The following is a 57,671-nucleotide window of genomic DNA, read 5'->3' on the forward strand; positions in this document are numbered from 1 at the left end:
ATGCGGTCACCTGTGGGAGCGGGCTTGCTCGCGAAGGGGCCAGACCAGTCAAAACTGCTCACCAATTGAACACGTTTAATCAAACACGCCACCTTTTAGCGCGTCGCAATCAGATAAGAGCCTTTCCCGGCAGTTACAGACAATCAGCACCCACTACCGTCCGTCACCTGTGCCTGCGGTGACACTGACCACAAACTGCGCGCAGGCCAGTTCCCACAAGTGCTACCGATCTGCTCACAGGGGCTGGAGCACGGCTTTCGCTACCGCTGATGGCACTTCGAAACACCTTTCGTCGGACGTCTCGTATAGACACGTCGAGAGGTCGTTTTCAGGAGTTATTGAACGGCCATTCAATTTTAGGCATGGCATTTGCTCTGTCATAACAAAGCCCGTCTCCCACGCGAGAACGCTGGCAATAACAAGAGCCTCCGCCTGAGGCCATCACCCGCTTTGTGTGAGGAGATACCGCGATGACGTCGTTCAACTCCGGGGCCCACCCCCAGAACCGTGCGCCTCAATCCATCGGCTTTCTGCTGCTGGACAATTTCACGCTGATTTCTCTGGCCTCGGCAGTAGAACCCCTGCGCATGGCCAACCAGTTGTCCGGTCGCGAGCTGTATCGCTGGAGCACCCTCACCGTCGATGGTGGTCAGGTCTGGGCCAGTGACGGTCTGCAAATCACCCCCGACGCCTCCATGCACAAAGCCCCGCCACTGGACACCGTGATCGTCTGCGGCGGCATCGGCATTCAACGCACCGTTACTCGTGAACACGTCTCGTGGCTGCAAAGCCAGGCACGTCAGTCCAAGCGTCTCGGTGCCGTGTGCACCGGCAGTTGGGCACTGGCCTGCGCCGGGTTGCTCGACGGTTTCGATTGCAGCGTGCACTGGGAATGTCTGGCGGCGATGCAGGAAGCTTTCCCGCGCGTGGCCATGAGCACACGTTTGTTCACCCTCGACCGTAACCGTTTCACCAGCTCCGGTGGCACCGCACCGCTGGACATGATGCTGCACCTGATCAGCCGCGATCACGGCCGTGAACTGTCCGCCGCGATCTCGGAAATGTTCGTCTACGAACGTATCCGCAACGAACAGGATCACCAGCGTGTGCCGCTCAAGCACATGCTCGGCACCAACCAGCCGAAGCTGCAGGAAATCGTTGCGCTGATGGAAGCCAACCTCGAAGAGCCGATCGACCTCGATGAGCTGGCGGTGTACGTCGCCGTGTCGCGTCGACAGCTCGAGCGCCTGTTCCAGAAGTACCTGCACTGCTCGCCATCGCGTTACTACTTGAAGCTGCGCCTGATCCGCGCCCGGCAACTGCTCAAGCAGACGCCGATGTCGATCATCGAAGTGGCGTCGGTGTGTGGTTTCGTCTCGACCCCGCACTTCTCCAAGTGCTACCGCGAATACTTCGGCATTCCGCCGCGTGACGAACGCGTAGGCTCCAACACCACCCAGCAAGTGGCGATGCTGCCGCTGCCCCAGGCCATTGTGATGTCGCCGCTGTCAGGGCCGATGTCGGCGTTGAGCCAGGCGCGCAATGAGTCGACGTTTGCCAGTGTGAGGCTCTAGACCGAGTCATCGTTCTTCGCGAGCAGGCCCGCTCCCACAGCTGGAATGCATTCCAGCTGTGGGAGCGGGCCTCTCGCGACAGCGGTCTGTCAGGCGTTATGGCTTTGCTGGTAATCGGCCAGTGCCGGCAACAACTGTCTGTCGATGGCTTGACGTACCGCAGGCTGGATGCTGGCGCCGCTGGTGTACATGTCCTTGACCATCTTGCGCAGTTCAAACGCGCGAACATTATCCAGACCACGCACTGCGCATTCGCAGGCCTGATCGGCGGTCGTGCCACTGGGCACTTGAATACCCAACGCCTTGAGCTGGCCCAACAAATCTTCCTGATCGATCAAATCGGCATACATCATGACGCGCATCCTTCTTCGGTAACGGAGGTCGTGGTTCGATTCTGGAAGGCATGCCGGAGCACGGCAAGGACGTTTTGTCGCGGTGGCCGCGACGGCTATGAACAGGTCGTTTTCGGCTAACTCACCCAAAAGGGGAGTGGGCACACTGGCGCAAGCTCGCTTCACGAAGGTTTGGTCACCCTCGCATCGCAGCTCCTCAACAGTAGCTTCTGCCCCGGTCCTGTCACGGCTTGCATCGGGGCTTTTTTTGCCTGAAAGCCCGCTCCCACATCTGGAATGCATTCCAATGTGGGAGCGGGCTTGCTCGCGAAGAACGATGACGCGGTCTAACGCTGCAACACCAGAATCCGCGACAACAACTCATCCCGGTCGACATAGCAGCCCTGAAAATGCCGCGCCCCGGTGGCCGGATCAAACGCATTGCGCGCATGCAGCGTGCGGCGATTATCGAAGCACCACAGTTCCCCGCAGTTGAGCCGTTGCATCAGACGAAACCGTGGCTCGCGGGTCATCGCGATAAACCGTCGATAAGCCCGATACAACAGCGGCATCTGCTCCACCGATGTATCAAACGCCCCGCGCAAAAAGTTCGCCATGCGAATTTCCGCCACGCGCCCCAACGCATCCTGAGCAATGATCGGCGCCAGGCAGCGATAGTCGCTATGGCGATCCTTGTTGCGGAACTCCACCGGGATTTCACACAGGGCTTGAAACGATGCCGGGTCTTCGCTGCGCAGCGCATCGGCAATCGCAAAGCCATCGACAAAAATGCTCTCGCCGCCCTCGGCGTCGTTCACCAGACAATGCAAAAATTGCAGTCCCGGTTGCAACTCGCGGGTGGGCAGGTCGGTGTGTAGCGGCAGGTTGAAAGCGGTGTAGGCATTGCTGTCGGCATCGGCTTTTGATTGCACGTTGAACAGCACGCCGAAGTTGCTTTCGCGGATGAACGAAATGCGTTGCGCGATCAGTTTCAGCGAGCCGGGCTCGGTGGGCACACCGCGCACTTGAGTCAGGCCGATGTCGCGCACGGCGAGCAGCCATTGCAGCAACGCGGCGTTGTCGTTCATCAGCGCCGCGTATTCGAATACCGGCAACTGCAAATCGCTGCACCACAGATAAGGCGTGGGTTTGCCGGCCAAACGTTCGGCGCGGGACTCATCGTCATAGGCGTGAGCGCGCAACCAGCCCGGGTCGAAACGGCTGAGGTGGCCGTCCTGCCAATCGATGCGCAGGCAGCCATCGGTGTCGATGCGCGCGGCTGTCGGTTGCAGCGCTTCAGCAGCATCGACGATCTCGAATACCTGCTCGCGAGTGATGTTATAGACGCAACGCTCACACGGGCAGTTGTCCCGCAGCCAGACGTGGTGAAACGGGCTGATGCGACCGTCAGCCCATGCGATGGCAACGCGATCCGCCAGGGGCTGCACGCCACCGAGCGCGCTGATCAACGGATAAGTACGGAAGTCGGCAACAGCGGCAGCGGTGTTCATGGCGGCTCCTTGTGATCGATGGGTCTACCTTGCAGTTGGCAGCGCGATGACGCGGCCAATGTAAGCGGGAGTGGGGAGGTCTTTTTGCTCGGCGACGATGTTTTGCAGACGGGTCAGGGTGTCTGCAGCGAATGGCGCCGAGCGCGGGCCGGCGAGGTCGACGTGGAGCAGCATTTGTTCGTTGCCGGCCAGTTCCTGGTCATCACCGACCCTGTGCAAGCTGTGATAGAGATGCAGGCGTTTGCTGTCGTGGCCGATGATTTGCGTGCGTACTTCGACCTCGGTATCGAGTTTCACCTCGTGCAGATAATTGAGGTGCAGTTCGAGGGTGAACAGCGAATGGCCGCTGGCTTCGCGATTGTTGCTGTCCATGCCGAGACGGTCCATCAGGGCGTCGGTGGCGTAGCTGAAGATCAGCAGATAGAAGGCGTCGCGCAGGTGGCCGTTGTAGTCGACCCAGTCCGGGATGATTCTGGTTTGGTAGGTGGTGAGCTGGGGCATGGTTTGGGTTCCGGCAGTCAGGTGGTTTTCCAGATCAAAAGCTACCCCCTCACCCCAGCCCTCTCCCCCAAGGGGGCGAGGGGGAAAGGGAGCAGATCGGGGCCTTTCAAAACTTGAGTTCGGCTCGGTGGTGCAAGTCGGCGTCACTCGAACAATCAACGCGGTCAGTCCCCTCTCCCTCCGGGAGAGGGCTAGGGTGAGGGCAGCGATGTCATGCCAATCCCATCACTCGCTGAACGCCATCCCATGCTTTTCCTTGGTGCTCTTCACCGCCTCAAGCACTGCCAGCAAGCAATCATCCCGATAGCGTTCCAGCGCCGAAATGCTGTGACGGCCAAGCTGATCACGGGTGCCATCGACCACATCATCAATCAACTTGTCGGTCAGCTCCGGTGCCGGCAGATAGGTCCACGGCAATTGCAACGCCGGGCCGAATTGCGACATGAAGTGGCGCATCCCGGCATCACCGCCCGCCAGCGTATAAGTCAGAAACGTACCCATGAACGACCAGCGCAGGCCGGCGCCAAACCGGATCGCATCGTCAATCTCGCCCGTGGTCGCGACACCGTCGTTGACCAGATGCAGGGCTTCACGCCACAGCGCCTCAAGCAAGCGGTCGGCGATGAAGCCTGGCACTTCCTTGCGCACATGCAACGGGCGCATGCCGAGGGATTCGTAGACGTTCATCGCTGCCTGAACGGCCTCGGGCGCGGTGTTCTTGCCGCCCACCACTTCGACCAACGGCAGCAGATAAACCGGGTTGAACGGATGACCGACCACGCAGCGCTCAGGATGCGTCGAGCTCTCGTAGAACTCGCTCGGCAGCAGGCCCGATGTACTTGATCCGATCAACGCATCGGGCTTGGCCGCCGCGCTGATTTTGCTGTGCAGATCAAGTTTCAGCTCCAGGCGTTCCGGGGCGCTTTCCTGAATGAAATCGGCATCGCGCACGCATTCTTCGATGGTCGCGACAAAGCGCAGACGATCCTGCGAAGCACCCGGCGCCAGACCATTTTTCTCCAGCGCGCTCCAGGCATTGGCCACGCGTTTGCGCAGTGCCGCTTCGGCGCCGGGCGCCGGGTCCCACGCCACCACGTCGAGCCCGTGGGCGAGGGCGCGGGCCACCCAGCCACTGCCAATGACACCGCTGCCCAGGGCGGCGAAGGTTTTGATTTCGGTGATAAAGCTCATGGCGATTTCCTGAATGTGCTCGGTAATCCCTTGTGGGAGCGGGCTTGCTCGCGAAGAGGCCGGTACATCCGAAGCATCTTCAGCAGCAGAGCAACCGCTTTCGCGAGCAAGCCCGCTCCCACAGGGGGAAATGAGTGATGGTTTAACCGCGCCGGATCAGGCCCATTTTCTGCCGGCCTTCGGCAGGCGTGAGCACGCGGGCGCCGAGGCGGCTGAGGATCTCGGTGGCGCGTTCGACCAGTTGGCCGTTGGTCGCCAGCACCCCCTTGTCCAGCCACAGATTGTCTTCCAGCCCGACCCGCACGTTGCCGCCGAGCAGCACCGCTTGCGCGGCCATCGGCATCTGCATGCGGCCAATGCCGAACCCGGCCCACACGGCATCGGCCGGCAGGTTGTCGACCATGGCTTTCATCGTCGTGGTGTCTGCCGGCGCGCCCCACGGGATGCCCAGGCACAGCTGGAACAACGGGTTGTCGAGCAAACCTTCCTTGATCATCTGCTTGGCGAACCACAGGTGACCGGTGTCGAAAATCTCCAGCTCGGCCTTCACGCCCAGCTCGGTGATGCGCTTGGCGCCGGCGCGCAACTGCGCAGGCGTCGAGACATAAATGGTGTCGCCATCGCCAAAGTTCAGGGTGCCGCAATCGAGGGTGCAGATTTCCGGCAGCAGCTCCTCAACGTGAGCGAGACGGGTCAGCGGGCCGACCAGATCGGTGTTCGGCCCAAACTCCATCGGGTTCTCGCCGGCACCGATTTCCAGGTCGCCGCCCATGCCGGCGGTGAGGTTGACGATGATGTCGACGTCCGCCTCGCGGATGCGCTCCATCACTTCGCGGTAGAGCGCCACGTCACGGCTGAACTTGCCGGTCTGCGGATCGCGCACGTGGCAGTGCACGACGGTGGCGCCGGCCTTGGCCGCTTCGACGGCCGCCGCTGCGATCTGTTTCGGGGTGACCGGCACGTGTGGGCTCTTGGCGGTCGTGTCGCCAGCACCGGTGAGTGCGCAGGTGATGATGACGTCGTGGTTCATGGTGCGGTTTCCTTCAGGCGTGATGGGTCTGTCCGCAGCCCTTTTGGGGCTGCGAAGCGTCGGTCAGTCCCCTCTCCCTCGGGAAAGGGTCAGGGTGAGGGGCTTCTGAATGAGAGGGTTATTTGCTGGTCAGCTGGAGGTTTTCAGCGGCCGGTTTGCCATCGAACGTGGTCACACCTTCGAGCCAGCGCTGCTTGTCTTCGGGGTGATCCTTGAGCCACTGCCTGGCCGATTCGAAAGCGTCCTTGTGGTCGAGCAGCGGTTGCATCATCCGGCTCTCGTCTTCGGCAGTGAACGTCAGGTTGGTCAGCAGGCGACCGATGTTCGGGCACTGCTCGGCGTATTTCGGCGCGGTGACGGTCCAGACGGTGGCCATGCCTTCGTTCGGGCCGAGGGCGTCTTCACTGCCGGTGAGGTAGGTCATCTGCACGTTGACGTTCATCGGGTGTGGCGCCCAGCCGAAGAACACCACGGCCTCCTTGCGGCGCACGGCGCGGTCGACGGCGGCGAGCATGCCGGCCTCGCTTGATTCGACCAACTGGAACTTGCCGAGGCCGAACTGGTTCTTGGCGATCATTGCCTTGATCTGCGTGTTGGCGCCCGAGCCCGGCTCGATGCCGTAGATCTTGCCGCCCAGTTCTTTCTGGAACCTGGCAATGTCGGCGAAGGTTTTCAGGCCCTTGTCGGCCAGATAGGTCGGCACTGCAAGGGTTGCACGGGCGTCTTTGAGGCTCGGCGCATCGAGGACTTTGACCTGATTGGCGTCGACGAAAGGGGTGATGGTCTGGGTCATCAGCGGGTTCCAGTAACCGAGGAACAAGTCCAGACGCTGGTCGCGAATCCCGGCGAAGATGATCTGCTGGGACGCGCTGGTTTGTTTAGTGTTGTAGCCGAGGCCGTCGAGCAGGACCTGGGTCATGGCACTGGTGGCGATCACGTCGGTCCAGTTGACCACGCCCATGCGCACGTTCTGGCACGATGCCGGGTCGGCCGCCATGACGCTGGCGCTCAAGAAAGCGGTACCGCTGAGTGCAAGAACACAGCTGCTGATCAGTCGTTTCATGTCGGGTTCCTCGGCAGGTCGATTATTGTGAGTTCCGGCATCTGGCGTACCGGTGATGCAAAGTTACGCAGCAACGCGCCCGTGAAAACGCACTGCGGCGACTGGCATTTGCACTGTAGCGACCTGTGCGCTTGAACGCCGACGACAATCGGCGTATCTACGATTCACGCTACCCTCCCTCTCGTTACCCGCGAATCGAGTGCGCCCATGCCCCAGGATTTCTACTTTCTGCTGATGCCGGGGTTCTCCGCCATCGGCTTTATCTCCGCGATTGAACCGCTACGTGTAGCCAACCGCTTCCGTGGCGAGTTGTACCGCTGGCATGTGTTGAGTGCCGATGGCGGGGCGGTGCTGGCGAGCAACGGCATGTCGGTCAACGCTGATGCGGCGCTGGAGCCGTTGAAGAAAGGCGCGACGCTGTTGGTGGTCGCCGGGTTTGAACCACTGAAGTTCGCCACGCCTACGCTGGAACACTGGCTGCGCCGACTCGACAACGACGGCGTCACCCTCGGCGCCATCGACACTGGCAGCTTTGTGCTGTCCGAGGCCGGCCTGCTCGACGGCCATCGCCTGACCCTGCACTGGGAAGCCATCGACGCCTTCAAGGAGTCTTATCCACAGCTCAGCGTCACTCAGGAATTATTCGAAATCGACCGTCGGCGCATCACCTCGGCAGGCGGCACCGCGTCCATCGATTTAATGCTCGATCTGATCGCCCAGGCTCACGGCCCGCAACTGGCGATTCAGGTCAGTGAACAATTTGTGCTGGGGCGCATCCGCCCGCGCAAAGACCACCAACGCATGGAAGTCGCTACGCGTTACGGCATCAATAACAAGAAACTGGTGCAGGTCATCGGCGAGATGGAGCAGCACAGCGAACCGCCGCTGACCACGCTGCAATTGGCGGAATCGATCAAGGTGACGCGACGGCAACTGGAGCGCCTGTTCCGGCTGCACCTGAACGATACGCCGAGCAATTTCTATCTGCGCCTGCGCCTGGAAAAGGCCCGGCAGCTACTGCGCCAGACCGACATGAGCGTGCTCGAAGTCAGCATCGCCTGCGGGTTTGAATCGCCGTCGTATTTCACCCGCAGCTACCGTGCCCGCTTCGCCCGCTGTCCCCGTGAAGACCGGCGTACCGCCCAAGCCTGAATGGATGCACCCACATTTGGATCTTCATTGTGTGAAAAAACGCTTACTTCTTCACCAACGCCGAACACGCCGCCTTATAAGCCTCATGCTGATACTTGTTCAGCGTTCCCGGCAGCTCGAAATCATGCTTCTTCGCCTGCGCATTGATCGTCTGCGGCGACAACAACGTCACCTCACAGCCATCGAGCAACTGCAAAATCCCCTCAATCTTGAACGTCGTCGGCCCACCGGCAAATTCACCCTTCTTGCTGCGCTTCTTGATGGCAATCCGGTCAACCGAATTCTCGCGCACAAACGACGCCACCTGCGCCGCGAACAGCTTCACGTTGGCCGCTTCATCATCGTCTTCGAGGGCGATCTTCTTGGTGGCAAGGGGAACGTGGCTCAAGGCCGAACCGTCGAGAGCGGCCACGGCGATGATCGCTTCGCTGCCTTTGATTTCAATACCGCAGATGTTCATGTGATTACCTGGATTGGCTATAGATGGGCAGCTTACAGCTCAGACACTCATTCCTGCCCAATCGACTCCAAAAACTCCGACCGTTCATCACTCATCCGCGCCACGCAGTCATTCTGCGCAATCTTGAACGCCTTGCTGCCTTCAGTCGCCGGGAACGCTTCGACAGCGCAATCCGCATCCCGCGTTTTCAGCCATTGTTGCTGCGCGGTTTTGAGTTTGGCGGTGATGTCGGCCAGTTGTGTCGGGTTCTTGCCGTAGGCGGTTTGCATGCGTTCGGTCAGGCTGGCGTAGTTGTCCTTGAGCAGGTCTTCGGCGGTGGTGCGGCTATAGGCCGAACATTCCAGGGTCTGGACGTCGTTTTCGACGGCGTCGCAGGGGTTGTTGTCGGACTCTTCGGCGGCGTGTACGCCGGTTGCCATCAGTGCCAAAGCCAAAAAGATCGATTTCATTGTTGTCGCCGCTCTAATCCAGTGGTGTTTCCCAAGATGCGCAAGATTCTGGCTCAAGCGTGCGGGCTTGAACAGGTAGCTGATCGGAGCGTCTGACGACCCTTTGTCGCGGATTGACGCTTTCGGCAATTCCCCTGTCGTTTTTGCACCCGGTCGCCCCGGCACCGAGGCATATGCTGGCCCCAAAGCGCCGGCAGACGATTCGGCGCATGAATCGCCAATAAGGGGACGCCTGATGAGCCCAGCCGAATTACACGCCGACAGCATCGTTATCGACGGTCTGATCATTGCCAAATGGAACCGCGAGCTGTTCGAAGACATGCGCAAGGGCGGTCTGACGGCAGCCAACTGCACTGTGTCGGTGTGGGAAGGCTTTCAGGCGACCGTGAACAATATTGCTGCCAGCCAGAAGCTGATCCGCGAAAACAGCGACCTGGTGATGCCGGTGCGCACCACTGCCGACATCCGTCGCGCCAAGGAGCAAGGCAAGACCGGCATCCTCTTCGGCTTCCAGAATGCCCACGCGTTTGAAGACCAGATCGGCTATGTCGAGGTATTCAAACAGCTCGGCGTCGGCATCGTGCAGATGTGCTACAACACCCAGAACCTGGTCGGCACCGGTTGCTACGAGCGTGATGGCGGCCTGTCGGGTTTCGGTCGCGAGATTGTCGCCGAGATGAACCGCGTCGGGGTCATGTGCGACCTGTCCCACGTCGGTTCCAGGACTTCCGAAGAAGTCATCCTCGAATCGAAAAAACCGGTCTGCTATTCCCACTGCCTGCCGTCGGGTCTGAAAGAGCACCCGCGCAACAAGTCCGATGAAGAACTGAAGTTCATTGCCGACCACGGCGGTTTCGTCGGTGTGACCATGTTCGCGCCGTTCCTCGCCAAGGGCATCGATTCGACCATCGACGACTACGCCGAAGCCATCGAATACACCATGAACATCGTCGGCGAAGACGCCATCGGCATCGGCACCGACTTCACTCAAGGTCATGGCCAGGACTTCTTCGAATACCTGACCCACGACAAGGGCTACGCCCGCCGTCTGATCAGCTTCGGCAAGATCATCAACCCGCTGGGCATCCGCACCGTCGGCGAGTTTCCGAACCTGACCGAAACCCTGCTCAAGCGCGGCCATTGCGAGCGCGTCGTGCGCAAGATCATGGGCGAGAACTGGGTCAACGTCCTCAAGGACGTCTGGGGCGAGTAACGCTGACTCAAGACCGCCGCCGAACTGCCCCCTCTCCTGTGGGAGAGGGCTGGGGTGAGGGCAGCGGTCACCACTGAATCCACCATTTTTTCTGGAGTTAAGTTTCCATGGCCAAGATCGCCCCGCAATTGCCAATCGAAGTCGACAGCGAAACCGGTGTCTGGACCTCCGACGCCCTGCCGATGCTGTACGTACCGCGCCATTTCTTCGTCAACAACCACATGGGCATCGAGGAAGTGCTGGGCGCTGACGCCTATGCCGAGATCCTCTACAAGGCCGGCTACAAATCGGCCTGGCACTGGTGTGAGAAAGAAGCTGAGTGCCATGGCCTGGAAGGCGTCGCGGTGTTCGAACACTACATGAAACGCCTGTCGCAACGCGGCTGGGGCCTGTTCAAGATTCAGGACATCGACCTCGACCAAGGCACCGCCAGCGTCAAGCTCGAACACTCGGCGTTCGTCTACGTCTACGGCAAGGTCGGGCGCAAGGTCGACTACATGTTCACCGGCTGGTTTGCCGGTGCCATGGATCAGATTCTTCAGGCGCGCGGCAGCAAGATTCGCACCGTTGCCGAGCAAGTCTACGGTGGCTCCGAAGAAGGCCACGACGACGGCCTGTTCACCGTCAAGCCGTTGTAAGTCGAGGAACCCGCCATGGCTTTCGAAGCAATGTTCCAGCCGATCCAGATCGGCAAACTGACCATCCGCAACCGCGTGCTCAGCACCGCGCACGCTGAGGTCTACGCGACTGACGGTGGCATGACCACCGAGCGCTACGTCAAATATTACGAAGAGAAAGCCAAGGGCGGCATCGGCCTGGCAATCTGTGGCGGCTCCTCCGTGGTCGCCATCGACAGCCCGCAGCAGTGGTGGAGTTCGGTCAACCTGTCGACCGACCGGATCATTCCGCACTTCCAGAATCTGGCCGACGCCATGCACAAGCACGGCGCCAAGATCATGATTCAGATTACCCACATGGGTCGGCGCTCGCGCTGGGACGGTTTCCACTGGCCCACCCTGATGTCGCCGTCGGGCATCCGTGAACCGGTGCACCGCGCGACCTGCAAAACCATCGAGCCAGAAGAAATCTGGCGGGTGATCGGCAACTACGCCCAGGCTGCGCGCCGGGCCAAGGCCGGTGGTCTCGACGGCGTTGAGCTGTCGGCGGTGCACCAGCACATGATCGACCAGTTCTGGAGCCCGCGCGTCAACAAGCGCACCGACGAATGGGGCGGTACCTTCGAAGGACGGATGAAGTTCGGTCTGGAAGTGCTGAAAGCCGTGCGCGCCGAGGTCGGTGATGACTTCTGCGTGGGCATGCGCATCTGCGGTGACGAGTTCCACCCGGACGGCTTGTCCCACGAGGACATGAAGCAGATTGCCAAGTATTACGACGACACCGGCATGCTCGATTTCATCGGCGTGGTCGGCTCGGGTTGCGACACCCACAACACCCTGGCCAACGTGATTCCGAACATGAGTTATCCACCGGAGCCGTTTCTGCATCTGGCCGCCGGGATCAAGGAAGTGGTCAAGGTGCCGGTGCTGCACGCCCAGAACATCAAGGACCCGAACCAGGCCACGCGGATTCTCGAGGGCGGTTACGTCGACATGGTCGGCATGACCCGCGCGCACATCGCCGACCCGCACCTGATCGCCAAGATCAAGATGGGCCAGATCGACCAGATAAAACAGTGCGTCGGCGCCAACTATTGCATCGACCGCCAGTATCAAGGCCTCGACGTGTTGTGCATCCAGAACGCTGCGACATCCCGTGAATACATGGGCGTGCCGCACATCATCGAGAAATCCACCGGGCCGAAACGCAAAGTAGTGATCGTCGGTGCCGGCCCTGCCGGGATGGAAGCGGCCCGCGTTGCTGCCGAGCGTGGCCACGACGTGACCCTGTTCGAGAAGAAGGAATTCATCGGCGGGCAGATCACCACGGCGTCGAAAGCGCCACAGCGTGACCAGATCGCCGGCATCACCCGCTGGTTCCAGCTGGAACTGGCACGGCTGAAAGTCGATCTGCGCCTGGGCACGGCGGCCGATGCGGACACCATCATGGACTTGCGTCCGGACGTGGTGGTACTGGCGGTCGGCGGCCATCCGTTCCTTGAGCAGAATGAACATTGGGGCGCCGCCGAAGGGCTGGTGGTCAGCAGCTGGGACGTACTCGACGGCAAGGTGGCGCCGGGCAAGAACGTGCTGGTTTACGACACCATCTGCGAGTTCACCGGGATGTCGGTGGCCGACTTCCTCGCCGACAAGGGCAGCCAGGTCGAGATCGTCACCGACGACATCAAGCCGGGCGTGGCCATTGGCGGTACGTCGTTCCCGACCTACTACCGCAGCATGTACCCGAAAGAAGTGATCATGACCGGCGACATGATGCTGGAAAAGGTCTACCGCGAAGGCGACAAGCTCGTCGCGGTGCTGGAGAACGAATACACCGGCGCCAAAGAGGAGCGGGTGGTCGATCAGGTGGTGGTGGAAAACGGCGTGCGTCCTGACGAAGAAATCTACTACGCGCTCAAGGAAGGTTCGCGCAACAAGGGCCAGATCGACGTCGAAGCGTTGTTCGCGATCCAGCCGCAACCTTCGCTGAGCGAAGCGGGCGACGGCTACTTGCTGTTCCGCATCGGCGACTGCGTGGCGCAGCGCAATACCCACGCCGCGATCTATGACGCACTCAGACTGTGTAAAGACTTCTAAAGGTTTGCACATGACCCTGTGGGAGCGGGCTTGCTCGCGAAAGCGGTGGATCAATCGACATCGATGCTGAATGTCAGTCCGCCTTCGCGAGCAAGCCCGCTCCCACAGTGACCGAGTAAGGCAACTCGACCTGCAAGACCCTGCGGTCTTTGGGAGCTTCACCTATGTTGAACACCCTTCTTCCAATCCTGTTGTTCGCCGCCCTGGGCCTGGGTGTCCTTGGCGCGTTGCGGCGGGTGGCCATGTGGCGTCGGGGCCGGGCCTCGAAGGTCGATCTGATCGGCGGCCTGCTCGCCATGCCCAAGCGTTACATGGTCGATTTGCACCATGTCGTGGCGCGGGACAGGTACATTGCCAACACCCACGTGGCCACGGCTGGCGGCGCAGTGGCGTCGATTGTGCTGGCGCTGTTGGTGCACGGTTTCGGCCTGCATAACCGCATTCTCGGTTACGCCTTGCTGCTGATGACGGCGGTGATGTTCGTCGGCGCAATCTTCGTTTACCTGCGTCGACGCAACCCGCCGGCGCGGCTGTCGAAAGGCCCGTGGATGCGCCTGCCGAAAAGCCTGCTGGCGTTCTCGGCGTCGTTCTTCCTGCTGACCTTGCCGGTGGCCGGAATTCTCCCGGAGAACTTCGGTGGCTGGGTGCTCGCAGTCATCCTCGGGATCGGTGTGCTGTGGGGCGTGTCGGAACTGTTCTTCGGCATGACCTGGGGCGGGCCGATGAAACACGCCTTCGCCGGTGCCCTGCACCTGGCCTGGCACCGTCGCGCCGAGCGTTTTGGCGGCGGTCGTTCCACCGGTTTGAAACCACTGGATCTGAACGATCCGAGCGCGCCACTGGGCGTGGAGAAACCCAAGGATTTCACCTGGAACCAGTTGCTCGGTTTCGACGCCTGCGTGCAGTGCGGCAAGTGCGAAGCCGCGTGCCCGGCCTTCGCCGCCGGCCAGCCGCTGAACCCGAAAAAGCTGATTCAGGACATGGTCGTCGGCCTCGCTGGCGGTACTGATGCCAAGTTCGCCGGCAGTCCTTATCCCGGCAAACCGATTGGCGAACACTCGGGCAATCCGCACCAACCGATCGTCAACGGTCTGGTCGATGCCGAAACCCTGTGGTCGTGCACCACCTGCCGCGCCTGCGTCGAGGAATGCCCGATGATGATCGAGCACGTCGACGCCATCGTTGACATGCGCCGTCACCTGACCCTGGAAAAAGGCGCAACCCCGAACAAGGGCGCCGAAGTCCTCGAAAACCTCATCGCCACCGATAACCCCGGCGGCTTTGCCCCGGGCGGGCGGATGAACTGGGCGGCGGACTTGAACCTCAATCTGCTCAGCGAAAAGAAAGCCACCGACGTACTGTTCTGGGTCGGCGACGGCGCCTTCGACATGCGCAACCAGCGCACCTTGCGCGCGTTCGTCAAAGTGCTGAAAGCGGCGAAAATCGACTTCGCCGTGCTCGGCCTCGAAGAGCGTGACAGCGGTGACGTGGCGCGGCGTCTTGGCGATGAAGCGACCTTTCAGTTGCTCGCCAAGCGCAATATCCAGACCCTCGCCAAGTACCGCTTCAACCGTATCGTCACCTGCGATCCGCACAGTTTTCATGTGTTGAAAAACGAATACGGCGCCTTCGATGGCAACTATCGGGTGCAGCACCACAGTACCTACATGGCGGAAATCATTCAGGCCGGTGCGCTGAACCTTGGGCGGCACAAAGGTAACAGCGTGACCTATCACGATCCGTGCTATCTGGGTCGCTACAACGGCGAGTACGAAGCGCCGCGAGAAGTGCTGCGTGCTCTGGGGATCGAGGTCAAAGAGATGCAACGTTCCGGCTTCCGTTCGCGCTGCTGCGGCGGTGGCGGCGGGGCGCCGATCACTGACATTCCGGGCAAGCAGCGGATTCCCGACATGCGCATGGAAGACATCCGCGAGACCGGCGCCGAACTGGTCGCCGTGGGTTGTCCACAGTGCACGGCGATGCTCGAAGGTGTGGTCGAACCGCGGCCGCTGATCAAGGACATTGCCGAACTGGTCGCCGACGCGCTGCTCGAAGACGCCGCGCCAGGCAAGCCTGCAACCCCGGCCAAACGTGAACCTGCGGAGGCCCACTGATGAGCGACATTATCCGCCGCGACCCGCGCGCCGAATGGATTGCCCGTAACCGTCTGCACCCGCTGCACGCGGCCATGCAACCGGCGCTACACAGCTGGATGGGCCCCAACGGCGTCATCCGCAAGAACCTTCATGGCATCGGTTTTATCGGCCCCAACGGCATCAAACGGATTGACCGCAGTGGCGCGCAACAGGGCGGGGCGGTCAAACGTTCGGCCACCGTTGAGGTGCAATTGCCTCTGCATCAGGTGCCGGCCCCGGCGTTTTACATCAGCGTGGTGCCGGACATGGTCGGCGGCCGCTTGAGCAGCCACGACCGCGACTTGCTCGGGCTCGCCCATCAACTCGCCGGCCAGGACGGTGCGGTGTTGGCGGTGGTCTTTGGTGAGCACAAGGAAAACGCTTTCGCCAGCGCGGGAGTGGATCGCTTGCTGGTGCTGGAAGGCGAACAGTTCAGCGGTTATGCACCGGAGCAACGGGTGCAAGGTCTGCGTGCTGTGGATAACCAGTTCAATCCGCGTCACTGGTTGCTGCCGGACAGTCGCAGCGGTGGCGGCGAACTGGGTCGGCGCTTTGCTGCGGCACTGGGCGAGCGTCCGGCGACGCGGGTCTGGCAGGTCAAGGATGAGGCGTGCATCGGCCGTGCCGGTGCCGGGCTGCAAGATCTGGCACGTCCGCTGGCACGATTGATTCTGGCCTCGGCGGAATGTGCCGAACCGGTCAGCGAAACCCGTCACGAAGCTTTGCCCGTGGAGTTATCCACAACCGTGGCGCGCAGTCTGGCGCGGATCGAAGATCTGGGCGCGGTGGCTGTAGACCCTGCGGCGATCCCGATGGCCGAGGCCGAATTCATTTTCTCCGGCGGCAACGGGGTTAAAGACTGGGCGCTGTTCCATGAAACGGCGGCAGCGCTCGGCGCGACCGAAGGCGCTTCGCGGGTGGCGGTGGACGATGGCTTCATGGCTCGCGACCGCCAGGTCGGCGCGTCTGGCACCTGGGTCACTGCGCGGGTCTATGTGGCGGTGGGGATCTCCGGGGCGATCCAGCACCTGCAAGGCATCGGCGCCTGCGACAAGGTGGTGGCGATCAACCTCGATCCCGGTTGCGACATGATCAAACGCGCCGATCTCTCGGTGATCGGCGAGAGCGCAGAGATTCTTCAGGCGTTGATTGAGGCGGTGGCGGCTTACCGCAACGAAGCCAAGCGCGATGCGGCTTAAGGAAACGCTATGAACACGAAGATTATCAGTCTGGTTTCCATCGGCGCCCACCCGACTTCGGGCCGGCCACGCCGCGCTGATCAGGATGCCCGCGCTGTGGAGCTGGGTTTGCAATTGGCTGGGGATAACCTGCAAGTGCTGCACGCCGGCGACGTTGCGGAACCGGCACTGCGCGCCTATCTCGGCATGGGCCTGGAGCAGATGCACGTGCTGGAACAACCCGCTGGCGCCGATGCGCTGCCAGCGCTGACCGCGTATCTGCGCGACGCCGGGGCGCAGGTGGTGTTGACCGGCAGCCAGGCGGAAACCGGCGAAGGCTCGGGGATGTTGCCGTTTTTGCTGGCCGAAGGTCTGGGCTGGCCACTGGTGGTGGGGCTGGCGCAGGTCGAATCGATCAGTGACGGCTCGGCGCTGGTGCTGCAAGCCTTGCCGCGCGGACAACGGCGACGGTTGAAAGTGAAGCTGCCGTTTCTCGCGACGGTGGATAACGCCGCGCCGAAACCTCGGCAGAGCGCCTACGGCCCGGCGCAACGCGGGGTTTTGCAGGCTGACGACGTTGAGGTGATCGACGACGAACTGCTGTCGGTCGCCACTTTGCAACCGGCCAAACCACGGCCGAAACGCTTGAAGGTGATCAAGGCCAAAAGCGGCGCCGACCGCATGAAAGCCGCTACCGCAAAAGCCAGTGGTGGCGGGGGACAAGTGCTCAAAGGGGTGAGCGCACAGGCCGGCGCCGAAGCGATCCTCAAGTTGCTGATCGAAGAAGGTGTTGTTCGCTAGCCACGATCATCCTGACCCTGAACAACCCTGTGGGAGCGGGCTTGCTCGCGAAAGCGGTGTATCAGCCAAGCATGATTGACTTATTCGACGCCTTCGCGAGCAAGCCCGCTCCCACATTGGAAACCATGCGTGCCTGACTGGACTGTGTGTGTTTACCCACAATCCCTGTTGGCGGATCTGTGGATAACGTGTTCGCCCATCCCCGCACCCCGCGCCAATCAGGACCTGCAGCCCTCCGATCAAAAAACAACCAGCCTAAGTCACGGATTTTCGGGGCTTTTTATCCTGGATAACTGAATAAGTTGCCCCCAATCTCTGTTGGCGCTTCTGTGGATAAGATGTTCGCTATCCGCTGAAGCCCATGAAAACCGTGCTCTGCAAGGAATCGATCAAAAAATAGTCAATTGATCTGTTTCCGCGCAAAACTCCGGCGCAAACCTCGATTTCACACAGCCTGCGACGCTTTTCCACAGACAGGGCGAAGTTACCCCCGAACTCTGTTAGCGCTTCTGTGGGTAACATGTTCGCCATCCGCTACAGACCTCGCAAATCGTGGCCTGCAAGGTATTGATCAAAAAACAGCCAAACCGTTGCGCGACCCGTATCTTTGGATAAGTCACGCTTTTTCTTCACAAATCAGCCAGTTATTTTCCCACTCATCCACAGTTACCCCCATTTGCTGTGGGTGGCTATGTGGATAACTTGTTCGTCGAACCCTGCAAGCCCCGCCCGCTATAGTCCAAACGGCAATTGATCACATTTCATACAGTTCTAAGACGTTGCCTTGACTTCGATTCCAGCGCTGTCTTCACTGCAATGGCACAAGGACAGCCGTCACTTATCCACATCAGGTTCTGGGAGAACGCATGATGGATAGCCTCTCGCACCGCCCCCCACCCACTCCACGCAAGCGCACGTTACGTCGCGCTGCCAATCAGCGCGCTCGCCTGTAGCGCGGCAACCCTGTCAGACCGCTGTGCTGTCACCGGACTCGTTCCGGGGGCCAGGTGCCCGTTCGCCCATTGATTGCAGGCAACCGCAGAGTTGCCCCCATCTGCCTGATTAGAGGAACCACCTCATGACACGGATCGCAACGCCCATCAGCGAGATCAAGGAACATTACGATGTGATTGTCATTGGCTCCGGGTATGGCGGCGGCATTGCCGCGTCGCGCCTGTCCCGGGCCGGCAAACGTGTGTGTCTGCTGGAACGCGGTCGGGAAATCCAGCCCGGCGAATACCCCAACACCATGATCGCCGCCACCGAAGAACTGCAGGTGCATGACCCGGATGGCCATATCGGTTCGCGTACCGGGCTGTTCGACTTGCACGTCAACGCCCAGCAAAACGTCGTGGTCGGTTGCGGCCTCGGTGGCACGTCGCTGATCAATGCCAACGTTGCCCTTGAACCGGAGCCCGGCGTATTTGACGATCCGCGCTGGCCGCAAGCGGTGCGTGAACACCGCGATACGTTGCTCAAGGACGGTTACGCCCGCGCCCGGGAAATGCTCAAACCCAATCCTTACCCGAGCACTGCGCCGAACCTGCCCAAACTCGATGCCAACAAAAAATCGGCGGATTACCTCAAGCAAGGCGCGCACTTCTACAAGCCGCCGATCAACGTGACTTTCGACAAACTGCCGAACAACCTCAACCACGTCGGCGTCGAGCAACTGCCATGCAACCACTGCGGCGACTGCGTGTCGGGCTGTAACAACAAGGCCAAGAACACCACGCTGATGAACTATCTGCCGGACGCCTGGAACCACGGCGCGGAGATTTTCTGCCAGGCCGAAGTGCGGCACCTGGAGCGCAACGGTGATGGCTGGATCGTGCACTTCCAGTATCTCGACAGTGGCCGCGAGATGTTCTCGGCGCCGACGCTGTTCGTGAAAGCGGACATCGTCGTGGTCTCCGCCGGCACCCTCGGTTCGACCGAAATCCTCCTGCGTTCACGGGACAAAGGCGTGGTGATGTCCGGCCAGCTCGGCGAGAACATGAGCGGCAACGGCGACATCCTCGGTTTCGGTCACAACTGCGAGCAGACCATCAACGGCATCGGCTTCGGCGCGCACCCGGCCAAAGAGCTGCACCCGGTAGGCCCGTGCATCACCTCGGTCATCGACATGCGCACCGAAGGCGACTGGCGCAGCCGCATGGTTATCGAAGAAGGCTCAATTCCCGGCGCTATCGGCCGGCCGATGGTGCCGGCGATGGCCGGGTTCGCCGAGATGATCGGCGTCGCCACCGACGACAGTTTAAGCGCCAAACTGAAATACAAGGAACGCGAAGCCGAAAGCTTCCTGCGCGGACCGTATTACGGCGCGCTGCACAACATGCAGACCTACCTGATCATGAGCCACGACAGCGGCCAGGGGCGCATGGTCCTCGACAGCAAGGATCAACTGCGCATCGACTGGCCGGGCGTCGGCGAGCAGGAAAACTTCAAACTCGGCAACGAACGTTTGCACCAGAGCACCAAGGCGTTGGGCGGGGTCTGGGTGGAAAATCCGATCTGGACCAAACTGCTCAAGCACAGCATCGTCTCGGTGCACCCGTTGGGCGGTTGCGTAATGGGCGAAGATGCAGCGCAAGGCGTGGTCAACCACAAGGGCCAGGTGTTCAGCGGCGCCAGCGGTACCGATGTTTACGCCAATCTCTACGTGACCGATGGCGCGGTGATTCCGACCTCGCTGGCGGTCAATCCGTTGCTGACCATTTCCGCTGTCAGCGAGCGCAACATGGGCCTGCTGGCCGCTGATCGCGGTTGGCAGATTGATTACACGCTGCCATCGGCGCCACGCAAAGCAGTGCCGCCGCCGACCCTTGGCGTACAGTTCACCGAAACCATGAAGGGCTATTTCTCCCGTGCCTTCACAGCGGCGCAAAGCACCGACCTGAAGGTCTACGAAGCCGCCGCCAAACGCGGCGAGGCGGATAACTCGCCAATCGACTTCACCCTGACCATCACTGCCAACGACCTCAATCGCATGATCAAGGAGCCCGAGCACGCGGCGACCATCGTCGGCACCGTCATCGCCCCGGCGCTGTCAGCGCAGCCGCTGACGGCGAGTAACGGCGTGTTCAACCTGTTCGAGCAATTCGAGCAACAGGTCGACACGCGGCACATGAAATACGACATGAAACTGACCGCCGAGGACGGCAACGACTACTTCTTCAGCGCTTTCAAAACCGTGCCTGAAGACAACGGCGTGCTGAACATCTGGCACGACACCAGCACGCTGTACGTGACGCTGTATCGCGGGCCGGACAAGACCGGCGAGGTGATCGGCTCCGGGGTGATGCACATCCACCCGACCGATTTCGCCAAGCAGATGACCACCATGAAAGTCCTCAACGCGCGCAACGAGCGTGAGCGCATCGAAGGGCTGGCGCGGTTCGGCAAGTTCTTCGCCGGGATTCTCTGGGAAAGCTACGGCGGCGTGTTTGCCGGCGACATCTACTTCAACCCGGACGCGCCGCCACGGCTGAAGCGGCCGCTGGATGCGCCGACGCCGGCGGTGCATTTTTTTCCCACCGAAGACGGTGTCCAATTGCGCCTGACGCGTTATCAGGCCGGCAGCAAAGGCCCGGTGATGCTGGTGCACGGCTTGGGCGTGGGTTCGAACATCTTCTCCACCGATACCATCCAGACCAACCTGCTCGAATACCTGTGCAAGCACGATTACGACGTCTGGCTGCTGGATTTTCGCGTGAGCATTCTGTTGCCGGCGAGCAAGAAGGAGTGGAATGGCGACCAGATCGCCCAGTACGACTTCAAGGCGGCCATCGCGCAGATTCAACAGGCGACCCTGGCCAAAGATGTGCAGTGCGTGGTGCATTGCTATGGCGCGACGACGTTCTTCATGTCGTTGCTCGCCGGTTTGCAGGGCGTGCGCTCGGTGGTCTGCTCGCAGATTGCCGCAGATACCGTGGTCGCCACGGCGACGGGTTTGAAGGCCGGGTTGCACCTGCCGGGCATGCTCGACGCCATCGGCATCAAGTCGATGACCGCTTACGCCGACAGCAAGGAAAACTGGTTCAACAAACTCTACGACAAGGCCCTCAACGGCTACGCGCGGATCGAAGCGCAGGGCTACTGCACCAACCCGGTGTGCCACCGCATCACCTTCATGTACGCCTCGCTGTATCGCCACGACACCCTCAACGAAACCCTGCACGACAACCTGCATGAGTTGTTCGGCGAATCGAACATCGAGACCTTCGAGCACCTGGCGCTGATCGTGCGCAAAGGGCACCTGGTGGATTTCAAAGGCAACGATGTGTACATGCCGCACTTCGACCGGCTGACGATGCCGATCTGCTTTATCAGTGGCGCCGACAACCAGTGTTACCTGCCGGAAAGCACCCTCAAGACCTATCAGCGTTTGTGCGATCTGCACGGGCCGGAGCGCTACAGTCGGCAAGTGGTGCCGGGCTACGGCCACATCGACTGCATGTTCGGCAAGAACGCGGTGGTCGATGTCTATCCGATCATCCTTGAACACCTCGAGAAAACTGCCCTCGGCTGACTGCAGACCGAGTCGACCGCTTCGCGAGCAGGCTCGCTCCCACAGGGGCACGCATTCCAATGTGGGAGCGAGCCTGCTCGCGAAAGTGGTGTATCTGGCACAACACCTCTTGGGTCTGCACAAGGAAATGGATGACATGGACAGCTACATCCGCTGGTTTCAACGTTTCATCTGGCTAGGCATTGCGATGAACATGGTGTTCGCCATCCCCGCGCTGTTCGCGCCGGGATTGCTGACATCGGTGGTCGGTTTGCCGCCACAACTCTCCGACCCCTGGCTGGAAAACGCCGGGATGCTGCTGGTCGGCATCAGCGTGTTCTACATGCCGTCGGGTTTCAACGCGCCGCGCTACGTGGTGCATTCCTGGCTGTGCGTGCTGACGCGGTTGATCGCGGTGATCTTCTGGATCTACCTGATCAACACCAGCATTCAGGGCTCGGTGTTCGTGCCGATGTTGATGGGTGATCTGAGTTTCTTCCTGATCCTCGGTATCCTGCTTTACCTCGGCACCACGCCCGAGAATCGCCCGTTGGCGCTGCTGTGCGATGGCTGGCGCGAGTGGCGCGCGGCGTGGCAGCGGCACTGGCAGAGCCACGCGTTCAAGGTCGGCACCCTGGTCGTGGTAGCGGTGCTGGGTTTTATCGGATACCAAACCTGGTATCAGATGCTCCGCGTCGTCCCCGAACAGGAATACGCTTCGGACGAGGATCACTACAAATACGCCGCCATCGGCCTCGGTATCGAAGCGCGAATTCCCTACTACCTGTTCGCCGTGCTGCCGCAGATGTGTCCGGAGAAAATGCCCAAGCCCGGCGGTTGGGAAGTCTTCGGTTTCCTCTTCGAAAACGGCAAGGATCTGCCGATTGGCATGGCCAAACGGCAAATCGGCTATCCGACCGTCGAACCGAACTGTGCGCTGTGCCACACCGGTTCCTACCGCGCCAATGCCAGCGACGTCGCCGTCAACGTACCGAGCGCACCGGCCAATACCCTGCAACTGCAAGCCTTCCAGTGGTTCGCCTACGATTGCGCCAGTGATCCGAAATTCACCACCGATGCGCTGATGACGGCGATCAACAGCAAATTCCAGCTGGGCTTTTTCGAGAAGCTCTACAACCGCTATCTGATCATGCCGATGGCGAAAAGCGCACTGCTCAAGCAGAAGCAGGCCTACGCCTGGCAGAAGCTGCGTCCGCCACAAGGCCCGGGCCGCACCGACACGTTCAACCCGACGAAAATGGTGGTGTTCGGCTTCCCGGATGACTCGACCATCGGCACCGTCGACCTGCCGCAAGTGTGGAACCAGAAGCCCCGGGAATCGATGTACCTGCACTGGGACGGCAATAACAACAAGATTCACGAACGTAACTACGCCGCCGCGATGGCCGTGGGCGCGACGCCGGAATCGGTGCTGCCACCGAGTTTCAATCGCGTGACCAACTGGCTGCTCGGGCACAAGGCGCCGACGTGGCCGTGGGCGCTGGATCAGGCCAAGGTCGCCCAGGGCAAACCGATCTGGGAAGCCAATTGCGCCGCTTGCCACGACTTCGGACGTGCCGACACCGGGCAAGTGACCACTAATATCGATCAACTGGGCACCGACCCGCACCGGCTGAACTCATTCACCACCGGTCTGGTGAGCGCATTCCACACCTTCAAGAAGCCGCCGTTCGATTTCGGTGCCTATCGCAAGACCCAGAGCTACAGCAACACGCCCACCGACGGCGTCTGGCTGCGCGCGCCGTACCTGCACAACGGCTCGGTGCCGACGCTGTGGGACTTGCTGCAACCAGCGGAAAAACGTCCGCAGGTGTTCATCACCGGCTCCGACATCTACGACCCGGTCAACGTCGGTTTCGTCACCCGTGGCGCCCAGGCCAAAGCCTCGGCGGACTTCAAGTACGACACGCGGCTGGAAGGCAACCACAACAGCGGTCACCTGTACGGCACGACGCTGTCGGACGACGACAAACGCGCGCTGATCGAATTCATGAAAACCCTGTGAACCCTTACGGAGAGAGGATTACGCCATGTCACTGGTCAGTCATTGGGAACACGAGTACGACAAGGTCAAACTGCGCATTCACGGGTTGGTCACGCGCATGGAAATGGCCTGGATGAAGCTCATCAGCGAACTGGAGCCGCAGGAGTTTCAGGCGATCATCCAGTTGCTGCAGCGCGGGCATGATCAGGCGCACTACGTGCTGAAAAACGGCGATTTGCCGAGCGACGAGCCGGCGGTGCCGTGGGAGTTGTCCCACGGGCTGTCGATCCTGCGCATCGGCAATGCCGAGCCGTTGCCGCAGTCCACCGATCAACTGGCGACCCGGGTGCTCAAGGACGGCAGCCTGTTGGGCTGCCGCAAGTGGGAACTGCTCGACCTGTTGTGGAGCGAGGCCCTGCTGAAGTGGATCGAAAACCTGCGCCATCATGCGACGTTCGGCACCGATCCCGCGGTGGTGCAGATGGATCGCGACGTCACCCTGGCCATTGCCGGCGATTGGGGCACCGGGCCGTTCGACAGTCATGCGCCGGCGGTGTCAGTGGCCAATCAGATGCAACTGGCTCAGGCCGATTTCACCATTCACTTGGGCGATGTGTATTACGCCGGCAGCCATTCCCAGGAAGACGTCGACATGGCCGGTTGGCCGATGGGCACCCACGGTTCGTTCACGCTCAACTCCAACCACGAGATGTATAGCGGCGCCCACGGTTATTTCAAAGAACTGTACAAACGGTTTCCGGGGCAGCAGGGCACCAGTTATTTCGCGCTGATCAACGATGACTGGCTGGTGGTCGGGCTGGATTCGGCGTATTCCTCGGACGCCATGAACCTGTACATGGACGGCACCTTGAACGAGCCGCAGATTGAATGGATGAAAGGCCTGCCGAAACGCAAAAAGATCATGGTGCTCAGCCATCATCAGGGCTTCGACATTTCCGGGCACAACAAGACTGCGCTGTATCAACCGGTGTGCGATGCGCTGGGGCGTGAACCGGATTACTGGTACTGGGGGCACCTGCACAACGGCATCGTCTATGCGCAGCAGGGCGGTTTGCATGCGCGCTGCGCCGGGCACGGGGCGATTCCGTATGGCAACGCCAGTGAGCTGGACGGACATTCGCGGGTGTTGTGGTCGGAGACCGAGGATGCCAACGACCCGGCGTATCCGCTGCGGGTATTGAACGGGTACGCGAAGATCAGATTGGTGGGGGAGGAGATTTTTGAGGAGTTTATTGGGGAGGATGGCAGTGTGAGGTGGAAAAGCTAGCTTCGAGCTACAAGCTGCGAGCTACAAGTCAGAAACCCTGTGTTGCGTTTCGCTTGAAGCTTGCAGCTCGAATCTCGAAGCTGTTTTTCTAGCCTTGGACAGGCACGCCTTTGAGGTACGGGGCCGGCTCGGCGCCGAGGTTGTTCAGCATCCGCTCGCTGTACCAGTCGACGAAGTTGACCACGCCAAACTCATAGGTCTTGGAATAAGGCCCAGGCTGGTAAGCCGTCGAGTTGATCCCGCGCTGGTTCTCTTCGGCCAGACGACGATCCTGATCATTGGTCGCGTCCCACACCTGACGCATGCGCTCGACGTCGTAATCCACACCCTCAACCGCATCCTTGTGCACCAGCCACTTGGTGGTGACCATGGTTTCCTGCGCGCTGATCGGCCACACAGTGAAGACGATGATGTGGTCGCCCATGCAGTGGTTCCAGGAGTGCGGCAGGTGCAGGATGCGCATCGAACCGAGGTCCGGGTTCTTGATCCGGCCCATCAGTTTCGCGCAGCCCTGTTTGCCGTCGAGGGTCATCGACACGGTGCCCTTGAGCAGCGGCATGCGCACGATGCGGTTGCGCAGACCGAAACTGGCATGGGCGTATGGGATTTTCTCGGCTTCCCAGGCGGCAGCGGACGCAGCGACGTGATCCTTGAACGCCTGATCGGCGCGCGGGTCGGTGACGTCGTCCCATTCCAGCAGGGTTTTCAGCAGCTCCGGGTGCGACGCGTTGCAGTGGTAGCACTCGCGGTTGTTTTCCAGCACCAGTTTCCAGTTGGCCTTTTCCATCAAGGTGGTGGTGATCGCCACCTTGGTGTTCTCCATGTCGTAAGGTTCCATGTAATGGTTCAGCGTCGACAGGAAGTCATCGATGGCGGGCGGGTTCTCGGCCAGGCTGATGAAAATGTAGCCGCCAGCGGTTTTCACGTTCACCGGTTTCAGGCCGTACTGCTTCATGTCGAAGTCGGCGCCCATCTCGGTGCCGGCGAACAGCAGGCGACCGTCCAGCTCATAGGTCCACTGGTGGTAGTGGCAGACCAGTTTGGCGACCTTGCCTTTTTCACTGGTGCACAGACGCGAGCCACGGTGACGGCAGACGTTGTGGAACGCATGCACGACGCCTTCGGCGCCACGGATGACGATGATCGGGTTCTTGCCGACCTGCAGGGTCAGGTAATTGCCCTTGGCCGGGATCTCGCAGGTCATGCCGGCGATCAACCACTCTTTCTGGAAGATCTCCTGCATGTCGATATCGAACAACCGCTCATCGCTGTAGAACGGTTGCGGCAGCGAAAAAGTACGCTCGCGCTCCTGGAGCATTTGTGCGGTGGCCTTGCGTGCGGGTTCCAGCGGATCGCCCAGGCTGATTTTTGCGGTGACGTCCATCGATGTAATCCTCAAGGCCATCTGCGTGGCCGGCGAAAGTGGCTGATCAGGTGTGCTGCAACGGGTGCTACGCAAGGTGTAAAGAAGCTGTCTTGGTGTTGGGGCGAGTGTGGGCCCGGCGCACGGCGCAACCTTATCCATGGGCGACATGGTGCAATCTGTTCCCGACGCGCAACTCCCTGCCGTTGGGGGCTGGTCGCGATAAGTATGCCGATGTCGCGGATAGGTAAACGGGCGGTTCGCGCTATACGCAGAATCGCCGACATGAGGCCGACAGTCGGCCGTGGAGAACAGCATGTCCAACAGCTTCCTGAATCCGGTCACCACCCAGACCTGGGCCAATGGCCGACACATCGTCCGTTGCGTCAAAGTCATCCAGGAAACCTGGGACGTGCGCACTTTCTGCTTTATGGCTGATCAGCCGATCCTGTTCTTCTTCAAGCCCGGGCAATTCGTGACCCTGGAGCTGGAAATCGACGGCCAGCCGATCATGCGCTCGTACACCATTTCCAGCTCGCCGTCGGTGCCGTACAGCTTCTCGGTGACGATCAAGCGAGTGCCGGGCGGCAAGGTCTCGAACTGGCTGCACGACACGTTGCATGAAGGCAAGGAGCTGGCGGTACACGGACCGGTCGGGTTGTTCAACGCCATCGACTTCCCGAGCCCGAAAGTGCTGTACCTCAGCGGCGGCGTCGGCATCACGCCGTGCATGTCGATGGCGCGCTGGTTCTACGACACCAACGCCAACGTCGACATGACCTTTATCCATAGCGCGCGCTCGCCGAAAGACATCATCTACCACCGTGAGCTGGAACACATGGCGTCGCGGATCGACAACTTCAGCCTGCACCTGATTTGCGAGAAACACGGCTTGGGTGAGCCGTGGGCCGGGTATCGCGGTTACCTCAATCACAAGATGCTCGAGCTGATGGTGCCGGACTTCCTTGAGCGCGAAGTGTTCTGCTGCGGCCCGACGCCGTACATGAACGCGGTCAAGCGCCTGCTGGAAGTGGCCGGTTACGACATGTCGCGTTATCACGAGGAATCCTTCGGCGCTACGCCGCCAGAAGCGCGTGCCGATGCGGTGGAGCAAGCCGAGCAGGCAGCCGATGCGCCGGAAATCGACGCGGCGGATCTTCATCAGGTCGAATTCACCGCGTCTGGCAAGAGCATTCGCGTGGCACCGGGCGAGACGGTGCACGCGGCGGCGGCCAAGCTGGGCCTGATGATTCCGAAAGCCTGCGGCATGGGCATTTGCGGGACGTGCAAGGTGATGAAGCTCGGGGGCGAGGTGGAGATGGAGCACAACGGCGGGATTACCGAGGATGACGAGGCGGAAGGGTTTATCCTGTCGTGCTGCAGTGTGCCGAAGGGGGATGTGCGCATCGAGTTTTGAGTGAGGCGAGTTTTTGCGTAAGGCTTGCCCCTCACCCCAGCCCTCTCCCGAGGGAGAGGGAGCCGATTTTTGGGCTTTTCAGAATGTGAGTTCGGCTCGCTATTTCACGTCGGCGTAACTTTGATAAACACCCCGGTCAGTCCCCTCTCCCTCCGGGAGAGGGCTAGGATGAGGGGCTTTTCAGTTGATAAACAAATCCGGCATCAGTGCCGCATCGCTTTCTCGATCAAAGCGATATTGATCGAACTCAGCCACACCGCTTTCGCGCAAAATCTCCTCGTCAATCAACAACCGTCCGGTGATCTGCCGCGCGCGGCTAGCCAGGATCACATGCGCCGCATCCGCCATGATCGCAGGCGTGCGGGCATGTTTGAACGACTCGCGATTGCCCAACTGAAACTCGATTGCCGCTGTGGCAATCATCGTCTGCGGCCACAGCGAATTGACGCTGATCCCGTAACTGGCGAATTCCTCGCTCATGCCTACAGTCAGCATGCTCATGCCGTACTTGGTCACGGTGTAGGGGCTGAACTGGGCGAACCACTTGCTTGCCAGGTTCAGTGGAGGCGACAGGTTGAGAATGTGCCCGGCGGACTTCTTCAGATAAGGCAGGGCGGCCTGACTGCACAGCAGCACCGCACGGGTGTTGATCTGGTGCATCAGGTCGAAGCGCTTGAGTTCGATGTGTTGCACACCGGTGAGTTTGATGGCCCCGGCGTTGTTCACCAGCGCATCGATGGCCCCGAAGTGTTCGTTGGCCTGGGCCAGTGCCTGGCGTACCGCGTCTTCATCACGCACGTCCACCTGCAACGCCAGAGCCTTGCCGCCTGCCGCCTCGACTTCCGCCGCGACGCTGTGAATGGTGCCGGGCAACTTGGCATGGGGTTCGGCACTTTTGGCCGCGATGACGATATTGGCCCCGTCCTTCGCCGCGCGCAGCGCAATCTCACGTCCAATGCCACGGCTGGCGCCGGTGATGAACAGGGTTTTGCCTTGTAATGACATGCCGATGCTCCTGCTTATTGTTATGTGAGCGAAGGGGCTCGACAAACAATGTAGACGATGTCTTCAGGGGCGAACGAGGAGGGGCGATCGGGCGAGCTTTGGTGGGAGCGAGCTGGCTCGCTCCCACAGGGGAGGGGGCTATCAGGCGGACATGACTTCGCGGATGTCGCGGGCCAGTTCGCGCACGCGCTCTTCTTCGGTGTCCCACGAGCACATGAAGCGCGCGCCGCCCTTGCCGATGAAGGTGTAGAAACGCCAGTTTTTCGCGGTCAGCGCGGCAATGGCCGGCTCGGACAACTGCAGGAACACGCCGTTGGCCTGAACCGGGAACATCAGTTCGACGCCGGGAATGTCGCTGACCAGTTCGGCCAGCAATTGTGCGCAGTGGTTGGCGTGGCGGGCGTATTTGAGCCACGCGTCGTTTTCGAGGATGCCGACCCACGGTGCCGACAGGAAGCGCATTTTCGAGGCCAGCTGACCGGCCTGTTTGCAGCGGTAATCGAAGTCTTCGGCCAGTTTGTGGTTGAAGAACAGGATCGCTTCACCCACGGCCATGCCGTTCTTGGTGCCGCCAAAGCACAGCACGTCGACGCCGGCCTTCCAGGTCAGATCCGCCGGCGAGCAGCCGAGGAACGCGCAGGCATTGGAGAAACGCGCGCCGTCCATGTGCAGGTGCAGGCCGAGTTCCTTGCAGGTCGCGCTGATGGCGCGAACTTCTTCCGGGGTGTAGACGCTGCCGACCTCGGTGGCCTGGGTCAGCGTAACCACGCGCGGTTTCGGGTAGTGAATGTCCTGGCGCTTGAGCGCGACTTCGCGGATCGATTGCGGGGTGATCTTGCCGTTTTCAGTGCCGGCGATCAGCAGTTTCGAGCCGTTGGAGAAAAATTCCGGGGCGCCGCATTCGTCGGTTTCGACGTGGGCGGTTTCCGAACAGATCACGCTGTGATAACTCTGGCACAGCGACGACAGGGCCAGCGAGTTGGCGGCGGTGCCGTTGAAGGCGAAGAACACTTCGCAGTCGGTTTCGAACAGTTTGCGGAAATGATCAGCCGCGCGTGCGGTCCATTCATCGTCGCCATACGCGCGCTGGTGGCCGTGGTTGGCCTGTTCCATGGCAGCCCAGGCTTCAGGGCAGATACCGGAATAGTTGTCGCTGGCGAATTGTTGGCTCTTGTCGGTCATGGCCGGCTTCCGTGGTCGAGACTCTTGTGAAGGCTCGTGGTCAATGATGGTGCGTACTTTACCGAAGATCTTCCGGGGAGCACACGGGATGTCGCTGTCAGAAAATTACCAGTTTGCAGGCCGATTATGCACCTGAGTAAACGCGACGGCGCGCTGGATCTGCTCAAGTGGCTGGCGTTGTTGTGCATGTTGCTCGATCACCTGCGATATGTCGGGTTCTCCGCCGATTGGCTGTATGTGCCGGGGCGGCTGGCGTTTCCGTGGTTCTGTCTGGCGATGGCGGCGAATCTGGTACGAGCCGGGGCGCAGAAAACCGATTGGCGCTATCTGGGCTGGTTGTTGCTGTTCAGCGCGGTCAGCGAGATTCCTTACCGCTTGTACATACCTGATCCCGATACCTTGAACGTGATGCCGACGCTGGCGCTGGGCCTGTTGGTGGCGCGGGGCTGGCAAGATCCATCCATTCTGTCGCGATTGCCGGGTGCGGTCGCGCTGGTACTGGCGGCTGTTTTTCCGGAGCGCCTGATGTTCGGCCTCTTCGGCGTACTGTTGCCGCTGGCGCTGCTGCTGGTGTTCCGTCGGCCGTGGTATTTCAGCCTGCTGCCGGGATTGATTTGTCTCGCGGCCAATCAATGGCAAGTCCTGTACGACTCGGCGAGGTTCGGCAGTAGCGTTGCCATTCTCGGCATTGCCACCTGTCTGTTTGCGCCAGTGCTCGGACTGTTCCTGTTGCGACATGGGCGACACCTCCAGCCGCTACCGATGAGGCGCTGGGCCTACGCCCTGTATCCCGCGCATTTCCTCCTGCTGCTCGCTATTCGTCTGGCATGCACATGACCCTTGTGGGAGCGGGCTTGCTCGCGAAAGCGGTGTATCAGGCGAGATTGATGTCGACTGACACCGCCTCTTCGCGAGCAAGCCCGCTCCCACAGGGGATCTCCACGTTTTTGGAGGAGGTGTCCGGCCCGCCATTTCCCGCCATGTCGTAAACGCACCTTTGCGTGGCGTCCGCAGGCATTTGAGCTGTCTGCGCCGGTCATACCATCGGCATCAAAGGGCACTGCCTTTAATGCCAGTGCCTTACCGAGACGAATGGCGCACAGATGCCGCTGGGAGAGACGCGATGTTCAGCAAGCAAGACCAGATCCAGGGTTACGACGATGCACTGCTGGCGGCGATGAATGCCGAGGAGCAACGTCAGGAAGATCACATCGAGCTGATCGCGTCAGAGAACTACACCAGCAAGCGCGTGATGCAAGCGCAAGGCAGCGGCCTGACCAACAAATACGCCGAAGGCTATCCGGGCAAGCGCTACTACGGTGGCTGCGAGCACGTCGACAAGGTCGAAGCGCTGGCCATCGAGCGTGCCAAGCAACTGTTCGGCGCCGATTACGCCAACGTCCAGCCGCACTCGGGTTCCTCGGCCAACAGCGCCGTGTATCTGGCGCTGATCCAGCCGGGCGACACCATCCTCGGCATGAGCCTGGCCCACGGCGGTCACCTGACCCACGGCGCCAAAGTGTCGTCCTCGGGCAAGCTGTACAACGCCGTGCAGTACGGCATCAACACCGACACCGGGCTGATCGATTACGACGAAGTCGAGCGTCTGGCTGTTGAATCCAAGCCGAAAATGATTGTTGCCGGTTTCTCCGCTTACTCGAAGACGCTGGACTTCCCGCGCTTCCGTCAGATCGCTGACAAGGTCGGTGCGCTGCTGTTCGTCGACATGGCCCACGTCGCCGGTCTGGTTGCCGCTGGCCTGTACCCGAACCCGCTGCCATACGCCGACGTGGTCACCACCACCACGCACAAAACTTTGCGCGGTCCACGGGGCGGGCTGATCCTGGCCAAGGCCAACGAAGAGATCGAGAAGAAGCTCAACGCTGCCGTGTTCCCCGGCGCTCAAGGCGGCCCGCTGATGCACGTCATCGCCGGTAAAGCCGTGTGCTTCAAGGAAGCGCTGGAGCCAGGCTTCAAGGCTTATCAGCAACAAGTGATCGACAACGCTCAGGCAATGGCCAGCGTGTTTATCAAACGTGGCTACGATGTCGTGTCCGGCGGCACCGACAACCACTTGTTCCTCGTCAGCCTGATCCGTCAGGGCCTGACCGGCAAAGACGCCGACGCCGCCCTTGGCCGTGCGCACATCACCGTCAACAAGAACGCCGTGCCGAACGACCCGCAGTCGCCGTTCGTGACCTCGGGCCTGCGCATCGGCACCCCGGCCGTCACCACCCGTGGCTTCAAGGTTGCCCAATGCACCGAGCTGGCCGGCTGGATCTGCGACATCCTCGACAACCTTGGCGACGCCGATGTTGAAGCCGATGTGGCGAAAAACGTCGCGGCCCTGTGCGCAGACTTCCCGGTTTACCGCTGAGCGTTCTGGAGTAAATGACTATGCAACGCTATTCGGGCTTCGGCCTCCTCAAACACTCCCTCAGCCACCACGAAAACTGGCAGCGCATGTGGCGCACGCCGACGCCGAAAAAGGTCTACGACGTGGTCATCGTCGGCGGCGGCGGCCACGGTCTGGCGACGGCCTACTACTTGGCAAAAGAGCACGGCATCACCAACGTCGCCGTGGTCGAGAAGGGCTGGCTGGGCGGCGGTAACACCGCGCGCAACACCACCATCGTGCGCTCCAACTATCTGTGGGACGAGTCGGCGCACCTGTACGAACACGCGATGAAACTGTGGGAAGGCCTGTCGCAGGATCTGAACTACAACGTGATGTTCTCCCAGCGTGGCGTCTACAACCTGTGCCACACCCTGCAGGACATCCGTGATTCCGAGCGTCGGGTCAGCGCCAACCGTCTCAACGGCGTCGACGGCGAACTGCTCAATGCCAAGCAGGTCGCGGACGAAATCCCGTACCTCGACTGTTCGAAAAACACCCGCTACCCGGTGATGGGCGCCACCGTTCAGCGTCGCGGCGGCGTCGCCCGTCACGATGCGGTGGCCTGGGGCTTTGCCCGTGCCGCCGACGCCCTCGGTGTGGACTTGATCCAGCAGACCGAAGTCATCGGTTTCCGCAAGGAAAACGGTGTCTGCATCGGCGTTGAAACCAACAAGGGTTTCATCGGCGCCAAGCGCGTCGGTGTGGTCACCGCCGGTAACTCCGGGCACATGGCCAAACTCGCAGGCTTCCGTCTGCCGATCGAATCCCACCCGCTGCAAGCGCTGGTGTCCGAGCCGATCAAGCCGATTATCGACAGCGTGATCATGTCCAACGCCGTGCACGGTTACATCAGCCAGTCCGACAAGGGTGACCTGGTGATCGGCGCCGGTATCGACGGCTACAACGGCTACGGCCAGCGCGGTTCGTACCCGGTGATCGAGCACACCATCCAGGCCATCGTCGAGATGTTCCCGGTGCTGTCCCGCGTGCGCATGAACCGCCAGTGGGGCGGCATCGTCGACACCACCCCGGACGCTTGCCCGATCATTTCGAAAACCCCGGTACCGAACATGTTCTTCAACTGCGGTTGGGGCACCGGTGGCTTCAAGGCAACGCCTGGCTCGGGCAACGTGTTTGCCGCGAGTCTGGCCAAGGGTGAAATGCACCCGCTGGCCGCACCTTTCTCCATCGACCGTTTCCACAACGGTGCGTTGATCGATGAACACGGCGCTGCTGCGGTTGCCCACTAACAGGAGAAATCCCCATGTTGCATATCTTCTGTCCTCACTGCGGCGAACTGCGCTCCGAAGAGGAATTCCACGCATCCGGCCAGGCGCACATTCCGCGCCCGCTCGATCCAGGCGCCTGCACTGATGAAGAGTGGGGCGATTACATGTTCTTCCGCGACAACCCACGCGGTCTGCACCACGAACTGTGGGATCACGTTGCCGGTTGCCGCCAGTACTTCAACGTCACCCGCGACACCGTGACCTACGAGATCCTCGAAACCTACAAGATCGGCACCAAACCGCAATTCACCGACAAGGCTGATTCGGCGAAAACAGCCACGACGGCGCTGGGAGAGAAGGTATGAGCCAGACCAATCGCCTGTCCAACGGTGGACGGATCGACCGCAACAAAGTGCTGAGCTTTACCTTCAACGGTCAGAGCTACAAAGGCTTCGAGGGTGACTCGCTGGCCGCCGCGCTGATCGCCAACGGCGTCGACATCATTGGCCGCAGTTTCAAGTATTCGCGTCCTCGCGGGATCTTCGCCGCCGGTGCCGAAGAGCCGAACGCGGTGCTGCAGATCGGTGCCACCGAAGCCACGCAAGTACCCAACGTGCGCGCCACGCAACAAGCGTTGTATCAAGGTCTGGTCGCCACCAGCACCAACGGCTGGCCGAGCGTCAACAACGACATGATGGGCATTCTCGGCAAGGTCGGCGGCAAGCTGATGCCGCCGGGTTTCTACTACAAAACCTTCATGTACCCGCAATCGTTCTGGATGACCTACGAGAAGTACATTCGCAAGGCTGCCGGTCTTGGCCGTTCGCCGACCGAGGTCGATCCGGACACCTACGACTACATGAACCAGCACTGCGATGTGCTGATCGTCGGCGCCGGCCCTGCTGGTTTGGCGGCTGCCCTGGCAGCTGCGCGCAGCGGTGCCCGCGTGATTCTGGCGGACGAGCAGGAAGAGTTTGGCGGCAGTCTGCTCGATTCGCGCGAAAGCCTCGACGGCAAGCCGGCGATGGACTGGGTTGCCGGTGTCATCACCGAACTGAAGAACACCCCGGATGTGCTGCTGTTGCCGCGCGCCACGGTCAACGGTTACCACGACCACAACTTCCTGACCATTCACGAACGCCTCACCGACCACCTCGGTGACCGTGCGCCAATCGGTCAGGTGCGTCAGCGCATCCACCGTGTCCGCGCCAAGCGTGTGGTGCTGGCGACCGGTGCCCATGAGCGTCCGCTGGTCTACGGCAACAACGACGTGCCGGGCAACATGCTGGCCGGTGCGGTGTCGACTTACGTGCGCCGTTACGGCGTAGCGCCGGGCAAGAAACTGGTGCTGTCGACCAACAACGATCACGCCTACCGCGTCGCTCTGGATTGGCTCGATGCCAGCCTGCAAGTGGTGGCTATCGCCGACGCCCGCAGCAACCCGCGCGGTGCACTGGTCGAAGAGGCGCGTGCCAAAGGCATTCGTATTCTCACCGGCAGCGCCGTGATCGAAGCTCGCGGCAGCAAGCGTGTCACCGCTGCGCGCGTTGCTGCGATTGATGTCAAAGCGCATGCCGTGACCAGCCCGGGTGAGTGGCTCGAGTGCGATGTGGTCGCCAGTTCCGGTGGTTACAGCCCGGTCGTTCACCTGGCTTCGCACCTCGGTGGCAAGCCGGTCTGGCGTGAAGACATCCTCGGTTTCGTACCGGGCGAAGCACCGCAGAAACGCGTGTGTGTCGGTGGCATCAACGGCGTCTACGGTCTCGGTGATGCCCTGGCAGACGGTTTTGAAGGGGGCGTGCGCGCTGCCGCTGAAGCCGGTTTCCAGACTGTCGAAGGCGTGCTGCCCAAAGCCCTGAGCCGTCTCGAAGAGCCGACCCTGGCGCTGTTCCAGGTGCCGCACGAAAAGAACACCGCACGGGCGCCGAAGCAATTCGTCGACCTGCAGAACGACGTCACCGCTGCGGCGATTGAACTGGCGACCCGCGAGGGTTTCGAGTCGGTCGAGCACGTCAAACGCTACACCGCACTGGGCTTCGGCACCGATCAGGGCAAGCTCGGCAACGTCAACGGTCTGGCCATTGCGGCCCGTTCGCTGAACGTGACCATCCCGCAGATGGGCACCACGATGTTCCGTCCGAACTACACGCCGGTGACGTTTGGCGCTGTGGCCGGTCGTCACTGTGGGCACATCTTCGAGCCGGTACGCTACACCGCACTGCATCAATGGCACCTGAAAAACGGCGCCGAGTTTGAAGACGTCGGCCAGTGGAAGCGTCCATGGTACTTCCCGAAAAACGGCGAAGACCTGCACGCGGCAGTGAAGCGCGAATGCAAAGCCGTGCGCGACAGCGTCGGCCTGCTCGATGCCTCGACCCTCGGCAAGATCGACATTCAAGGCCCGGATGCCCGCGAATTCCTCAACCGCGTGTACACCAACGCCTGGACCAAGCTCGACGTGGGCAAGGCCCGCTACGGTCTGATGTGCAAAGAGGACGGCATGGTCTTCGATGACGGTGTGACGGCGTGTCTGGCGGACAACCATTTCGTCATGACCACCACCACCGGCGGCGCCGCGCGCGTGCTGCAATGGCTGGAGCTGTACCACCAGACCGAATGGCCGGACATGAAGGTCTACTTCACCTCCGTCACCGACCACTGGGCGACCATGACCCTGTCCGGCCCGAACAGCCGCAAGCTGCTCAGCGCCGTGACCGACATCGACCTGAGCAACGAAGCGTTCCCGTTCATGACCTGGAAAGAAGGTCTGGTCGGCGGCGTGCCGGCGCGGGTGTTCCGCATCTCGTTTACCGGTGAGCTGTCATACGAAGTCAACGTGCAAGCCGACTATGCGATGGGCGTGCTGGAGAAAATCGTCGAGGCCGGCAAGCAGTACAACCTGACCCCATACGGTACTGAAACCATGCACGTACTGCGTGCCGAGAAGGGTTTCATCATTGTCGGCCAGGACACTGACGGCTCGATGACCCCGGACGACCTGAACATGGGGTGGTGTGTCGGTCGCACCAAACCATTTTCGTGGATCGGCCAGCGCGGCATGAACCGCGAAGACTGCGTGAAGGATCAGCGTAAGCAGCTGGTCGGTCTGAAGCCGATCGATCCGACCAAATGGCTGCCGGAAGGCGCGCAACTGGTGTTCAACACCAAGCAGACGATTCCGATGACCATGGTCGGCCACGTGACCTCCAGCTACGCGCACAACTCCCTGGGTTATTCGTTTGCCATGGGTGTGGTCAAGGGCGGTCTCAAACGCATGGGCGAGCGGGTGTTTGCACCGCTGGCCGATGGCAGCGTGATCGAAGCGGAAATCGTTTCTTCGGTGTTCTTCGATCCGAAGGGTGATCGCCAGAACATCTGACAGACCGAGTCGCGGCCTTCGCGAGCAAGCCCGCTCCCACAGGGGAATGCATTCCAAATGTGGGAGCGGTCTTGCTCGCTAAGGCGTCAGTAGATTCATCACAGAATTCAGCAAAGGTGCTTTATGACCACAGCCAACGTGTACCAACAACGTCCAACCACCGGTGCCCGTGCCGAGTCGTCGCTGCACCATGCCGACCTCGCCAGCCTGGTCGGCAAGGGTCGCAAGAACGCCGGCGTGATCGTGCGGGAAAAGAAACTCCTCGGCCACCTGACCATCCGTGGTGATGGTCACGATGCTGCGTTTGCTGCTGGCGTACACAAAGCCCTGGGCATCGAACTGCCCGGCGCCCTGAGCGTCATCGTCAAAGGCGAAACCAGCCTGCAATGGATGGGCCCGGACGAGTGGCTGCTGATCGTGCCAAGCGGTGAAGAATTCGCCGCTGAACAGAAACTGCGTGAAGCCTTGGGCGATCTGCACATCGCGATCGTCAACGTCAGCGGCGGCCAGCAAGTGCTCGAACTGAGCGGGCCGAACGTGCGTCAGGTGCTGATGAAGTCCACCAGCTACGACGTGCACCCGAACAACTTTCCGGTCGGCAAAGCGGTCGGCACGGTGTTCGCCAAGTCGCAGCTGATGATTCGTCATACCGCCGAAGACACCTGGGAACTGCTGATCCGCCGCAGTTTCTCGGATTACTGGTGGTTGTGGTTGCAGGATGCTTCGGCTGAGTACGGCCTCAGCGTCCAGGCCTAGGAGAAACAACGATGAGCCGCGCCCCAGACACATGGATTCTGACCGCCGACTGCCCCAGCGTTCTCGGCACCGTGGACGCGGTGACGCGTTTTCTGTTCGAGCAGGGTTGCTATGTCACCGAGCACCATTCGTTCGATGACCGCCTCTCCGGGCGCTTTTTCATTCGCGTGGAATTCCGTCAGCCCGACGGTTTCGACGAACAGTCCTTCCGCGACGGTCTCGCCGAACGCGGCCTGGCCTTCGGCATGATCTTCGAGCTGACTGCGCCGAACTACCGGCCAAAAGTGGTGATCATGGTCTCCAAGGCCGATCACTGCCTTAACGACTTGCTCTACCGCCAGCGCATCGGCCAGTTGTCGATGGATGTCGCGGCGGTGGTCTCTAACCATCCGGATTTGAAGCCTTTGGCCGACTGGCACCAGATTCCCTACTACCATTTTCCCCTCGACCCCAACGACAAGCCGTCGCAGGAGCGTCAGGTGTGGCAGGTGATCGAAGAGTCCGGCGCCGAACTGGTGATCCTCGCCCGCTACATGCAGGTGCTGTCGCCGGAGCTGTGCCGCAAACTCGATGGCAAGGCGATCAACATTCATCACTCGTTGCTGCCGGGTTTCAAGGGCGCCAAGCCGTATCACCAGGCCTATAACAAGGGCGTGAAGCTGGTCGGCGCGACGGCGCATTACATCAACAACGACCTCGATGAAGGGCCGATCATTGCCCAGGGCGTCGAGGCGGTGGATCACAGTCATTACCCCGAGGACCTGATTGCCAAGGGGCGCGATATCGAAGGCCTGACCTTGGCGCGGGCGGTCGGGTATCACATTGAGCGCAGGGTGTTTCTCAACGCCAATCGCACGGTCGTTCTCTAGATCGCTTTCGCGAGCAGGCTCGCGAAGGGGCCATAACTGACAACGCAAGACCAACAAGCAATAACCCGAGCACTCAACGCGCTGCCTGCCTGGGCAACGCGGTTCCATAAAAACAACAGCGAGGTGAAAGCATGTCTGGCAATCGTGGTGTGGTGTATCTCGGCGCTGGCAAGGTCGAAGTACAGAAAATCGACTATCCGAAAATGCAGGACCCGCGCGGTCGCAAGATCGAGCACGGGGTCATTCTCAAAGTGGTTTCCACCAACATCTGCGGCTCCGACCAACATATGGTGCGTGGCCGTACCACGGCGCAGACCGGGCTGGTGCTGGGCCACGAGATCACCGGCGAGGTGATCGAAAAAGGCTCCGACGTCGAAAACCTGAAAATCGGTGACCTGGTCTCCGTACCGTTCAACGTCGCTTGCGGGCGCTGCCGTTCCTGCAAGGAGCAACACACCGGCGTCTGCCTGACCGTCAACCCGGCCCGTGCCGGCGGCGCTTACGGTTACGTCGACATGGGCGACTGGACCGGTGGCCAGGCCGAATACGTGCTGGTGCCATACGCCGACTTCAACCTGCTGAAACTGCCTGATCGCGACAAGGCCATGGAGAAAATCCGCGACCTGACCTGCCTCTCCGACATTCTGCCGACCGGTTACCACGGCGCCGTGACGGCGGGCGTAGGCCCGGGCAGCACCGTTTACATCGCGGGCGCCGGCCCGGTGGGGCTGGCGGCTGCCGCTTCCGCGCGTCTATTGGGCGCGGCGGTCGTGATCATCGGCGACGTTAACACCATCCGCCTGGCCCACGCCAAGGCGCAGGGTTTTGAAATCGTCGACCTGTCGCAAGACACGCCACTGCACGAACAGATCGCCGCACTGCTGGGCGAGCCGGAAGTGGATTGCGCAGTCGACTGTGTCGGTTTCGAAGCGCGCGGTCACGGCCACGACGGCGTGAAAGCCGAAGCCCCGGCCACCGTGCTCAACTCGCTGATGGGCGTGGTGCGCGTTGCCGGTAAGATCGGTATCCCGGGCCTGTATGTGACCGAAGATCCGGGTGCAGTGGACGCTGCCGCGAAAATGGGCAGCCTGAGCATCCGCTTCGGCCTGGGCTGGGCCAAATCCCACAGCTTCCACACTGGCCAGACGCCAGTGATGAAGTACAACCGTCAACTGATGCAGGCGATCATGTGGGATCGCATCAACATTGCCGAAGTAGTGGGCGTGCAGGTGATCAGTCTCGATCAGGCGCCGGAAGGCTACGGCGAGTTCGATGCCGGCGTGCCGAAGAAGTTTGTGATTGATCCGCACAAGTTGTTCAGTGCTGCGTAAATTCTCGCGCCATCCAGAACGGCGACCTTCGGGTCGCCGTTTTTTTTCACGGGGTCTGGAATGCGCAGGTGGAGAGCTTGTCGCTGACGCATTCACCGTCCTTCCAGTTGCTCTGACTATTAGGTTGCACCTTGTCGGTGACCTGTAACTGCAATTGCAGTGTGACGTCCGCCTGATTCCTGTAGTTGCAAGCAAGCAAGGTCGGGTTGATAGCGGCTCCGGTGAACTGAAGTGTTTTCAAGTCGATCGCGCCGGCTGTTTTACTCGTCCATTTCCCGTTATTCGGTGCCAGTGCGCTGTAACTAAAATCACCCTCGACAGCACTTTCTTGTTTTATCCGGTCAGTCTTGGGGCAAAGAAGTGACTGGGCGTGCGCGTTTCCGATGCCAGCGACCATTGCTACGGCGGCCAGCATTATTGAATTTTTCATCACTCTGTTTCCTGTCGTCCATGGAGTAGCGATGATTAATTGCGATCTCGCCTTTGCCAACTGTCAGGTCTGACAGGTGCAACGGGTACTCGACAATAAGATGTCTTCGCAATTTTGGTTCGAACCGTATTGGTTGTTCACCTCGGCGTGGGTTTGAACAGTAAAGGGCAGCCTACGGGCTACCCTGTTCATGTCGAAAAAACAGTGCTATTCGAACTCGCACTTGTTGGCATCATTGCTGACGCATTGATCGTTTTTCCAGTTGTCTCCAATGCCTTTAACAGTATGTCCAAGCCTGAGGCCGGCTGACGCGCCTTCATCAGCCGCGCCGTCATAGCGGCAGATGACAACTGATTTTTCACTGTCTTTGTCTTTCAGGATTACTGAGGTGAACTTGAACTCGGTATCTTGCTTCTCATTGACGACCGTGATGGTAGGGCAAGTCGTCGCATAGGCAGTGCTCATCATTGCGAGGCACAGTACGGCACCTGTAATAATTTCTGATTTCATCATTTGTACTCCGTTACATGAATGGAGTACGTATGCTTGCATTGTCATGAATGGCTGGGCACTGTCATTTATGACAGTTTCATAGTTGTGTTAGCTATGAAAATGGCGGTGTTAATAATCAGCAGTGCTATAGCGTTGCCAACGCCCGCTCATACAATACCGGCCCCGTCGGCTGCCCGGTCGGCGAACCACCCTTCGCCTCCAGGCGGTTGTGCCATTCATCGCGGCAGTTCCAGGATTTCACGATTCATATACGTGGCGACCCTGAAAATGGATGCGCAGGCGAGGAACATGCCTGGCAAAGGCCGGTCAAACCGGCAGTTTACCGCCCAATCAACGGGTGGTTTTCACAGCGCACGAGGATGTCTGAATGAAGATTTCACGCGGTATTGCCATGGCTTCGCTGATGACCCTTGCGGCCAGTCCGGTGTTTGCCGGTTTCAGCCTGGACGACGTGACCAAGGCCGCTTCAAGCATGCAGGGCGGCAATGCTGCCACCGCCGCCGCGCCAACTTCGGAAACGGCCGGGTTGTTGCAAGCCGTTACCGGTCTGGGGGTTACGCCTCAGCAAGCCGTGGGTGGCACCAGCGCGATGCTGGGGCTGGCCAAGAACCAATTGAGCAGCACCGATTATTCGCAACTGGCCAAAGAAGTGCCGGGCATCGACAAGTTGTCGGGTGGTAGTGGCAACCTGGCAGCGTTGAGCGGGTTGCTCGGCCAGTCTGGCAAGTCCGCCGGCCTGGAAAACGCACTGGGCAACGTCAAGGACACCAATGACCTGAACAATGCCTTTAGCGCGTTGGGCATGGACAGCGGCATGGTCGGCCAGTTTGCCCCGGTGCTGCTCAAGTATCTGGGTGAGCAAGGCGTCGGCGGCCCGCTGCTGCAAAGCCTGGGCAGCATCTGGGGCGCCGGCACCGGTAGCTGATTCAGCGCCGCTCGTTGCGCAGTTCGGCGATGCGCTGATCCTTCTCGGTCCAGAGCTGGTTGACCCAGCTCTGGATCGACTGCCGAAACAGCGGATCGTTTTCGTAATCGCCCTGCCACAGTGCCGGGTCGAGTTCGCGGGTCTTGATATCGATGATCACGCGCGGCACGTTGCCGCTGATCAAATCCCAGAATCCCGGGATTTTCGCCTGTGGGTACACCACGGTCACATCCAGAATCGCGTCCAGCTGTTCACCCATCGCTGCCAATACAAACGCCACGCCGCCAGCCTTGGGCTTGAGCAGGTGATTGAACGGTGACTGCTGCTCGGCACTTTTGCCGGCGGTGTAGCGCGTGCCTTCCAGGTAATTCACTACGGTCACCGGCTGACGCTTGAACAGCTCGCAGGCCGCCTTGGTGATTTCCAGATCCTTGCCCGCCAGTTCCGGATTCTTCGCCAGAAACGCCTTGGTGTAGCGCTTCATGAACGGGTAATCCAGCGCCCACCACGCCAGCCCCAGAAACGGCACCCAGATCAGTTCTTTCTTGAGGAAGAATTTGAAGAACGGCGTGCGCCGGTTGAGCGTCTGGATCAGCGCCGGGATATCGACCCACGACTGGTGATTGCTGACGACCAGATAGGAGGTGTCGCCACGCAGATCCTCGCCGCCGCGAATGTCCCACCGGGTGGGAATGCACAGGCGGAAAATCAGTTTGTCGATTTCGGCCCAGGTCTCGGCGATCCACATCACCGCTCCCGAGGCGTAATCGCGCCAGCGGCCGGGGGCTACCAGTTTGAGCAGGGCAAACACCATCAACGGCCCGATCAGGATCAGGGTGTTGAGCAACAGCAGCAAGGTGACGAAACAGCCGGTGAGCAGGCGGCGCATAGGCAACTCTTTGAAATCGGATGGGCGCGCCATGATAAGTGGCTTCGCGCGGCAGGCCAAATCGCTGGTGACGAATGTTTCACTTTTGGCTGGGTATGCTTGGCTCAAGCGTTGTGCTGAATGTGCTGGCCTCTTCGCGAGCAGGCTCGCTCCCACACTGGATTCAGGTGCATTAAAAATGTGTGCTCAACACAAAACCCTGTGGGAGCGAGCCAGCTCGCGAAAGCAATTTCAAGGCGAACGAATGACTCAATGGGTGTCTAAAATCCCAGTCTGCCGACCTCATTTTCCAAGGAAGCCCCTTACGTGAAATCCCTCCTTGCACTGTTTGCCCTCGTCGCCCTGCCGGTCATGGCCGCCGAGCCGACCCTGTACGGGCGCTACGAATACATCGCGCTGCCGGAAATCGGCGGTGAGGTGCTCAAGGCCAAGATGGACACCGGCGCGCTGACTGCCTCGCTGTCGGCCAAGGACATCGAAACCTTCACTCGCGACGGCGACGACTGGGTGCGTTTCCGCCTCGGCACCAAGGACGCCAGCAACAAGGTCTACGAACACAAGGTCGCGCGGATCAGCAAGATCAAGAGTCGCTCGGATGAAGAGGACGAGGGCGAAAGCAGCGAAGTCGCCAAACGTCCGGTGGTCGACCTGGAGCTGTGCCTGGGTAACGTCAAGCGTACCGTTGAGGTCAACCTGACCGACCGCAGCAACTTCAACTATCCGCTGCTGATCGGTGCCAAAGCCTTGCGTGAATTTGGCGCGGCGGTGAACCCGGCGCGACGCTTCACCGCTGACAAACCTGACTGCTGAGCCAAGTGGTCTCATTGACGTAATGTCAGGCTTGGGGCACCGTTCGCGCACTCAACCACGGGCTCGGACGCCATGCCTCATATCCTGATTGTCGAAGACGAAGCGGCGATTGCCGACACGCTGATTTTTGCCTTGCAGAGCGAGGGCTTCAGTACCACTTGGCTGAGCCTCGGTGCGGCGGCGCTGGAACATCAGCGGCAAACCCCGGCCGATCTGATCATCCTCGACATCGGCCTGCCGGACATCAGCGGTTTCGAAACCTGCAAACAGCTGCGGCGCTTCAGTGAAGTGCCGGTGCTGTTCCTCAGCGCCCGGGATGCCGAGATTGATCGCGTGGTGGGCCTGGAGATTGGCGCCGACGACTATGTGGTCAAGCCGTTCAGCCCGCGTGAAGTGGCGGCGCGCGTGAAAGCAATCCTCAAGCGCATGGCGCCGCGTCCGACGATTGACGGTTCGTCGGCGCTGTTTCGCATCGACCCCGAACGTGTACAGATCAGCTATCGCGGCCAGACGTTAAACCTGACCCGCCACGAATTCCGTCTGCTGCAATGCCTGCTCGAACAACCCGAGCGAGTGTTCAGTCGCGAACAACTGCTCGATGCGTTGGGCGTGGCGGCGGATGCCGGCTACGAGCGCAGCATCGACAGCCATATCAAAAGCGTGCGCGCCAAGTTGCGTCTGGTGCGCGCCGAGGCTGAGCCGATCCAGACCCATCGCGGCCTCGGCTACAGCTACAGCCCGGGGCACAGTTGATGTCGCTGGGGCTGCGGATTTTTCTGGTGTACGTGCTGTTCATCGGCCTGACCGGTTATTTCGTGCTCAACACGGTGATGGAAGAAATCCGTCCCGGCGTGCGACAGTCCACCGAAGAAACCCTCGTGGATACCGCGAATTTGATGGCGGAAATTCTCCGGGACGATTTCAAGGCCGGCACCCTCAGCGAAAATCGCTGGCCGCAGTTGCTGCGCGCCTACGGCGAACGTCAGCCGCAAGCGACGATCTGGGGCTTGCCGAAGAATCAGGTCAACCACCGCATTTACGTCACCGACGCCAAAGGCAGGGTGGTGCTGGATTCCAGTGGCGTCGCGGTCGGTCAGGATTACTCGCGCTGGAACGACGTCTACCTGACCCTGCGGGGTGAATACGGCGCACGCTCGAGCCGCAGCGATCCCAATGATCCGAGCTCTTCGGTGATGCATGTCGGCGCGCCGATTCGTGACAACGGCAAGATCATCGGCGTGGTCACCGTGGCCAAACCCAACAGCTCTTTGCAGCCCTACGTGGATCGCACGGAAAGGCGCTTGCTGTTTTACGGCGCCGGATTGATCGGCCTCGGACTGGTGTTCGGCGCGTTGTTGTCGTGGTGGCTGAGCCGCGCGCTGCACCGCTTGACCGGTTACGCCCAAGCGGTGAGTGAAGGCCGGCGGGTGGAAGTGCCGCACTATCGCGGCGGTGAACTGGAGCAACTCGCCACGGCGGTCGAACAGATGCGCACGCAACTGGAAGGCAAGGCCTACGTCGAGCGTTACGTGCACACGCTGACCCACGAATTGAAGAGCCCGCTGGCGGCGATTCGTGGCGCGGCGGAGTTGCTGCAAAGTGACATGTCACCTGTTCAGCGCCTGCGGTTTGTCGGCAACATCGACAGCGAAAGTGCGCGCATGCAGCAGTTGATCGAACGGTTGCTGAATCTGGCGCAGGTGGAACAACGTCAGGGTCTTGAAGAGCGGGTCGCCGTGCCGTTGGCGGCGCTGGTTGATCAGTTGTTGCAGGGGCAGGCAGCGCGGATTGAAGGTAAACAGTTGCGCATCGAACAGGCGGTTGCAGCGGATCTGATGCTGATTGGCGAGCCGTTCCTGTTGCGTCAGGCGCTGGGCAACTTGCTGGAGAATGCGCTGGATTTCTCCCCGCGTCAGGGCTTGTTGCGGTTCAGTGCCCAGCGCGAAGAGGAGCAGGTTGTCTGCCGACTCTTCAATGAAACCGCGTCGATTCCTGATTACGCCTTGCCACGTTTGACCGAGCGTTTTTACTCGCTACCGCGTCCCGACAGTGGACGAAAAAGCACCGGGTTGGGGCTTAACTTCGTTGAGGAGGTGATCAAGTTGCATGGTGGGTCGATGCTGATCCGCAATGTCGAGAGCGGGGTTGAGGTGACATTGCGCTTGCCTTGATACCGAGGCGCGAAGGGGCCAGTGAAGTCTCCACACAATCTCCATATTCCCCACACATTCCCCTCACACCGCGTCACCAGACTCTGCCCATCCAAACAGGGAGAGTCCCATGAACAAGAATCTGACCATCAAGCTCGGCGCCATCGCCTTGCTGATCCTGCTGTTACTGATCCCGCTGCTGATGATCGACGGCGTCATCGATGAACGCCAACAGTTGCGCGACGGCGTGCTCGAAGACATCGCCCGCAGTTCCAGTTACAGCCAGCAATTGAGCGGACCGGTGATGGTGGTGCCGTATCGCAAAGTGATTCACAACTGGAAAACCAACGACAAAACCAATCAGCGTTACGACGAGCCAAGCGAAGAGCGCGGCCGTTTGTACTTCCTGCCGGAGCGTTTCGAACTCGACGGCCAAGTGCAGACAGAACTGCGGGCGCGAGGCATTTATGAAGCGCGACTGTTCCATGCTGACAACCGCGTCAACGGCCATTTCTCATTGCCGGCGCAGTTGGGTATCAAGGAAGACTTCAGCGATTACCAGTTCGACGCGCCGTTTCTGGCGGTCGGCATCAGCGACATTCGTGGCATTGAAAATGCGCTGAAACTGGAGCTTGAAGGCCAGCGCCTGGACTTCGTTCCCGGCACGCAAGTCGGTTGGCTCGGTGAAGGCGTGCGGGTCACGCTGCCGCTGCTCGACACCCGTAAAACCACGGACTTGAGCTTCGCTTTCGATCTGCGCCTGCAAGGCACCGGTTCGCTGCAAGTGCTGCCCGTGGGTAAAACCAGTAGCGTCAGCCTCGCCGCCAACTGGCCGCATCCGAGTTTCATCGGCAACTTCTTGCCGGCCAAACGCGACATCAACGATCAGGGCTTTAGCGCCGACTGGCAGACCACGTTCTTCTCCACCAACCTGCAAGACGCCATGAGCCGCTGCGTGAGCGGCAATGACTGCGATGCGTTCAATGGACGCAGCTTCGGTGTGAGCTTCATCGATCCGGTGGATCAGTACCTCAAGAGTGATCGGGCGATCAAATATGCCTTGCTGTTCATCGTCCTGACATTCGCCGGTTTCTTCCTCTTCGAAGTGCTCAAAAGTCTGGCGGTGCATCCGGTGCAGTACGCGTTGGTGGGTGTGGCCCTGGCGTTCTTTTATCTGTTGCTGCTGTCGTTGTCAGAACACATCGGGTTCGCTCTGGCGTATTTGCTGTCGGCCAGTGGCTGTGTGTTGCTGATCGGGTTTTATGTCTGCCATGTGCTGCACAGCGTGCGCCACGGCCTGAGTTTTTCGGCGGGACTGGCGGCGCTGTATGGCCTGCTGTACGGGTTGTTGAGTGCCGAGGATTACGCGTTGTTGATGGGCTCGTTGTTGCTGTTTGGCTTGCTCGGTGTGTTCATGGTGCTGACACGCAAACTGGACTGGTACGGGATCGGGCAGAAGCCGGCCAAGCCGTTGGCGTTTGATGTGGGGGCGATGCAATGAGCCGGTCGCTTGGGTTGCGTGAGGATCAGTGCTGGAAGGATGAGTTGGTGACGCGGATTATCGGGGTTCTGCCAGTGGAACCGAGGTGGTGCATTCGCGAGCAGGCTCGCTCCCACAGGATTGGTGCTGAAACAGAAATCTCTGCCGTACCCAAGTCCACTGTGGGAGCTAGCCTGCTCGCGATGAGGCCGGAACAGACAACTTAAGGCTTGGGCATCGTGGCGATCATGGATGGTCGCTGACTCACCTCAAAGAACCAGTTGGCCAGTTGTGGATTGGCCGTGCGCCAGCCGAGGTCCGGGAAGCGCAGATCCAGATAACCCAGCGCACACGCCACGCTGATCGCGGCCACGTCGAAATGACTGGTCAGCTCGGCGATGGCCTCATTTTCCAGCACGTTCAGCGCGCGGCGGATCTTGTCGCGCTGGGCATCAAGCCATTCTTCCCAGTGTTTTTCGGGGGCACGCAGCGCCAACTCGTAACGCACCAGCACCGAGGCATCCATGATCCCGTCGGCCATCGAGGCCAGGGTCAGACGCCGCCAACGCGCTGCGCCTTCACGGGGGATCAGCGTATTGCCGACGTGCTGTTGGTCGAGGTATTCGAGGATCACGCGGCTGTCATGGATGACATTGCCGTCCGCCAGACGCAGGGCCGGGATTTTGCCCAACGGATTGTCGGCATTGAGCTCCGCACTCGGGCTGACCGGGCTGAGCGTGCAGTCTTGCAGCGCGACGCGATCCTGCTGACCGGTTTCGTGCAGCAACACCACGACTTTGCGCACGAACGGGGAGAGCGTGTTGTGGTACAGGGTCATGCTGGGGGCGGACATTGGCAAACCTCGGTGATCGTCGAAGAGCAGGAGGTTAGCCTAGCCAGAACCGCAATGGCTGGCGAGAAATTGATGGTGTCTGTGTGGCCGTCTTCGCGAGCAAGCCCGCTCCCACAGGGATCTTCTGTGTGCCTGCCATTTTTGGAGGCACCCGAAATCCCCGGTGGGAGCGGGCTTGCTCGCGAAGGGGCCGTCCCGGGCAACACAGAAATCACCCGCGCTGCAGCAAACCCTTGAGCGCCAGAAAGGCCGGAACACCCAGTCCTACCCAGCTCAACGCATCCCAGATCCCATCGCCCAGCAACGCCGCAAACAAGCCCGCCGCACTCAGCAGGGCAAGCACCAGCGGCGTGCTGAACACTTTCCAGAAACTCGACTGACGCGGCTTCATGCAGACGCCTCCGCTGTTTCCAGCACAGGCTTGGCGGCCTTGCGGCGCACCACCCACAGATACACGCCGCTGCCGAGCACGATGATGGTCAGCACATCAAGCGTGGCCCAGAGGATCTTCATCGGCATGCCGCCGTAGTCACCGAAATGCAGCGGCTGCGACATGCCCATGGCGTCCATGTACCACGGGCGTTCGGCGACGGCGGTGACGTTCAACGTGGACGCGTCGATCAGCACCGGCGTCAGCAAGTGCGAAGTCAGGTGCGTGCCGCCCTTCATGAACACCGAGTAGTGGTGTTCGCTGGAAAACCGTGTGCCGGGGAAGGCGATGAAGTCGGGCTTCATCCCCGGTGCAACTTCAGCGGCGATGTCGAGCAAACGTGTAGCCGGTGCCAGGTGCGTCAGCGGTGGTGCATCGCGGTAGGGCGCGATCAAGGTGTTCAGGGCGTCGTTGCGCCACGCCGCGATCAGCAGGTCGGCGCAGGCGCTGATCACGCCGGTCACGCCTACCACCAGCGCCCACGTCAGAGTGACCACGCCGATCAGGTTGTGCAGATCGAGCCAGCGCAACCGGGTCGATTTGTCCTGGCGCACGGTGCCGAACTTCAGGCGGCGCATGAACGGCAAATACAGCACCGTCCCCGAGACAATCGCCACCACAAACAACAGGCCCATGAACGCCAGCAGCAACTTGCCCGGCAGCCCGGCGAACATGTCGACGTGCAGGCGCAGGATGAACAGCATCAGGCCACCGTTGGCCGATGGGGTTTCCAGCGCTTCACCGGTGCGCGCATCGAGCATGAAGGTGTGCGACGAGTTCGGCTCGGTGCCGGCGGTCTTCGCCATGATCGTCAGGACGGCGTTCGGCTCATCGTCATCGAAACCGAAGTACTGCACGACGTCGTCAGGGCGATGCTTTTCTGCGGCGTCGACCAGTTGCGCCAGATTCAGGCGCGGGGTGTCGGCGGGCATCTCGCGGACTTCGGGCGCATCACCGAGCAAGTGCTCGATCTCGTGGTGGAAAATCAGCGGCAGCCCGGTCAATGCCAGCATCAGCAAAAACACGGTGCAGATCAGGCTGGTCCAGGTGTGAATAAACGACCAGCGACGAATTGTTTTACTTTTCATTTCATGACCTTCAAAAACACCAAGGCCGTCCAAGAAGGACGGCCTGGTAACAGGGCCTGTTTCAGCTCAGTTGCTTACCACTTGTAAGTGGCACTGGCGACGACGCTGCGCTGGTCGCCGTAGTAGCAGTAGAAGCCGTCGCAGGTGGAAATGTAGTCCTTGTCGAACAGGTTGGTCGCATTAACCGCCAGCGACGCGCCTTTGAGGCTGTTGTCCAGACGACCGAGGTCGTAATGCACGGCGGCGTCGAACACGGTGTAGGCGTCCGCCTTGCCCAGCCAGGTATTGCCCTTGTCGCCGTAGGTGTTGCCGGTATAGCGCACACCGCCGCCGATGCCAAACCCGTCGAGCACGCCAGTGTGCCAGGTGTAATCGGTCCACAGAGAGGCTTGCTGGTTCGGCATCAGTTGCAGGCGATTGCCCTTGTCGACGCCTTTCTGCACTTCGGACTTGGCCAGGGTGTAGGCGGCAATGACTTTCAGGTTGTCGGTCACGTCGGAGACTGCTTCCAGCTCCAGGCCTTTGACTTTCACTTCGCCGGTCTGGCTGGTGATGGTCACGTTGTTGACGATGCTGTTGACTGATACGTTCTTCTGGGTCAAGTCATACAACGCGGCGCTGAGCAGGGTTTTGCTGCCAGGCGGCTGGTACTTGATGCCCAATTCCCACTGCTTGCCTTCGGTGGGCTTGAACGAGTCCGTGGCGGTGGCATCGGCGCCGGCAGTCGGCTGGAAGGATTCGGCATACGACAGGTATGGCACGAAACCGGAGTCGAACACGTAGCTGATCGCCGCGTTGCCGCTGAATGCCTTGTCACGCTGGGTGTTGGTGGCATCGGCCTTGTTGAAGAACCGGGTGCTGGTGTGCACCCAGTCTTCACGCCCGCCGAGTGTCAGGCGCCACTGGTCGAGGGCCATCTGGTCCTGCACGTAGAGGCCCGTCTGGTAGGTCTTCTGGTCGTAATCGTAAAACGCGCTGGAGCGCGGCGGACGAACGATGGTCTGGCCGTGGATCGGATTATTGACGTTGATGTCCGGCGCGCTGCCGAAGATCGAGGTGTAATTGTCGTTGCTGCGCTGGTGATCAAGACCGAGCAACACGGTGTGGCGGATATCGCCCGTGGCAAAGTCGGCCTGGAAATTGTTGTCCACGGCGAACTGGCTGATGTCTTCATCAACGTTGGTCGTGCCGCGACCGACATTGCCCTGATCGTCCACGGTGAAACCGGCGAACGACGGGTTGTAGCTGTTGACGGTGACGGTCTGGAACGACAGGTCCGATTTGGTGTAACGCAGATTCTGCTTGAACTGCCAGACATCGTTCAGGCGATGTTCGAAGGCGTAACCAAGCGCGTAGTAGGTGCGGTCGTAGAAGTCGTAGTCAGGATCGCCGAGGTTCTTGTGGTGGGAGATCTTGCCGAAGGGCATGTCGATCCTGGTGCCCTGGATCGGATAGAACTGGCTGGTGACACCGGTGTCGTCACGAGTGAACTGCGTGAGCAATGTCAGCCTGGTGTCGTCGTCGATGTTCCACGTCAGGCTCGGCGCGATGTTGTAGCGCTTGTTTTCGATGTGATCGATCTGCGTATCGCTGTCGCGCACGACGCCGCTGATGCCGTAGAGGAACTGGCCCGCCTCATCGATCTTGCCGGTGCTGGCGAAGTTGATCTGGCGGTGGTTGTCGCTGCCGTACTGCAACTGGATTTCGCTGCTGGCTTCGCTGCTCGGCCGACGGCTGACCATGTCCAGCAAGCCGCCCGGCGGGGTCTGGCCGTACACCGAAGAAGCCGGGCCGCGCAGCAGGGCGAGGCGGTCCAGGTTCCAGGTTTCCGGTTTCGGGTTGGCATAGATGCCGCGCGGCAGCGGCAGGCCGTCGAGGAATTGGGTCGGCTCGAAACCACGCACACGCAGCCAGTCGATGCGGGTGTCGCTGCCATAGCTGCTGGCGGTGATGCCCGGCATGTAGCGCACGGCGTCGTCGAGGCTGTGCACGCCGCGATCTTCCATTTGCTGACGGGTGGCCACGGAGATCGAACGCGGCGCTTCGACTAGCGCGGTATCGGTCTTGGTGCCAGCGGCGGTGCGGGTGGCGGTGTAGCCTTCGACCGGGCCCCAGGCGCTTTCGAGGTTTTCCACACCGATGATTGCGGTTTCCGGCAGGGCCATCGCGCCGTCAGGCACGGCGACCAAGGTGTAGGTGCCCGCGCTGCTCTGTTCCAGTTGCAGGCCGGTGCCGCGCAGGGCCGCGCGCAGCGCACCGGCCGCATCGTATTGGCCGTTGACCGGCGCCGAGGTCTTGCCCGCCGCCAGCGCCGGACTCAGCGACAGCGCGAGGCCGCCCTGGCTGGCGATCTGGTTCAGGGTGGTCGACAACGGCGCTGCCGGCAGGTTGTAGGCGCGAACGCTGGACGCTTGCTCAGCGGCGAGCAACGAGCTGCTGATCAGCGGAGTGCTGAGCGCGATGGCGACAGCCAGCAGACTGGGACGCAACAAGGTGTCTAGCGAACGGGACATACGGCGGCTCCTGAATGGAAATATTTCTCAATTGCCTGTGTGCCGGATGAGAATCAAAAAGTGATAGGGCGGGATGAAAATAATTTCGATTAACTGAAAACAGGGCTGCGGTTATTTGAGGTGGGCCTGTTTTTTGGGCTATGGCTGGCGGCCGCATTACTCAGGTCTGGTATCAGCTTTCGCGACGGTCACCCAGTAAGGCGTGTGCTGCTCGATCTGCACCGGCAAGGTCGGCAGCAGGGCGCTCAAGGCTTTGTCAGTGTCATGCAGCGGGAAGCTGCCGGTGATGCGCAAATCAGCCACATCCGGCGCGACGCCCAAATGCCCGCGACGGTAACGGCCAAGCTCATGCAGCAGATCGCCCAAACGCGCGTTATCCACTACCAGCATCCCCCGCGTCCAGGCATCGGCGCCCGGATTGAGCGCGACAATCGAGCCGAGGCCATCACTGCGTAGCAGCACTTGCTGGCCTTCGCGCAGGATCTGTTCATCAGGATTCGCTTGTGCCTGCGCCGCCACCGCCGAATGCAATACGCTCAGGCGCGTGCCTTCATCTTCGCGTCTGACCAGGAACCGCGTCCCCAGGGCGCGCATGCTGCCTTCGCGGGTTTCGACGATGAAGGGGCGTGGATCGCCGTGGCCGGTTTCGACCAGAATCTCGCCTTCCTGCAAAACGATCAGCCGGCGTTTCTCGTCGAAACGCACATCCACTGCGCTGTGGGTGTTGAGGTTCAATACCGTGCCGTCGGCGAGATGAACAGTACGCTGCTCGCCCGTGGCGGTGCGTTGATCAGCGAGCCAGTAATCCAGCGGCCACAACCGTTCACTGGCGAACAACCCCAACCCCATGATCACCACCATGCTGGCCAGGCCGCTGCCGAGCTTGCGCACGCGGCGGCGAATGCCCTCGCGTGATTGCAGCAAGGCGCTACGGGCCGGACCTTTGGCCACGCTGAAGCGCTGATCAAGCATGCCCAACTGACGCCAGGCGCGGGCATTTTCTTCGTTGGCCGCATGCCATTTGGCGAACTCTTCGCGCTCCAGCGCAGTGCTTGAGTCGAGGGTCAGTTGCCAGGCAATCGCCGCGTCCAGTACATGGGCCGGCACCGGTCGGGAACTGGCCGGGCTCACGTCGGCTCACCGTACAGGGCGATGTAACACTGCCGAATGCCTTGCGCCAGATACTGGCGCACGCGCGCAACCGAAACGCCGAGCTTCTCGGCGATCTCGGCATGGCCGAGGCCGTCGAGGCGGTTATAAAGAAAAGCGGCTCGAGCCTTGGTCGACAATTTGCCGAGCAAGCGGTCGATGGCCTTGAGGTCTTCGAGGATCAGTTGCTGTTCTTCTACGGAAGGCTGTTCGCCTTCGGGGATCAGCATCAGTTCGGTGAGGTAAGCCTGTTCCAGCGCGGCGCGACGGAAGTAGTCGAACAACAGGCCTTTGGCAATCGCCACCAGAAAGGCTCGCGGCTCGCGGGGAGTCAGCATTTCATCGCGGCCGAGCAGGCGCACGAAGGTGTCCTGGCTCAGATCCTCGGCGCGTTGCGGGCAGGCCACATTGCGTCGCAGCCAGGCCAATAGCCAACCGCGATGGTCGCGATACATCGCACCAACGAGATCACTGTGAGGGCTCTGAGCTGAAGACACCGAATGTCACCGATTGGGAAATATTAACTAACGCGAACTGTTCGCGATTCTCGCAGAGGTGGGAATGGTTAGCAATTGGCCACTGGTCGGGTGGTATCGGGAAGGCCGCGTCATCGTTCTTCGCGAGCAAGCCCGCTCCCACATTGGAATGCGAAACCCTGTGGGAGCGGGCTTGCTCGCGAAGAGGCCAGAAGAGGCATCGAAAATCTAAAAGGAGGGCGCCTGCTGCCTACGCTTCCACTGGCTCAACCGCTGCTGCAAATTCAACGGACTATGAATCTGCTGCCCCCGCGCCCGGCTGAACAGAATCAACGCCAGCTCCGCTGTCGCCAGCGCATCGGCACTCGCGTTATGCCGCTCGAACACCTCAAGCTTGAACCAGTCAATCCACTCATCCAGTCCCGCCTCACGGATCTGTGCCTGCGGACACACCAGCGGGGCGATGTCCGCGACATCGAGAAATACCTGCTGCAACTTGTGCCCCAGATGCTCCTTCACCGCCCGCCCGAGCATGTGCTGATCGAACGGCGCATGAAACGCCAGCACCGGGCTGTCACCCATGAACTCCAGCAGTTCCAGCAACGCCTCGGCCGGATCACTGCCAGCGGCAATCGCATTGGGCCCCAGGCCGTGGATCAACACACTGGGGCTGAGCTTCAATTCCCGGCATTGCAGGGTGCGTTCGAATTGCTGACTGAAATCGATCGCGCCATCCTCGATCACCACCGCGCCAATCGACAACACACGATCCTTGTTCAGATTGAGTCCGGTGGTTTCCAGATCCAGCACCACCCAGCGCTGTTCGCGCAGGGTGCATTCGCCGAGCTGTGTAACCGTCGGCAACCGAGCCAGACGTTGCTGTAATTGCGCCGGCACTATCGGACTGGCCGGGCGTAGCCACGAAAACAGGCTCATAGCTGATACCGCAACGTCAGGCTGCTCTGCAGGCGCTGGGCCTGGCGCAGGGATTCACGCAGGATGCGCCGGTCGAGATGATTGAGGCTGTCGGGATCGACGCGGTTGGAGTACGGCAGATTCTCGCGAGTCTGCAACTGATGCTGCTGCATGCGCGTTTGCTGAATGAAGTGATAAGCCTCTTCATACGCAGCGCCGTCCAGCCGTTCGATGACCTCTTTGTCGACCAGCTGACGGAAGCGTTCGAGGGTGTTGTTGGCGTCGATACCATTGGCCAGTGCGAGCAATCGTGCGCCATCGACGAACGGGGTCAGGCCCTGAACTTTCAGGTCCAGTGTGGCTTTCTCGCCATTTTTGCGCGCCAGCACAAACTCGCGAAAACGTCCCACCGGCGGACGGTTGCGCAACGCGTTCTCGGCCATCATGCGCTGGAACAAACGGTTGTCGCCGACCTGCTCAAGAATGCCCCGGCGCAGTTGTTCGCAGCTTTGCTCATCGCCCCAGACCACGCGCAGATCGAAATAGATGCTCGACCCCAGCAGATTTTCCGGCGTCGCTTCACGAATAAATGCTGCAAAGCGCCGCGCCCATTCCGCTCGGGACAAACACAGCTCGGGGTTGCCGGCCATGATGTTGCCCTTGCACAGGGTGAAACCGCATTGCGCCAGGCTCTGGTTGATCTGCTGGGCAATCGGCAGCAGCTTGCCGCGAATCTCCGCTGCATGCGCCGCGTCGCGGGCATCGAACAGAATGCCGTTGTCCTGATCGGTGTGCAGCGTCTGTTCGCGGCGGCCTTCGCTGCCGAAACACAGCCAACTGAACGGCACGCCGGGGTCGCCTCTTTCCGCCAGGGTCAGTTCGATCACTCGGCACACGGTGTGATCGTTGAGCAGGGTGATGATGTGGGTGATCTGCGTCGAGGAAGCGCCGTGGGCGAGCATGCGTTCGACCAGTTGGCCGATTTCGCCGCGCAGGCTCACCAGTTGTTCGACGCGCTGGGCGCTGCGAATCGTCCGCGCCAGATGCACCAGATCGACCCGTTGAAGCGAAAACAGATCACGCTCGGAGACCACGCCGCACAAGCGCTGATCCTTGACCAGACAGACGTGGGCGATGTGCCGCTCGGTCATGGCAATCGCTGCGTCGAAGGCACTGTGATCCGGGGACAGATAGAAGGGTGCTCGGGTCATGTGGCGCTCGATGGCTTCGCTGAAATCACCGACGCCTTCGGCCACCACATGGCGCAAGTCGCGCAGGGTGAAAATCCCCAGCGGCGCCTTTTGTTCATCCACGGCAACGATGCTGCCGACCTGTTGTTCGTGCATCAGTTTCACTGCTTCGCGCAGCGGTGTGTCCGGGCTGCACGTCACCGGGTGACGCATGGCCAGTTCGCCGAGACGGGTGTTCAGCGAGTACTGCGTGCCGAGGGTTTCCACGGCTTTCTGCTGCACTTGCTGGTTGACCTGATCAAGCAGGCTGCTGACCCCACGCAAGGCGAAATCGCGGAAGGCGCTGGAGAGGGCGAACAGTTTGATGAACGCCAATTTGTTCAGTTGCAGGCAGAAGGTGTCCTCGCCGGCCAGATGCTCGGTGCGGGTCGCGCGTTCGCCGAGCAGGGCCGCCAGGGGGAAGCATTCGCCGGTGGTGATCTCGAAAGTAGTTTCGGTGCCGGGTTTGGTGATGTGCTGGCGTTCGCCGACCACCCGGCCTTGCTTGACGATATAGAAGTGTTCGACCGGGCCGTCGACGGGTTTGATGATGCTCTCGCCCTGGCCGTAAAACCGCAGCTGACATTGCTCCACCAGATAGGCGAGGTGGGCATGTTCCATCTGATTGAAGGGCGGGAAGCGCTGGAGGAATTGCAGGGTGCCCTGAATGTTCTGCAACACCGCGGTTTTCCCTGCCTGGGTGAAGGCATCCGCTTTACTCATAACCATTACCGCAGTCTTTTTCGCATTGTTGTTGTCGGATCGTTGCAGCCATGGTCGACCCCTACGGACAAGGTGCCCATTGGACGTAAGTCTAGGTTTTGCCACCATTGGCGAAGTTTCGGAGATGCCCTACGCAAACAGTCGGAAATTCCCTCGGTTACCCCCTTGGAAAAAATTCCGACGAAGTGCACATTGAAGCTCTGCCCAGCGATGTCTGACCACTTGCCAAGGGATTGATTTGAACATTTAGAGAACGCCATGTCCGACCACGATATTTTGAGCGATGCCGAGCGTGAAGCGCTCAGTGCAGTGATGCTCGAACCCGATCTGCCACCGCAGCGCGTCTTGATCGTCGATGACGACAAGGATGCCCGGGAACTGCTATCGGAGATTCTCGCGTTGGACGGTATTCGCTGCATGACCGCCGCCAGTGGAGAGACGGCACTGAAGATGCTGGAGGAAAAACCTTCGATCGGTCTGGTGATCACCGATCTGCGCATGCGCAACGTCGATGGCCTCGATCTGGTGCGTCAGGTACGTGAATCGGTGCGGGCGGCGATGCCTATCATCATTGTGTCGGGCGATGCCGACGTGAAGGATGCAATTGCGGCGATGCATTTGAGCGTGGTGGATTTTCTGCTCAAGCCGATTGATACGGGCAAGTTGTTGGAGCTGGTGAAACATGAATTGGGGATAGAACCTTAAGAGCCACCCTAACCCTCCCGAAACGTCGGACCGCCCAAGGGGAGAGGGCTGGGGTGAGGGGGATGGATCTCATGCCGACCATAAAACCCGGCCCCGCCACAAACAAAAAAGCCCTGATCTTTCGATCAGGGCTTTTTCATGTCCGGCATTCAGCGCAGGTTACAGGCCGTTAGCGGCCTTGAACTCGCGACGACGACGGTGCAGAACCGGCTCGGTGTAACCGTTCGGCTGCTGGGTGCCTTCGATTACCAGTTCGACCGCCGCCTGGAAGGCGATGTTGCTGTCGAAATCCGGTGCCAGGGGACGGTACAGCGGGTCGTTGGCATTCTGGCGGTCAACCACCGGCGCCATGCGCTT

General features: G+C 60.6%; 49 protein-coding genes and 1 pseudogene (1 of these 50 cut by a window edge). 26 read left to right on the plus strand and 24 right to left on the minus strand.

Annotated features, from left to right (window positions below; genetic code table 11):
• Positions 1-470 precede the first annotated feature (470 nt).
• Positions 471-1,574, plus strand: a complete 1,104-nt coding sequence (locus AACY19_RS13055; RefSeq protein ID WP_339450715.1) for a GlxA family transcriptional regulator — start codon at positions 471-473, stop codon at positions 1,572-1,574.
• An 89-nt stretch (positions 1,575-1,663) separates the two neighbouring features.
• Here the strand turns inward: AACY19_RS13055 and AACY19_RS13060 are convergent, their stop codons facing one another.
• The 6 genes from AACY19_RS13060 to AACY19_RS13085 form a co-directional block, all read right to left on the minus strand.
• Positions 1,664-1,927, minus strand: a complete 264-nt coding sequence (locus tag AACY19_RS13060) for a hypothetical protein (RefSeq protein ID WP_339450717.1) — start codon at positions 1,925-1,927, stop codon at positions 1,664-1,666.
• Positions 1,928-2,253: 326 nt separating this feature from the next.
• Entirely contained in the window at positions 2,254-3,417 is a 1,164-nt protein-coding gene (locus AACY19_RS13065; RefSeq protein WP_339450719.1) for a gamma-butyrobetaine dioxygenase, read from the minus strand.
• Between the two features lie 24 nt (positions 3,418-3,441).
• Positions 3,442-3,918, minus strand: a complete 477-nt coding sequence (locus AACY19_RS13070; protein WP_339450721.1) for a thioesterase family protein — start codon at positions 3,916-3,918, stop codon at positions 3,442-3,444.
• 225 nt (positions 3,919-4,143) lie between these two features.
• Positions 4,144-5,109, minus strand: coding sequence for an L-carnitine dehydrogenase (locus AACY19_RS13075; RefSeq protein ID WP_339450723.1), 966 nt, complete (start codon positions 5,107-5,109; stop codon positions 4,144-4,146).
• Between the two features lie 142 nt (positions 5,110-5,251).
• Positions 5,252-6,139, minus strand: a complete 888-nt coding sequence (locus AACY19_RS13080) for a 3-keto-5-aminohexanoate cleavage protein (protein ID WP_339450725.1) — start codon at positions 6,137-6,139, stop codon at positions 5,252-5,254.
• A 118-nt stretch (positions 6,140-6,257) separates the two neighbouring features.
• The gene (locus AACY19_RS13085) at positions 6,258-7,202 is read right to left on the minus strand and encodes a choline ABC transporter substrate-binding protein (protein ID WP_339450727.1); all 945 of its coding nucleotides are present in this window, start codon (positions 7,200-7,202) and stop codon (positions 6,258-6,260) included.
• A 207-nt stretch (positions 7,203-7,409) separates the two neighbouring features.
• On the opposite strand from AACY19_RS13085, the gene AACY19_RS13090 reads away from it, so the two are divergent.
• The gene (locus tag AACY19_RS13090) at positions 7,410-8,354 is read left to right on the plus strand and encodes a GlxA family transcriptional regulator (RefSeq protein ID WP_339450729.1); all 945 of its coding nucleotides are present in this window, start codon (positions 7,410-7,412) and stop codon (positions 8,352-8,354) included.
• 43 nt (positions 8,355-8,397) lie between these two features.
• Here AACY19_RS13090 and AACY19_RS13095 read toward each other — a convergent pair whose 3' ends face one another.
• Both AACY19_RS13095 and AACY19_RS13100 read right to left on the minus strand, forming a co-directional pair.
• Positions 8,398-8,814, minus strand: coding sequence for a DUF3010 family protein (locus tag AACY19_RS13095; RefSeq protein ID WP_322845087.1), 417 nt, complete (start codon positions 8,812-8,814; stop codon positions 8,398-8,400).
• Positions 8,815-8,861: 47 nt separating this feature from the next.
• Positions 8,862-9,263, minus strand: coding sequence for a lysozyme inhibitor LprI family protein (locus AACY19_RS13100; RefSeq protein ID WP_339450733.1), 402 nt, complete (start codon positions 9,261-9,263; stop codon positions 8,862-8,864).
• A 235-nt stretch (positions 9,264-9,498) separates the two neighbouring features.
• Between AACY19_RS13100 and AACY19_RS13105 the strand changes: the two genes are divergently transcribed.
• From AACY19_RS13105 to AACY19_RS13145, 9 genes are all read left to right on the plus strand, one after another.
• Entirely contained in the window at positions 9,499-10,476 is a 978-nt protein-coding gene (locus tag AACY19_RS13105) for a dipeptidase (protein WP_339450735.1), read from the plus strand.
• 107 nt (positions 10,477-10,583) lie between these two features.
• Complete coding sequence (locus AACY19_RS13110) at positions 10,584-11,114, plus strand: DUF5943 domain-containing protein (RefSeq protein ID WP_339450737.1); 531 nt, start codon at positions 10,584-10,586, stop codon at positions 11,112-11,114.
• A 15-nt stretch (positions 11,115-11,129) separates the two neighbouring features.
• Positions 11,130-13,190, plus strand: a complete 2,061-nt coding sequence (gene dgcA / locus AACY19_RS13115; RefSeq protein WP_339450739.1) for a dimethylglycine demethylation protein DgcA — start codon at positions 11,130-11,132, stop codon at positions 13,188-13,190.
• A gap of 164 nt (positions 13,191-13,354) precedes the next feature.
• Positions 13,355-15,304: a dimethylglycine demethylation protein DgcB gene (dgcB, locus tag AACY19_RS13120; RefSeq protein WP_339450741.1), complete on the plus strand. Its 1,950-nt coding sequence runs from the start codon at positions 13,355-13,357 to the stop codon at positions 15,302-15,304.
• Positions 15,304-16,524 (plus strand): electron transfer flavoprotein subunit alpha, encoded by a 1,221-nt coding sequence (gene etfA, locus AACY19_RS13125; protein WP_339450743.1) that lies wholly within the window; start codon positions 15,304-15,306, stop codon positions 16,522-16,524. The genes dgcB and etfA overlap by 1 nt, the downstream gene beginning before the upstream one ends.
• A gap of 9 nt (positions 16,525-16,533) precedes the next feature.
• Positions 16,534-17,304 carry an electron transfer flavoprotein subunit beta gene (gene etfB / locus AACY19_RS13130; protein WP_339450745.1) on the plus strand — a complete coding sequence of 257 codons (771 nt, stop codon included), beginning with the start codon at positions 16,534-16,536 and terminating at the stop codon, positions 17,302-17,304.
• Positions 17,305-18,382: 1,078 nt separating this feature from the next.
• The gene (locus tag AACY19_RS13135; protein ID WP_339450747.1) at positions 18,383-21,835 is read left to right on the plus strand and encodes a GMC oxidoreductase; all 3,453 of its coding nucleotides are present in this window, start codon (positions 18,383-18,385) and stop codon (positions 21,833-21,835) included.
• 136 nt (positions 21,836-21,971) lie between these two features.
• Positions 21,972-23,840 (plus strand): c-type cytochrome, encoded by a 1,869-nt coding sequence (locus AACY19_RS13140; RefSeq protein ID WP_339450749.1) that lies wholly within the window; start codon positions 21,972-21,974, stop codon positions 23,838-23,840.
• Between the two features lie 25 nt (positions 23,841-23,865).
• A complete protein-coding gene (locus AACY19_RS13145) occupies positions 23,866-25,107 on the plus strand; it encodes a metallophosphoesterase family protein (RefSeq protein WP_339450751.1) in 1,242 nt (413 codons plus the stop codon).
• Positions 25,108-25,195: 88 nt separating this feature from the next.
• Here the strand turns inward: AACY19_RS13145 and gbcA are convergent, their stop codons facing one another.
• Complete coding sequence (gbcA, locus tag AACY19_RS13150) at positions 25,196-26,491, minus strand: glycine-betaine demethylase subunit GbcA (protein WP_016772823.1); 1,296 nt, start codon at positions 26,489-26,491, stop codon at positions 25,196-25,198.
• Positions 26,492-26,786: 295 nt separating this feature from the next.
• Here gbcA and gbcB point away from each other — a divergent pair, with 295 nt between their 5' ends.
• Positions 26,787-27,887, plus strand: a complete 1,101-nt coding sequence (gene gbcB, locus AACY19_RS13155; protein WP_339450753.1) for a glycine-betaine demethylase subunit GbcB — start codon at positions 26,787-26,789, stop codon at positions 27,885-27,887.
• A gap of 180 nt (positions 27,888-28,067) precedes the next feature.
• On the opposite strand, the gene AACY19_RS13160 is transcribed toward gbcB, so the two are convergent.
• Positions 28,068-28,892 carry an SDR family oxidoreductase gene (locus AACY19_RS13160; RefSeq protein ID WP_339450755.1) on the minus strand — a complete coding sequence of 275 codons (825 nt, stop codon included), beginning with the start codon at positions 28,890-28,892 and terminating at the stop codon, positions 28,068-28,070.
• 141 nt (positions 28,893-29,033) lie between these two features.
• The gene (locus tag AACY19_RS13165; protein WP_016772826.1) at positions 29,034-30,074 is read right to left on the minus strand and encodes a threonine aldolase family protein; all 1,041 of its coding nucleotides are present in this window, start codon (positions 30,072-30,074) and stop codon (positions 29,034-29,036) included.
• Between the two features lie 126 nt (positions 30,075-30,200).
• Here AACY19_RS13165 and AACY19_RS13170 point away from each other — a divergent pair, with 126 nt between their 5' ends.
• The 8 genes from AACY19_RS13170 to fdhA all read left to right on the plus strand — a co-directional run bounded on the left by AACY19_RS13170 (position 30,201) and on the right by fdhA (position 40,036).
• Positions 30,201-30,911 (plus strand): TraX family protein, encoded by a 711-nt coding sequence (locus AACY19_RS13170; RefSeq protein WP_339450757.1) that lies wholly within the window; start codon positions 30,201-30,203, stop codon positions 30,909-30,911.
• 286 nt (positions 30,912-31,197) lie between these two features.
• A complete protein-coding gene (gene glyA, locus AACY19_RS13175) occupies positions 31,198-32,451 on the plus strand; it encodes a serine hydroxymethyltransferase (RefSeq protein WP_339450759.1) in 1,254 nt (417 codons plus the stop codon).
• A gap of 20 nt (positions 32,452-32,471) precedes the next feature.
• The gene (locus AACY19_RS13180; protein ID WP_115079442.1) at positions 32,472-33,722 is read left to right on the plus strand and encodes a sarcosine oxidase subunit beta; all 1,251 of its coding nucleotides are present in this window, start codon (positions 32,472-32,474) and stop codon (positions 33,720-33,722) included.
• Between the two features lie 14 nt (positions 33,723-33,736).
• The gene (locus AACY19_RS13185) at positions 33,737-34,066 is read left to right on the plus strand and encodes a sarcosine oxidase subunit delta (protein ID WP_007913119.1); all 330 of its coding nucleotides are present in this window, start codon (positions 33,737-33,739) and stop codon (positions 34,064-34,066) included.
• Positions 34,063-37,080: a sarcosine oxidase subunit alpha gene (locus AACY19_RS13190; protein ID WP_339450764.1), complete on the plus strand. Its 3,018-nt coding sequence runs from the start codon at positions 34,063-34,065 to the stop codon at positions 37,078-37,080. The genes AACY19_RS13185 and AACY19_RS13190 overlap by 4 nt, the downstream gene beginning before the upstream one ends.
• A gap of 123 nt (positions 37,081-37,203) precedes the next feature.
• Entirely contained in the window at positions 37,204-37,836 is a 633-nt protein-coding gene (locus AACY19_RS13195; RefSeq protein ID WP_034155013.1) for a sarcosine oxidase subunit gamma, read from the plus strand.
• 11 nt (positions 37,837-37,847) lie between these two features.
• Complete coding sequence (gene purU / locus AACY19_RS13200) at positions 37,848-38,705, plus strand: formyltetrahydrofolate deformylase (protein WP_339450766.1); 858 nt, start codon at positions 37,848-37,850, stop codon at positions 38,703-38,705.
• Positions 38,706-38,836: 131 nt separating this feature from the next.
• The gene (gene fdhA, locus AACY19_RS13205; RefSeq protein ID WP_186532956.1) at positions 38,837-40,036 is read left to right on the plus strand and encodes a formaldehyde dehydrogenase, glutathione-independent; all 1,200 of its coding nucleotides are present in this window, start codon (positions 38,837-38,839) and stop codon (positions 40,034-40,036) included.
• A 46-nt stretch (positions 40,037-40,082) separates the two neighbouring features.
• On the opposite strand, the gene AACY19_RS13210 is transcribed toward fdhA, so the two are convergent.
• The 3 genes and pseudogenes from AACY19_RS13210 to AACY19_RS13220 all read right to left on the minus strand — a co-directional run.
• Complete coding sequence (locus AACY19_RS13210) at positions 40,083-40,466, minus strand: hypothetical protein (protein WP_339450770.1); 384 nt, start codon at positions 40,464-40,466, stop codon at positions 40,083-40,085.
• 207 nt (positions 40,467-40,673) lie between these two features.
• On the minus strand, positions 40,674-40,976 hold the full coding sequence (locus tag AACY19_RS13215; RefSeq protein ID WP_339450772.1) for a hypothetical protein: 303 nt from the start codon (positions 40,974-40,976) through the stop codon (positions 40,674-40,676).
• A gap of 127 nt (positions 40,977-41,103) precedes the next feature.
• Positions 41,104-41,181 (minus strand): annotated as a pseudogene (locus AACY19_RS13220) (anti-sigma factor); the annotation flags it as partial.
• Between the two features lie 165 nt (positions 41,182-41,346).
• Here AACY19_RS13220 and AACY19_RS13225 point away from each other — a divergent pair.
• The gene (locus AACY19_RS13225) at positions 41,347-41,904 is read left to right on the plus strand and encodes a DUF2780 domain-containing protein (protein WP_339450774.1); all 558 of its coding nucleotides are present in this window, start codon (positions 41,347-41,349) and stop codon (positions 41,902-41,904) included.
• Between the two features lies 1 nt (position 41,905).
• Here AACY19_RS13225 and AACY19_RS13230 read toward each other — a convergent pair whose 3' ends face one another.
• Positions 41,906-42,793, minus strand: coding sequence for an acyltransferase (locus AACY19_RS13230; protein WP_339450776.1), 888 nt, complete (start codon positions 42,791-42,793; stop codon positions 41,906-41,908).
• A gap of 306 nt (positions 42,794-43,099) precedes the next feature.
• Here AACY19_RS13230 and rloA2 point away from each other — a divergent pair, with 306 nt between their 5' ends.
• The 4 genes from rloA2 (at position 43,100) to creD (ending at position 47,254) form a co-directional block, all read left to right on the plus strand.
• Positions 43,100-43,603, plus strand: a complete 504-nt coding sequence (gene rloA2, locus AACY19_RS13235; RefSeq protein ID WP_339450778.1) for a retropepsin-like aspartic peptidase RloA2 — start codon at positions 43,100-43,102, stop codon at positions 43,601-43,603.
• Between the two features lie 72 nt (positions 43,604-43,675).
• The gene (gene creB, locus AACY19_RS13240) at positions 43,676-44,356 is read left to right on the plus strand and encodes a two-component system response regulator CreB (protein ID WP_339450779.1); all 681 of its coding nucleotides are present in this window, start codon (positions 43,676-43,678) and stop codon (positions 44,354-44,356) included.
• A complete protein-coding gene (gene creC, locus AACY19_RS13245; RefSeq protein WP_339450781.1) occupies positions 44,356-45,774 on the plus strand; it encodes a two-component system sensor histidine kinase CreC in 1,419 nt (472 codons plus the stop codon). Before creB ends, creC begins: the two co-directional genes overlap by 1 nt.
• 109 nt (positions 45,775-45,883) lie before the next feature.
• Complete coding sequence (creD, locus tag AACY19_RS13250; RefSeq protein WP_339450783.1) at positions 45,884-47,254, plus strand: cell envelope integrity protein CreD; 1,371 nt, start codon at positions 45,884-45,886, stop codon at positions 47,252-47,254.
• 202 nt (positions 47,255-47,456) lie between these two features.
• On the opposite strand, the gene AACY19_RS13255 is transcribed toward creD, so the two are convergent.
• From AACY19_RS13255 to AACY19_RS13290, 8 genes are all read right to left on the minus strand, one after another.
• Complete coding sequence (locus tag AACY19_RS13255) at positions 47,457-48,086, minus strand: glutathione S-transferase (protein ID WP_339450785.1); 630 nt, start codon at positions 48,084-48,086, stop codon at positions 47,457-47,459.
• 211 nt (positions 48,087-48,297) lie between these two features.
• Entirely contained in the window at positions 48,298-48,477 is a 180-nt protein-coding gene (locus AACY19_RS13260; RefSeq protein WP_339450787.1) for a hypothetical protein, read from the minus strand.
• On the minus strand, positions 48,474-49,604 hold the full coding sequence (locus AACY19_RS13265) for a PepSY-associated TM helix domain-containing protein (RefSeq protein ID WP_339450789.1): 1,131 nt from the start codon (positions 49,602-49,604) through the stop codon (positions 48,474-48,476). The genes AACY19_RS13260 and AACY19_RS13265 overlap by 4 nt, the downstream gene beginning before the upstream one ends.
• A 74-nt stretch (positions 49,605-49,678) precedes the next feature.
• The gene (locus tag AACY19_RS13270) at positions 49,679-52,117 is read right to left on the minus strand and encodes a TonB-dependent siderophore receptor (protein ID WP_339450791.1); all 2,439 of its coding nucleotides are present in this window, start codon (positions 52,115-52,117) and stop codon (positions 49,679-49,681) included.
• A gap of 156 nt (positions 52,118-52,273) precedes the next feature.
• Complete coding sequence (locus tag AACY19_RS13275) at positions 52,274-53,248, minus strand: FecR family protein (protein WP_339450793.1); 975 nt, start codon at positions 53,246-53,248, stop codon at positions 52,274-52,276.
• Positions 53,245-53,721, minus strand: a complete 477-nt coding sequence (locus tag AACY19_RS13280; RefSeq protein ID WP_445262306.1) for an RNA polymerase sigma factor — start codon at positions 53,719-53,721, stop codon at positions 53,245-53,247. Before AACY19_RS13280 ends, AACY19_RS13275 begins: the two co-directional genes overlap by 4 nt.
• A 249-nt stretch (positions 53,722-53,970) precedes the next feature.
• Entirely contained in the window at positions 53,971-54,678 is a 708-nt protein-coding gene (locus AACY19_RS13285; RefSeq protein ID WP_339450797.1) for a 3'-5' exonuclease, read from the minus strand.
• Positions 54,675-56,615, minus strand: a complete 1,941-nt coding sequence (locus tag AACY19_RS13290) for a DUF294 nucleotidyltransferase-like domain-containing protein (RefSeq protein WP_339450799.1) — start codon at positions 56,613-56,615, stop codon at positions 54,675-54,677. Before AACY19_RS13290 ends, AACY19_RS13285 begins: the two co-directional genes overlap by 4 nt.
• A gap of 252 nt (positions 56,616-56,867) precedes the next feature.
• Between AACY19_RS13290 and AACY19_RS13295 the strand changes: the two genes are divergently transcribed.
• A complete protein-coding gene (locus AACY19_RS13295) occupies positions 56,868-57,314 on the plus strand; it encodes a response regulator (protein ID WP_339450801.1) in 447 nt (148 codons plus the stop codon).
• A 159-nt stretch (positions 57,315-57,473) separates the two neighbouring features.
• Here the strand turns inward: AACY19_RS13295 and AACY19_RS13300 are convergent, their stop codons facing one another.
• Positions 57,474-57,671, minus strand: the end of a protein-coding gene (locus tag AACY19_RS13300; RefSeq protein ID WP_339450803.1) for a malate synthase G. Its footprint extends 1,980 nt past the window's final position; the window shows 198 of its 2,178 coding nt (coding positions 1,981-2,178); its start codon lies beyond the right edge, outside the window; the stop codon is at positions 57,474-57,476.

Source organism: Pseudomonas sp. EA_5y_Pfl2_R50, assembly GCF_963970475.1.
Taxonomy (GTDB): domain Bacteria; phylum Pseudomonadota; class Gammaproteobacteria; order Pseudomonadales; family Pseudomonadaceae; genus Aquipseudomonas.

Excerpts from the sequence above, each read along its gene's own strand:
- AACY19_RS13265 (WP_339450789.1), bottom strand. The coding sequence starts at position 49,604 with ATGAAAAGTAAAACAATTCGTCGCTGGTCGTTTATTCACACCTGGACC.
- AACY19_RS13195 (WP_034155013.1), top strand. The coding sequence starts at position 37,204 with ATGACCACAGCCAACGTGTACCAACAACGTCCAACCACCGGTGCCCGT.
- AACY19_RS13270 (WP_339450791.1), bottom strand. The coding sequence starts at position 52,117 with ATGTCCCGTTCGCTAGACACCTTGTTGCGTCCCAGTCTGCTGGCTGTC.
- fdhA (WP_186532956.1), top strand. The coding sequence starts at position 38,837 with ATGTCTGGCAATCGTGGTGTGGTGTATCTCGGCGCTGGCAAGGTCGAA.
- AACY19_RS13215 (WP_339450772.1), bottom strand. The coding sequence starts at position 40,976 with ATGAAATCAGAAATTATTACAGGTGCCGTACTGTGCCTCGCAATGATG.
- AACY19_RS13070 (WP_339450721.1), bottom strand. The coding sequence starts at position 3,918 with ATGCCCCAGCTCACCACCTACCAAACCAGAATCATCCCGGACTGGGTC.
- AACY19_RS13230 (WP_339450776.1), bottom strand. The coding sequence starts at position 42,793 with ATGCGCCGCCTGCTCACCGGCTGTTTCGTCACCTTGCTGCTGTTGCTC.
- AACY19_RS13290 (WP_339450799.1), bottom strand. The coding sequence starts at position 56,615 with ATGGTTATGAGTAAAGCGGATGCCTTCACCCAGGCAGGGAAAACCGCG.
- glyA (WP_339450759.1), top strand. The coding sequence starts at position 31,198 with ATGTTCAGCAAGCAAGACCAGATCCAGGGTTACGACGATGCACTGCTG.
- AACY19_RS13110 (WP_339450737.1), top strand. The coding sequence starts at position 10,584 with ATGGCCAAGATCGCCCCGCAATTGCCAATCGAAGTCGACAGCGAAACC.
- AACY19_RS13140 (WP_339450749.1), top strand. The coding sequence starts at position 21,972 with ATGGACAGCTACATCCGCTGGTTTCAACGTTTCATCTGGCTAGGCATT.
- AACY19_RS13180 (WP_115079442.1), top strand. The coding sequence starts at position 32,472 with ATGCAACGCTATTCGGGCTTCGGCCTCCTCAAACACTCCCTCAGCCAC.
- AACY19_RS13160 (WP_339450755.1), bottom strand. The coding sequence starts at position 28,892 with ATGTCATTACAAGGCAAAACCCTGTTCATCACCGGCGCCAGCCGTGGC.
- AACY19_RS13185 (WP_007913119.1), top strand. The coding sequence starts at position 33,737 with ATGTTGCATATCTTCTGTCCTCACTGCGGCGAACTGCGCTCCGAAGAG.
- AACY19_RS13285 (WP_339450797.1), bottom strand. The coding sequence starts at position 54,678 with ATGAGCCTGTTTTCGTGGCTACGCCCGGCCAGTCCGATAGTGCCGGCG.
- AACY19_RS13295 (WP_339450801.1), top strand. The coding sequence starts at position 56,868 with ATGTCCGACCACGATATTTTGAGCGATGCCGAGCGTGAAGCGCTCAGT.
- AACY19_RS13145 (WP_339450751.1), top strand. The coding sequence starts at position 23,866 with ATGTCACTGGTCAGTCATTGGGAACACGAGTACGACAAGGTCAAACTG.
- dgcB (WP_339450741.1), top strand. The coding sequence starts at position 13,355 with ATGTTGAACACCCTTCTTCCAATCCTGTTGTTCGCCGCCCTGGGCCTG.
- dgcA (WP_339450739.1), top strand. The coding sequence starts at position 11,130 with ATGGCTTTCGAAGCAATGTTCCAGCCGATCCAGATCGGCAAACTGACC.
- AACY19_RS13280 (WP_445262306.1), bottom strand. The coding sequence starts at position 53,721 with ATGTATCGCGACCATCGCGGTTGGCTATTGGCCTGGCTGCGACGCAAT.
- AACY19_RS13170 (WP_339450757.1), top strand. The coding sequence starts at position 30,201 with ATGCACCTGAGTAAACGCGACGGCGCGCTGGATCTGCTCAAGTGGCTG.
- creC (WP_339450781.1), top strand. The coding sequence starts at position 44,356 with ATGTCGCTGGGGCTGCGGATTTTTCTGGTGTACGTGCTGTTCATCGGC.
- AACY19_RS13210 (WP_339450770.1), bottom strand. The coding sequence starts at position 40,466 with ATGAAAAATTCAATAATGCTGGCCGCCGTAGCAATGGTCGCTGGCATC.
- AACY19_RS13100 (WP_339450733.1), bottom strand. The coding sequence starts at position 9,263 with ATGAAATCGATCTTTTTGGCTTTGGCACTGATGGCAACCGGCGTACAC.
- AACY19_RS13075 (WP_339450723.1), bottom strand. The coding sequence starts at position 5,109 with ATGAGCTTTATCACCGAAATCAAAACCTTCGCCGCCCTGGGCAGCGGT.
- creD (WP_339450783.1), top strand. The coding sequence starts at position 45,884 with ATGAACAAGAATCTGACCATCAAGCTCGGCGCCATCGCCTTGCTGATC.
- etfA (WP_339450743.1), top strand. The coding sequence starts at position 15,304 with ATGAGCGACATTATCCGCCGCGACCCGCGCGCCGAATGGATTGCCCGT.
- AACY19_RS13055 (WP_339450715.1), top strand. The coding sequence starts at position 471 with ATGACGTCGTTCAACTCCGGGGCCCACCCCCAGAACCGTGCGCCTCAA.
- AACY19_RS13095 (WP_322845087.1), bottom strand. The coding sequence starts at position 8,814 with ATGAACATCTGCGGTATTGAAATCAAAGGCAGCGAAGCGATCATCGCC.
- purU (WP_339450766.1), top strand. The coding sequence starts at position 37,848 with ATGAGCCGCGCCCCAGACACATGGATTCTGACCGCCGACTGCCCCAGC.
- AACY19_RS13105 (WP_339450735.1), top strand. The coding sequence starts at position 9,499 with ATGAGCCCAGCCGAATTACACGCCGACAGCATCGTTATCGACGGTCTG.
- etfB (WP_339450745.1), top strand. The coding sequence starts at position 16,534 with ATGAACACGAAGATTATCAGTCTGGTTTCCATCGGCGCCCACCCGACT.
- AACY19_RS13065 (WP_339450719.1), bottom strand. The coding sequence starts at position 3,417 with ATGAACACCGCTGCCGCTGTTGCCGACTTCCGTACTTATCCGTTGATC.
- AACY19_RS13225 (WP_339450774.1), top strand. The coding sequence starts at position 41,347 with ATGAAGATTTCACGCGGTATTGCCATGGCTTCGCTGATGACCCTTGCG.
- AACY19_RS13090 (WP_339450729.1), top strand. The coding sequence starts at position 7,410 with ATGCCCCAGGATTTCTACTTTCTGCTGATGCCGGGGTTCTCCGCCATC.
- AACY19_RS13135 (WP_339450747.1), top strand. The coding sequence starts at position 18,383 with ATGACACGGATCGCAACGCCCATCAGCGAGATCAAGGAACATTACGAT.
- AACY19_RS13165 (WP_016772826.1), bottom strand. The coding sequence starts at position 30,074 with ATGACCGACAAGAGCCAACAATTCGCCAGCGACAACTATTCCGGTATC.
- gbcA (WP_016772823.1), bottom strand. The coding sequence starts at position 26,491 with ATGGACGTCACCGCAAAAATCAGCCTGGGCGATCCGCTGGAACCCGCA.
- AACY19_RS13255 (WP_339450785.1), bottom strand. The coding sequence starts at position 48,086 with ATGTCCGCCCCCAGCATGACCCTGTACCACAACACGCTCTCCCCGTTC.
- gbcB (WP_339450753.1), top strand. The coding sequence starts at position 26,787 with ATGTCCAACAGCTTCCTGAATCCGGTCACCACCCAGACCTGGGCCAAT.
- AACY19_RS13190 (WP_339450764.1), top strand. The coding sequence starts at position 34,063 with ATGAGCCAGACCAATCGCCTGTCCAACGGTGGACGGATCGACCGCAAC.
- AACY19_RS13060 (WP_339450717.1), bottom strand. The coding sequence starts at position 1,927 with ATGATGTATGCCGATTTGATCGATCAGGAAGATTTGTTGGGCCAGCTC.
- AACY19_RS13260 (WP_339450787.1), bottom strand. The coding sequence starts at position 48,477 with ATGAAGCCGCGTCAGTCGAGTTTCTGGAAAGTGTTCAGCACGCCGCTG.
- creB (WP_339450779.1), top strand. The coding sequence starts at position 43,676 with ATGCCTCATATCCTGATTGTCGAAGACGAAGCGGCGATTGCCGACACG.
- AACY19_RS13080 (WP_339450725.1), bottom strand. The coding sequence starts at position 6,139 with ATGAACCACGACGTCATCATCACCTGCGCACTCACCGGTGCTGGCGAC.
- AACY19_RS13085 (WP_339450727.1), bottom strand. The coding sequence starts at position 7,202 with ATGAAACGACTGATCAGCAGCTGTGTTCTTGCACTCAGCGGTACCGCT.